The sequence below is a fragment of the Bacteroides sp. An279 genome (assembly GCF_002159615.1).
Lineage (GTDB): Bacteria > Bacteroidota > Bacteroidia > Bacteroidales > Bacteroidaceae > Phocaeicola > Phocaeicola intestinalis.
Window position 1 is genome coordinate 1 of the sequence record NZ_NFJA01000005.1, and the last position, 57,671, is coordinate 57,671.

Sequence of the window (57,671 nt, forward strand, 5' to 3'; positions counted from 1 at the left end):
GACGAAGAACAGGAGCGAAAAGGACCAAAAAATCGCCCAAAGCACACACGAAAACGGATACATCAAGCCAAGAAAAACTTTTTGGAGAAATTCAAAACAGCTTCTTAATGCCTCGCGCCTATACCGGCTTACGAAACGAAGCAACCATCCATACGATATCACCCGACTGAAACACAAATGCTGGAGAAGGATTCTTCACCACTTCCTTGCCCCGTTCTACACCTAAAATGATAGCACGGTCGGATTTCACTTCGCCCATACTCTTGCCCAACAAGGAAGAATGTTCGTCGACACATACGTTAGTAATGCGTGTCCCTTTGCGTGAAGATGTTCCGCCACCGGCACAGGCTTCTTTCTGCTCCAGTGCCCGAGCAAATTGCGAAAGGTCTTCATCGGTACCTACTACAGTAATTTTGTCATACGGATAAAGCATCTCGTCACCTTGCGGAATATCGATGACTGCATCGCCACGACCAATAGTAATGATATTTACCCTATAACGGGTGCGGAAAGCAAGTGTTTTCAACGTCTTACCCACACAAACAGAATTGGGCTGCACGGTGAAATCGACTGCATGGAGGTCGGACAATGAAGTAGTATCTCCCACCCCGTCAAACAAAGAAGAGCTTTTCTTTTCTTCGTCCGGTCCTTGAAAATTGGCTTCGAACTGCTCTTCAATCTCCAACGAACGCTTGCGGATACGTTTCGAAAAATATAGTCCAGCCACCACCAGTAAAGCAATAACCAGTCCCAATCCAGACGCCACATTGAACAAACGGACCACAACACTCATTACAATGGTAATGCAAAGAATAATCTTAATCAACACCAGCGATGACAAAGCACCGCGATTTACCAGATTGTCTGCCCACAGACGGCGGAACTCGGGCGAATGGTTTTTCTTGACCACCATCGCCCACAGAAGCGGTGAAAGCACTGCCAACAAAATCAAAGCACCCAGCAAATCGCCCTGAAGTCCTGGCAGATGACCTTGGATGAAAGGATGTATTTTAGAAAAGAATATGACTATAACGCCTATGCAGAGAACCAGATACACCGACACGCCTACTATCATTCCCCGCAACAGACGGTGCCAGTCGTTCTGGTGCTTCTCGGATATGGAACCGGAAACATAGCGCGACAAAGCCTGCTTGCCCCATACCGGCAAATGACGGTCGACAAACCGGTATGCAGGCTCGGAAAAACGTATCATATAAGGTGTACAGAACGTAGTGATGACAGATACTGCCACAATAATGGGATACAAATGTGTATCTGTCACATTCAGGCTCACACCTAACGAGGCAATAATAAAGGCGAACTCGCCAACCTGTGTTAACGAGAACCCTGATTTCATCGCCAGCTTCAATGGCTGTCCTGAAAGCAAAACTCCGAAAGTACCAAAAAAGCTCTGCCCTGCCAGAACCAAAAGAGTCAGCAACAAGATAGGCACAATATAATCGCGGATAACCATCGGGTCTATCATCATACCTACAGATACAAAGAATACAGCTGCAAACAAATCCTTAACCGGTTGCACCACCCGGCTGATACGTTCGCTTTCAGAGGTTTCGGCCAACAAAGAGCCCATGACGAAAGCTCCCAATGCCGAAGAGAACCCTGCTCTTACTGCAATCATAACCATCAGCAAGCACAGCCCCAAGGAAACCACCAACAGAATCTCATCACTGACAAAACGTTTGATCCTATTTATTAAGGTAGGAAGCAGGTAAATCCCCAATACCGACCAAAACACCAGAAAAGAGACCAGCTTCATCAGGCTACCCAGCAACGCCGTGCCCTCGAACTGACTACTTGCAGCCAACGTAGAAAGTACCACCAGCATGACAACTCCTACAAGGTCTTCTACCACCAAAATGCCCAACACGATTCCTGTAAATTTCTGCTGGAGCAGGTTCATGTCATTGAAAGCCTTAAAAACAATCGCCGTAGACGACATAGAAAGCATTCCGCCCAAAAAAAGACTGGTAATATGAGAAAATCCCATCATATTTCCCGCCACATATCCCAAGAACATCATACCGCACACAATAGTAACGGTAGCCACCATAGCACTCAAGCCTACATTCAAAAGCTTGCGGAAAGAAAACTCCAATCCCATGGCGAACAACAAAAAAATAACACCGATGTCTGCCCAAATCTTGATGTCAGACGTATCAGACACCGTAGGCAAAAAACTCACAGAAGGACCGGTAATAAACCCAGCCACAATATAACCCAAGATAACCGGCTGTTTCAGCCACTTGAACAGAATCATGACGCATCCCGCCACAACCAGAATAATACCTAAATCGGTAATTAATGGAGCTAATTCGGACATATTCGTTAAAATTTTATCGGGGCAAAATTAATCAAAATCAACCGACAAAAGATGTCCGGCATCTCCTCCTTAATGTTTTTTATATCTGTCACCTGTATTTTCTCCCAGCCACAACCCAAAACATTGCCTCACGAAAACAATGATATCCCAACAGACCGAGAAACAGTTTTGAATTTCTCCAAAAAGTTTTTCTTGACCTGGTGTGTCCGTTTCTGAAGACAACACCCCGATTTCACATTTTGCCAAGTGCTGATTACAAAAATGGAGTCATCAACTTAAAAATAGTGAAATATTTCCGTAATTAAGTTGAAAAGATGCAGATTTTTCACACTTTTCTATGCACAAAGATTCTCACAAACAAAAGAACTTTTTATCTTTGCATCGGTCAGAAAAAAGAATTACCGTATAACTTAACTAAAATAATAGAATTATGGAATTTGTAACTAACGAAAAGCTTACCATTGTTGGTGCTGCCGGCATGATCGGTTCTAACATGGCTCAGACTGCCATTATGATGGGTTTGACTCCTAACATCTGCTTGTACGACCCGTATGCTCCGGGATTGGAAGGTGTGGCTGAAGAATTGTACCACTGCGGTTTCGAAGGCGTAAACGTAACCTTCACTTCAGACATCAAAGAAGCGCTGACAGGTGCCAAATATATCGTGAACTCAGGAGGTGCTGCCCGTAAAGCAGGCATGACCCGTGAAGACTTGCTGAAAGGCAACGCCGCTATCGCTGAAGAATTCGGTAAGAACGTAAAAGAATACTGCCCAGATGTAAAACACATCGTGGTTATCTTTAACCCGGCTGACATCACCGGTCTGATTACGTTGTTGTACTCAGGCTTGAAACCTTCACAGGTTACTACCTTGGCTGCCCTCGACTCTACCCGTTTGCGCAGTGAACTGGCTAAATATTTCAACGTACCTATGGACGCTGTTGAAAACTGCCGCACATACGGTGGTCACGGCGAACAGATGGCTGTATTCGCTTCTACTGCTAAAGTTAACGGCAAACCGTTGACCGACATCATCGGCACTGACGCTCTGAGCAAAGAACAATGGGCAGAAATCCAACAGAAAGTAACCAAAGGCGGTGCTAACATCATCGCATTGCGCGGACGTTCTTCATTCCAAAGCCCAGCATACGTTTCTATCGAAATGATTGGTGCTGCTATGGGTGGCAAGGCATTCCGCTGGCCGGCTGGTACATATATCTCAAACGATAAGTACGACCACATCATGATGGCATGGGAAACTTCAATCACTGCTGACGGTTGCCACTGCGCTGCTCTGAACGGAACTGCAGAAGAACAAGCAGCTTTGGACAAGAGCTACGCTCACCTCTGCGAATTGCGTGATGAAGTAATCGCTATGGGCGTTCTTCCTGCTATCTCTGAATGGAACAAGCTGAATCCGAACATCAAATAATAAGTTGCAAGGCAACAAATCGGCTCAGATTTTGAGTTAACAAATAAATACTATCTCCATAAAACTCCTGCAAACAAATGTTTGTGGGAGTTTTTTTATCTCGGCATAAGCTTTTTCAATACAAAAAAGCCAAAAAAGGAAAAAGAAAAGAAAAAGAAGTGACAGATTATTTTGTTATCTTCCCAATAATACCTATCTTTGCAAACAATCATCACTTAAGGGCTTGACTGGATTTGACAGCAAGAGATGTGGTATGTAAGCATGCAGTGCGTCAGTGATTTGCACTATAATCTCAGTTACTGAACAATTATCTGGCAACGAAAACTATGCTCTCGCTGCTTAATCGAAGTACAGTAGATTAACTTTATTTCCGTCACAGTGATGGAAACGAGACATCGCTCAAAAGCTCTTGTTCCGAGGCGTTTGATCAAGCGGTGCAGCAAAATCGGGAATAGTTCTGGTCTAGCCTTGCGACCAGAATGAAATTTTAAAGGCTAAGGCGCAAGTGGGTGGCTCTGGTCTTGCTTACGCACGAAAACCGAAGGCAGAGATAAGCATGTAGAAAGCATATGGCTTCCTTGTTTGGACGAGGGTTCGACTCCCTCCAGGTCCACTATTAAAAATATAATCCGCTTATTTACAGCGGATTATATTTTTTATAAATATTGTACTTTCCTCTTGCCCCTGTTCCTTTATGCTCATTTAACGGATCTATCTTTCCCATCACACAAGCGGAAATACCTCAAAAACCATCCCAAATCAACACACGATAAATTCAAAACAGTTTCTAATTCCGCAAACAAGTTATTTATACAGGATTGGTAAACAAATCAGAATAAGGGGCTGAAACTTTTAATAAAGACATAGGTGTATATCCGCTGAGCTTCTTAAACTCGCGTATGAAGTGCGATTGGTCGGAATAGCCGCTTGCGTATGCTATTTGTGCCTGGCTAATTTCTTTGCCCGTTTGATGCTGCATTTGTGCCAAAGCCTTTTGGAATCGGACGATACGGGCATATTCTTTGGGATTCATGCCCACCAATGAATGGAACAACCGTTCAAACTGTTTTTTGCATAGGCAGGTAATGGAAGACAATTCGGTTACGGTTGTTTGAGGAAAACTGTATATCTGCCGTATAGCAGCATCCATTCTCTTGATGTTATATGAAGTTTCGGACAAGTTGTTGGCAATTTGTGACAATAACCATTTTTCGATATAGTTTATACAGACAGAATTATCTTCACAACCGGATATCCGTATAGCCAGTTCATTCAATTTCTTATTTTCCAGGCTATAGCCGGAAACCTCCTAGTTGTAGAAAAGCGATGTGGGTAAATTCAGAAACATACTCATCGTGTGAGGGTGAAATACCACCACTATCATTTCTACGTTTCCGTTTGCATATAGGTGTGACGGGAAATTAACCTGACCGCTGATAGCCAGTCTGTCTTGGAACGTGTTTAGTTCAGGGATATAGAGCGGCATCTGTTTATGAAAAATGATTTGAGGACAACCAATAGGAAAAGTAAGGGTATTCTGCGGTTGATTGCTTTTGAATACCCAATAATACCTGACGTAAGGTTGCAGTAACTTACATGGTTTGTAAAATTTGAAATCCTCTAGAATCATTTTACAAAGGTAAGGCTTTTTGCCGTTTCTTATTGATTAGGGGCAAAAATATAGCTGCAAGTTATTGCATTTGCAGCTATATTTTTCCATCGGTACATATTAGTCGGTATAAAGTCCTATGCGATTACCCGCAGGGTCGGTGAATACGGCAAAATACCCTTTCCCTTCAGCTTGGATTTTTGTCTTAGGAATAGCAATACTTCCGCCCTGTTTCAATACTTGCTGGATAGCCCAGTCAATGTCTTCACAGTTAAAGTGAATTAAAACGCCATGCTCTGAGGGCTTGAAGTCAGGTGCATAGGATATGGCACCAACCGTTTGTCCGTCCTGTATAAAACAAGCCATTTTCTCATTGCTGTATTCGGCTACCATAAATTCCACCCCGAAGATTGCTTGATAAAAATTTACCGATTGGTAGAAGTCGGTAACGGGGATTTCAAAGAATGCGATTAAATTCTTCATGTTCTTTTTCTTTTAGTTATTACTTTGCTTTGTCCTACGCTAAGACATTGCAAAATTACGATTACCATAAGGACGTGGATAGAAGAATACGGACATTCTACGGGTTAGAAAAATAATCAGATATGGGAGTGTAAACCGATAGATATGCTAAAGGTGTATATCCTGTAAACAGCTTAAATTCTCTTATCATGTGAGATTGGTCGGAGAAACCGCAACTATAAGCTACTTGCGCAAAATTGTATGGAGGATTTTGTTGCAGCAGGAACAAAGTCCGTTGCACTCTTATAATTCTCAGAAATTCTTTAGGCGAAGTCCCAATATATTCCGTAAAAATCCGTGTGAATTGTTTTGTGCTTAGGCAGGCAGTATTAGCCAATTTACAGACATCAAGGTATGGGTTAAGATTAATGTCTTGAATTACAGCAGAAAGTCTATCTATATTATAGTCTGAACATACAACTAAACGATGCAATAGAAATTGTTCTATCAAATTTATACAATGAATGTTGTTTCCAGTATCAGCTACTTTGTGGACAAGTTCGGTAAGTTCTCTATCTTCCACATCTTCTATCGCTATATTTTCTCCTTGAAAAAGGGATAATGGTTGCCGGAAAAACAGCTTTGCCGCATAAGGTTGAAACACAACAACAAGCATCTCTATATCTCCATCTGCGCAAATATCTGTATATCCTTTTTCTTGTCCACAAACGAAATATCGGGGCTGTATTTTATGATGGGTTTGTGAGAATAATCGCTTCTTTTTATGAAAAAATAGCTGTATGCAACCTAATGGGAAAGTGCGTTCGGGTGCAGCATTTGCCATATCACTTTGTAATATCCAATAATGGCGAATGTAGCGATGCAATATTGGTGACGGTTGTATTATTTTGAATGATTGCATTGTAATAGTGTTTTAATGAACGAGCAAAAGTATAAGGAGTGTTTTGCTTCGGATAGAATAAAAGGGACATTTAGTGCAAGGTGCCAGTATATTTATATATAGCTTGTATCTTCCTATCGCTAAGAAAAACTTTTATAAATGTCCTTATGTTGCCAAATTGCTTGTAAGGACGCATCGCGGACATTCATTAAACTTTTTAAGAGAACAGTTCTGAAGCAACAATTTTCCCTTTTCCTACATGAACGATAAAATTAAAAACAACTGAATATCAATAAAATATAAAACTTAAATAATCTGATTTTGTCAAACAAAAGCCTCTGTTATTAAACAATTCAAATTAATAAAAGCTGCCTCCCGTTTGCCTTTCTCGAAATAAAGTTGTTTCTTTGCATATAAAGAAAAAGATGATCCTTATGGAAGAACAAAACAAATATATCCGCTTTGACTGGGCCATGAAACGGTTGCTTCGTGACAAAGCGAATTTTAGCGTGTTAGAAGGCCTGCTGACAACATTGCTTAATGAAAAGATAACTATAAACAAGTTATTGGAAAGCGAAAGCAATCAGGAGGACGAATATGATAAGCAGAACCGCGTGGATTTATTAGCGGAAAACGACAAAGGAGAACTGTTTATTATTGAAGTTCAGAACAATACGGAGTACGCCTATTTCCAACGTATGCTATTTGGAACTTCCAAATTAATCACCGAATATATCAATCGTGGACAGGGCTATGACCATATCCGGAAAATATACAGCGTGAACATTGTTTATTTCAATTTGGGAAATGGTACGGACGTAGTATATCATGGCAAAACTGAATTTAGAGGAATTCACAACGGAGAACTACTCAACCTGACTCCTTTCCAACGTCAGAAATTTAATGTCACTGCTGTAAGCGATCTTTATCCGGAGTATTACATACTGAAAGTAAACGATTTTAATAAATGGTCGAAAGTCCCTTTGGAACAATGGATTTATTTCCTCAACACAGGAGATATCCCTTCCGATGCCACTGCGCCCGGATTGAAAGAAGCCCGTGAGAAACTGCGGCTTGAACGCATGAGCAAGGCAGAACTGAATGCGTATTACCGCCATTTAGACAATGTGGTCATCTTACGTGATAACATTGTAACAGCAAGAGGCGAGGGACGTTTAGAAGGACGTGCTGAGGGGCGTGCCGAAGGAATAAATATTGGCGCGAAAAAAACGAAAGCTGGCATAGCTAAACAAATGAAAATGGATGGTATGCCAATGGAAATCATCATGAAATATACAGGATTTACTCAAGACGAAATCGAAAAACTATAAATCGCATAGCTGCCTTGTTTGTAAGATTATTAATCTTCATGCCGTAAGATTATTAATCTTCACGCTGTAAGATTATTAATCTTACAAACGGTGCAGCTATATGACAGAGAGAATAAAGCTTGCTTGTCATGTCGGCTGTGTAATCCGGCATGACCATTAAAATGCACAATTGCACACCGTTCAAAGTATAAACAGTTTCTACTCTATAGACAATAATTTCACGGCATCTACATATTGTGCAATGCCTGCTGCTACCTGTTTGGCAGCTTTCATGGCAAGTACTACGGTGTGCGGGCGGTGCACTACGTCACCTCCTGCAAATACGCCCCGGCGGGTAGTCATTCCGTATGGGCGCTCTTTCACGATAACATATCCAGTTTCGTCTACCTCTATGCCAGTAGTGGTTGATACGATGCGATTGGCAGGACGTGACCCGATGGCAAGCAGGACACAGTCGAATGGCAGGTCTTGGATACCTTCGGGAGTTTCTGCACGGATACCGGTCACTTTTCCATCTCCGTCCCCCAAAAACTCCTTGGTAGAGGTTTTCCACATGAATTTCACTCCTTCTTTCACAGCTTCCTGGTATTCGCTAGGAATGGCACTCATGTCAGCTTCGGTACGGTGATAGAGAACTGTTACACTTGAAGCTCCCATACGTACGGCGGTACGTGCAGCGTCCATAGCCACATTTCCACATCCAATGACCGCTACCCGATCGCCTTCATGCATCGGTACGGCATCACGACTCACAATGTTCTGGTTAAAAATAGTGACCATGTGCAACAGATAAGATGACTGGACGATGCCACGAAGTGTATTGCCCGGTACATTCAAGTCTTTGGGAAGTGCGGTACCAGTTCCGATGAAGATGGCATCGTATCCTTGTTGGAACAGTTGGTCGATAGTAATGTCTCTTCCTACCAGACAGTTCAGAATAAAATTTACCCCTAATGCTTCTATTTTTTGTATTTCTTTGGTTACTACTGCTTTGGGAAGGCGGTATTCGGGGATTCCATACATCAAGACTCCTCCCGCTTCGCTTTGTCCTTCGAAGATGGTGACGTTGAATCCTTGTCGTGCCAAATCACCCGCTACGGTAAGTCCGGCAGGTCCTGAGCCGATAACAGCAACTTTTCCTCGTGTTTTTTGCGGAAGTTTCTCCCGTATCAGATTCATTTCGGTATCGAAATCAGCAATGAAGCGTTCCAACTTACCGATTTGGATGCCTTTTCCTTTGGCATAGAGCACACAATGTCCCTGGCATTGTTTTTCATGTGGACATACACGTCCGCAGATAGCAGGCAGGTTGCTCTTTTCGTTGATGATGCGCATGGCATCACCCATATTCCCCATAGAGAGCTGATGGATGAAATCGGGGATGTCATTATCAATGGGACATCCTTTTTTGCAGGAAGGATTTTTACAGTTCAGGCATCGTTTTGCTTCGTCGATAGCTTCTTTGGTTGTGAAGCTTTCATTCACTTCACGAAAGGTTTCTTTTGCTTCGTTCATATAAATAAATAATCTAATATTGTAAACTACAGTTTGCAAAATTAGACTATTTATTTCTTATATTGCCATACAGTGTTTACATTTATGTGCTGTTTAACATTTATTATACATGAATAAAATGCATACAAAACACCACAGAATACCCGGATGATAATAAAATCCGTGTAATCTGTGGTGAAAATAAGTGATTTATCAGAATAAGGGTGAAGGATATTCGCCGCTATCGGCAAGTGCCTTGAATTTGTCTACCACTCCCTGACGGTCGGCAGCATACGTTACGCCGAACCAGCGTGAAGTGGTGTCGAGTACTTTCACCTTGGCGGTACCTTCGTTGATGAGCTTGTTCACCATGAGCGGGATGTAGTATTCGGCTTTCGGCTTGTCGATATTTTCCTTCAGGAAATCTACGAAATAATCTTCCGAATACTTGAAATAATCGGGCGTGAATCCCCACATGTTCATCGATACCGGGGTGTTGTCAGCGATGCCCACCCATTTCCCGTCATCGTCCTTATAAGATACGGTGCCGTCGATGCGCATGATTTCGGTACGTTCTACTACGGTGGTCAAGTGTCCTTCCGCATCGGTCGAACAGATACCCCGTGCCACGGTTCCGCTTTCGCTTAATGTGTTTCCTACCCGGAAGCCTACCATACAATATTGGTTTTTCGCGCCTTCAGGAAGTTCGGACAGGTATTTGCCGATTACGGCGAAGCTGTCACGTCCATAGAAGTCATCGGCGTTGATAACGGCAAACGGTTCGCTGATAACGTCTTTACCCATCAGTACGGCGTGGTTGGTCCCCCAAGGCTTGGTACGTTCGGCTGGGCAAGTAAAGCCTTCCGGAAGTTTGTCGGTAGACTGGAATACGACTTCTACCGGGATGTGGTTTTCGTATTTGCTGATGATTTTGTCGCGAAAATCTTTTTCGAAATCTTTACGGATGACAAACACGAGTTTGCCGAATCCTCCACGGATTGCATCGTAAATGGAATAATCCATGATGGTTTCTCCGTTCGGACCCAGGCTGTCCAGTTGTTTAAGACCTCCGTAACGGCTTCCCATTCCGGCGGCAAGAACGAATAAAGTTGGTTTCATAGTGTATTGTTTTAGTTAATGTATGGTGCAAAGTTAAAGATTTTTCAGTCGGTTGATGTTATCAAATCAATCAAAAAACGATGCAATTCGGTTATTTTTGCTTATATTCGCATCTGCAAAAGCAATTGGTTGCATTTTTATGAAGAAAAACATTCGCCGGTTGGGGATTATTATAGCATCTCCGCTGATATTGTTTGTTGTGTTGTGTGTGTTGGTTTATCTGCCTCCCATACAGAATTTTCTGGTGAATACTGCCACCCGGTATGCATCGGAAGCTACGGGTATGCAGATTTCCATCGGAAGAATTTCGCTTTCTTTTCCACTCGATCTGGTGGTGCACCGTACACTTGTCATTAATACCGGCGACACCATACTATATGCCGACCGGCTAACTGCCCAGGTGCAGTTGCTCCCTTTATTTAAGAAAAAGGTGGAGTTGGACGGACTGGAATTACGTAAAGCTTCGGTAAATACGGCAGGCCTGATAGAAGGCATGACATTGAAAGGGGATTTGGGGAATCTGTTTATTGCTTCGCATGGAGTGGAGCTGAGCCCTGAAACTGCCATAATAGATGAGCTTACTCTGAAAGATACTTACTTGTCGATGTGTCTTGCCGATACCTCTGCTGCCGATACCACTGCTTCGGCACCGGTATACTGGAAGTTCCGCTTGCGCAAAATCGACTTTGAAGATGTTTCCTTTGCCATGCAAATGCCGCTTGATACACTTCGGATGGGAATAGCACTTGACCGACTTTCGTTGCGCGAAGGAGATGTTGACCTGCATCAGATGGCGTATGCGGCACGTACACTTTCGTTGGAAGGTGGAAAAGCTACGTTTGAGTCGGGTACACTCGCTCCCATTGAAAAGGGAATAGACCCTTCACACATCGTCCTGACTGAAATAAACCTGCGTATGGATTCGCTACGCTATGCAGGAAACGATATACATGCTATGATCCAGAATCTGAACCTGAAAGAACACTCTGGACTGGAAATCACTTCTGGCGAAGGGAGGCTGGTGTCGGATGCTCATACGCTGAATGTGCCTTCACTCCGCATCAAGACTCCTGATTCGGTTATAGAACTAAACGCTTCGATGGATTGGGATGCGATGGATACGGACAAAGAAGGAACGATACGGGCACGTCTGATGGCAGATATCGGTAAAAATGATTTGTTGAAAGTAGTGACGGACATGCCCGATGAATTTGTACGTCATTATCCATCGGTACCTCTGCAAGTACGTGCCGGAATAGATGGAAGTCTGAACAATTTGCGTCTTACAGCCTTATCGCTTACACTTCCGGGAGCCATACGTGCCGAAGCCAGCGGAGAAATGTTTTTTCCACTTGATAGTGTGCGGCGCGATGGTTTGTTGCATCTGGAGGCACAAACCGGGAACCTTGGTTTTCTGAAAGCTCTTACAGGGGAAAGTGTAGCTGTTCCTACGGGAATGAGTTTGGAAGGGATGGCTTCATTGACGGGAAATCAGCTTGCAGCCCAAATGAAACTGAATGATGGAGGACAGGGTAAAATAGTATTGGATGCAGGATATAACCTGATTTCGGCCAGTTACAAAGCACAGATAGATATCGATAGCCTGAATTTGCACCGTTTCATGCCTCAAGACTCACTTTACGGCCTTTCTGCTACATTGCATGCGGAAGGAGTGGGCTTGGATTTCTTTTCCCCTCATACTCAAGCGAAGGCAGATGCTGAAGTATCTCATCTCCGTTATGGGCATAGGCTGTTTTCGGGATTGAAGCTCGAAGCCGACCTCCGTCAGTCGCAAGGCAATGTGGCACTCTTTGTGTCTGACCATGCCGTGGACGTTTCTGCCAGCCTTAATGCTTCGCTTCGTCCCAATGCCATTCAAGCAGACTTAGACGCACAGGTGAAACGGCTGGACCTGAAAGCTTTGTCGGTAACAGGAACCAAACTGACTCCATCACTTCACATCAAAGCTTATGCCCAGACCGATATGAAGAAAAGCCATCGTGTACGGTTATCGCTGACCAATATTGTTCTTGCTACGGAAGAAAATACATTTCACACAAAAGACCTTCATGCCGGAGTGGAGATGGCTTCCGATTCTATCCGGAGTTATGTAAATGCAGGCGACCTGACTTTTCTTTTCCGTTCGCCTGACGGAGTGGAGCGCTTGGGGACCGGTGCTACAGCACTGATGAAAGAATTCGACCGTCAATGGAAAGCGCGTAAGCTGGACCAACGGGCATTGAAACTTCTCTTGCCCCAGGCAGAACTGAGAGTCTTTTCCGGTTCGGATAATCCGGTTGCAAACTTGCTTTCTGCCAATCATTTGCGGTATGACCGTTTTCGGGCAAAGATGACCGCTTCACCTTCCGACGGACTGAATGCCGAAATGAATCTTTATGGTTTACGTACCGATAGTCTGCGGCTGGACACCATATTTTTCGATGCCCGCCAAGATTCTACCCGCTTCTTGTTTCATAGTGGTGTAAAAGCATTGGCAAGCAAGCGTCAGGAAGCTTTCGATATCGGTATGGGAGGAAGTATTGACTCTGTCCGGGCTGGGCTTCGGATAATGTATTTGAATAATAAGCGTGAGAAAGGAGTCGACCTGGGATTAGAAGCCCGCCTGCATCCCGATGGAGTCAGCTTACATGTTTCTCCCGATACCCCCATATTAGTATACCGTCATTTCCAGGCAAATCCCGACAATTACATTTACCTTGCCGACAAAGGACGTATACATGCCGACTTGCGCTTGACGGACACGCTTCATACCGGCTTGTCGCTGACCTCTACACCCGATACCCTTGCGTTGCAAGACTTGACTTTGGCTCTGAACCGCATAGATATAGCCGAGTTTCGCAGAGTGGTGCCTTATATGCCCGATATTGCCGGACGAGTGAGTGCAGAAGTACATTATGTGCAGACGGAAGCAGATATGCAAGTTGCAGCCGAGATGCAGGTAGAACGCCTGGCATATAACCGGCAATCTTTGGGCGACTGGGGAATGTCGGCGGTTTATTTGCCTCAGGAAAATGGAGCACACGGCATTGACGGTTTTATCACTATTGATGGGAAAGAGGCGGTGAATCTGGACGGTACTTATGCAACCGCTCTTGACAAGCAGACAGAAGACAGAATCGATGCAAAGGTAAGCCTGCACCATTTTCCCTTACACATTGCCAATGCTTTCATCCCGGGGAAAATGGCTACACTTGCAGGTGACGTGGATGGAAGCGTAAATGTGAACGGTTCTACTTTAAAACCGATTCTTGACGGAGAGTTTGCCTTGGATAGTGTACAGGTAGGAATCCCTCAGGCTTCACTGAACCTGCGCTTAGACAATCGTCCCCTTAGAATCAATCAGAACCGTTTGGAATTCAAACGCTTTAATATCTATACCGAGGGGGCTACACCGTTTACCATCGATGGCTATGTGGATGTAAATGATTTTGCTGCAATCGATGTCAATCTTCAGATGAATGCACGCAATTTCGAACTTATCAATGCCAAACGGACAAAAGAATCCTTAGTATATGGGAAGCTTTATGTCGATTTCGCTTCGATGGTAAAAGGGTCTCCCGAAAATCTGACAATGCGGGGAAATATGAACATCTTGGGGAACAGCGATTTTACATATATCCTGAAAGATTCTCCTCTTACCGTAGAAGACCGTTTGAGCGAAACGGTAACCTTCGTTGACTTCCGTGATACAGCACAGGTGGATTTGCGGACATTCAAACCAGTGTCGTTGGGAGGTATTGATGTATTGATGACCCTGCATATCGACGAGGCGGTACAGGCACGTGTAGACCTGAACGAAGACGGAAGCAACTATATGTTGCTGGAGGGGGGAGGTGACCTTTCCTTTCAATACCAGCCAGATGGAAATATGGTACTGAACGGACGTTATTCGTTGATGAGTGGAGAAATGAAGTATGAAATGCCCATTATTCCACTGAAGACATTCCACATACAGAGCGGAAGCTATATTGAGTGGACAGGCGACCTGATGAACCCTAATCTTAACATCAAAGCCTCGGAGCGGGTACGGGCTTCGGTGGCATCGGATGACAACAGTTCGAGAATGGTGAATTTTGATGTTGGGGTGCGCCTAACCAACCGGCTGGAAAACTTGGGATTTGCTTTTACCTTGGAAGCTCCCGAAGACGGGACAATGCAGAACGAACTGGCGGGGAAATCGGAAGAAGAGAAAAACAAGCTTGCTGTAACGATGCTGGTGACCGGTATGTATATGGGAGGCGGAAGCACGGGCAAGGGCTTTGATACGAACAGTATGCTGAATTCTTTCCTACAAAGCGAAATCAATAAAGTGGCAGGTAGTGCGCTGAAAACCATTGACATCAATTTCGGTATGGAAACCACCGAGCAAGGAAGCGGAGCTTCACGAACAGACTATAACTTCCAGTTTGCCAAACGTTTTTGGAACAACCGCTTCCAAGTGGTGATAGGTGGGAAGATTTCGACAGGTAATGATGCCCAGCAACAGGAAGAATCGTTTATCGACAATATCTCGCTGGAATACAGACTGGACAATAGCGGCACGCGCTATATCAAGATTTTCCACGATAAAAACTACGAAAGCATACTTGATGGTGAAGTGATTGAAACGGGAGTAGGTGTTGTATTGAGAAAAAAAGTAAGTAAGCTGGGCGAACTTTTTATCTTCCGTTCGCGTAAAAAAAACAAACCTACCAATGAAGGTATAAGCGAAGGGCAATGAAGGTATATTAATAAGGTATAGAAGCTAATGAAAAGACTGGACGCATATATATTCGTTTTGCTCGGGATGCTGGCAGGGTTGTCATCATGCTCTACCACCAAGCATTTGCCCGAAGGAGAAACCCTCTATCTGGGACTGAAAAATATCACAATCCAGAATGAAGATGAAACCAAAGCCGGACAGACGGCATTAGACGAAGTGATGGGAGCCATCAGCATTGCTCCCAACAATGCTATCGTGACCTATCCGAATGTGCGGTTTCCTATTCCTTTCGGACTATGGATGTATAATCGCTTTGAACGATATGAAAAAGGTTTCGGCAGGTGGATATTCAAGCATCTGGCTGCCGACCCCGTTCTGCTATCGGAAGTGAATCCGGATACCCGTGCCAAAGTGGCGGGCAACTTGCTTCGTGATTATGGCTTCTTCGATGGGCATGTCACATGGAAAATAGACAGCACCAAAAACGAACGTGCCGTAAAATTGAGTTATGATATTGATATGGGGCGTCCGTACCGGATAGATACATTGCTATACGAAGGTTTTGCTCCCCGAACCGACAGTCTGATTCATGCCCGTTCATCGGAGCGACTGGTACATACCGATGATTATTTTAATGTCAATACCCTGAATGCAGAACGTCAACGGGTGGTAGATTTGTTGCGCAACCACGGATATTATTATGCACGTACCGATTTCCTGACATTTCTAGCCGACACCCTGATGCGTCCCGGCTATGTGATGCTGAAGATGGTTCCTGCTGCCAATCTTCCGAAAGAAGCCTTAAAAACCTATCATATCGGGAAGACAGCTGTTTATTTGACAGGATACAACGGAGAACCTCCTGTTGACTCAATGAAATTGCGTGACTTTACAGTGTTTTATGCTGGAGACAAGCCAGGATTGCGCTTCGATGTATTGCGTAAGCGTTTTCTTTATCGGAAAGGAGAACTTTATTCACAGACACGTCAAGATTATACCCAGGAAGCACTTTCACGATTGGGAGTGTTTAAGTTCAACGAGATGCAATACTTGCCTCGTTCCGGTGAAGATACGCTTGATGTACGGGTAAATGCCATGTTCGATTTGCCTTACGATAGTGAATTGGAATTGAATGTCACGACCAAGAGTACAAAGCAGACTGGTCCGGGAGCTATATTCAAACTTACGAAAAAGAACTTCCTGAGGATGGGGGCTTCGCTGAATCTGGAACTGAAAGGTTCGTACGAATGGCAGACCAGTTCGACGGTAGACGGTGACAAGTCGGTTATGAATTCGTATGAACTGGGTGCTGCGCTTTCACTTGATTTTCCGCGCATTGTCATTCCTTGGGTACGCAACCGGATAGATCCGTTCCGTTTCCCTTCCGAAACCCATTTCCGCATCTATGCAGAGCAGGTGAACCGTGCCCGTTATTTCAAAATGCTTTCTTTTGGCGGAAGTATATCTTATAGCTTTCAGAAATCACGAAGCATGAAACATACCGTCACACCGGTTCATCTTGCTTTCAATCACTTGCAACGCCGTACGGCTACATTCGATTCGATTGCTTTGGCAAACCCAATGCTCTTTCATAGTTTGGACGACCAGTTCATCCCTTCCATTTCGTATACTTTTACTTATGATGATTCGTGGCGTCAACGCCGTTGGCGGATATGGTGGGAGAACTCGTTCACTTCGGCAGGAAATATCACGTCGGCTATTTATGCTGCTTTCGGAAGAGGATTCAAAGAAAAAGAAAAGAAATTTTTAGGAACCCCTTTTGCCCAATTCCTGAAATTTACCAGTGAGATACGCCCGTTGTTTTACATCAATGAAAAACAGCAGCTGGCAGGACGGTTGATGGCAGGTGTGATTTGGGCATATGGCAATAAGACTATTGCACCTTACAATGAGCAGTTTTACGTGGGAGGTGCCAATAGCATCCGTGCCTTTACGGTACGTTCGTTGGGTCCGGGACGTTTTCATCCGGCAGATAATGCTGCCTATTCGTATGTAGATGAAACAGGTGACATCAAACTGGAAGCAAACCTGGAGTATCGGTTCAGGCTTTTCTCGAATATGTTTGGTGGAAATCTTAACGGGGCAGTCTTTCTTGATGCAGGCAATGTGTGGCTGATGCGGAAAGATGAGGCTCGTCCCGGTGCGGAATTCACTTTCAAACATTTTTTCGATAATATAGCTGTAGGTACTGGTGTGGGTATCCGTTATGATTTGTCTTTTCTTGTCCTTCGTCTGGATTGGGGAATTGCTCTCCACGTGCCTTATGAAACCGGACGTTCTGGGTATTATAACATTCCCCGGTTCAAGGACGGACAAGGTCTGCATTTTGCTATTGGTTATCCGTTCTGAATTTTCCCCATAGCGAGTACAGACATGTTGGTCTGTTTTTTATGAATTCCACAAAAATGCGGATATTCATTCTATTTACTGAATATCCGCAAACATCCCATGTAGGGGCGTATTGGACAAAATGTGAAATTCATTTTCTATTTTTTCCGCGCTTTCTCCTTGTATTCTGTAGGTGTCATTCCAAAACGTTGTTTAAAGCATTTGCTGAAATAGCGTGGGTCGTTGATACCTACCATATAGGCAATTTGGGTCATATTGAACTCGCCCGATTCTATCAGTTGTGCAGCACGTTTTACGCGCATTTCTTTGATGAATTCGATTGGGGCAAATCCAGTAAGCGATTTCAGTTTCTTAAAGAAAACCGAGCGGCTTACCGCCATTTCTTTCACCAGGTCGTCCACTATCAGATCACCATTATCCAGATTTTTCTCCATAAATTCCGTCAAGTGGTCCATAAAGAGTTTGTCTTGTGGTGAAATAGAATTTTGCACTTCTTTTTCCACTTTTGCTTCCTCTTCTGTAGCCGGAGCATTGGTGTTCATCAGGTGTTCGCTATAGAATTGGCGCAGCCGTTTGCGGCGCATGAGCAGATTGTCTACACGTGCTTTCAGATATACGGCACTAAAGGGTTTGGTGATATAGCTGTCTACGCCCAGTTCCATACTTTGCAATTTGCTGTCCATGTCGGTCTTGGCAGTCAGTAAAACGATAGGTATGTGACTGGTTGACATGTCACTTTTCAATTCTTTCGTCAGTGTTATACCGTCTTTTTCGGGCATCATGATGTCGCTGATGATGATGTCGGGGATATATTTGCGAGCTTTTTCTACACCTTCTGTACCATTTGATGCTTCGATGGTTTGAAATTCTTCATTAAAAATGTTGCGTAAGAAGAAACGTAGTTCCAGGTTATCTTCCACCAGCAACATTGTTTTTCGGTCGGTAATTGTTCCGGATAAAGTATTTTCAACTTGAGGTTCTTGTTTTATTTCCGGCAAATTGCTTTCGGATGATAGCTCGACATTGTCCGAAACAATAAATTCCACTTGTTCACCGAAATGCTCTTTGCCTTTCTGGAATTCTATAGTAAAGCAGCTCCCTTCTCCTTCCTTACTGTCTACGTGGATGTCGGCATGATGTAGGTCTGCCAGTTCTTTGGCAAGCGACAGGCCTATTCCCGTACTGTTTCCCATCAGATGTTTATCCAGTAAAGCCTCGAAACGTACGAATAAAGATTTCTTCATGCTTTCAGGAATACCGATTCCTTGGTCTTGCACGCCTATTGCTATGCTCTTTTCATTTTCATGTATAAAGACTTTAATACTTTTGCCTTGTGGAGTATATTTAAATGCATTTGAGAGTAGGTTGAAGATAATTTTTTCTACTTTGTCTACATCTACCCATAGCTTCAACGAAGGTTGTTCGCTTTCGAAGATGAAATCTATTTTGTTTGATTCGGCCAGCGATTCGAAGTTTTCCATGATTTTACGGACAAAAGGAACGATATCCACCTGCTCTACACAGAGCTTCATCTTGTTGTTCTGTATTTTGCGGAAATCCAGAATCTGGTTCACCAGGCGTAGCATACGGTGGGTATTCCGCTCTACAACTTGTAGCTGCTCCCTCACTTCATGTGTCAGGTCGTTGCGTTTTAAAATATAGCTTAGCGGACCTTCTATCAAAGTGAGTGGGGTACGTAATTCGTGTGAAATGTTGGTGAAGAAGCGCAGTTTGATATCTGTAACCTGTTGTTCTACAGAAACTTCATGTTTCAGGCGGTAGATAATGAATAAAATATAAGCTCCACCAAGCAATATGCCGAGAAAAACGATGACATAAAGTCCGTAAGCGATAGGGGTTTCCCAGAAAGCAGGCTGGACAGTTATAGGCAAATGCCGTTCGTTGTTTACCCATATACCTGCTCCGTTGGTAGAACGGATGCGGAAAGTATATTCCCCCTGAGGTAAGTTTGTATAGGTAGCCGTACGCTGTTTGCCTACATAGTTCCATTCTTCATCGAATCCCTCCAGCATATAAGCATATTTGATATTTTCCGGGAAGTTCATGTCAAGTGCTGCAAATGAGAGAGCTATGGTGTTTTTGGTGTGGGGAAGTACAAGACTGCCCAGACTGTTCAGAGACTCTGGCAGTACCGTCCCGGCTTTAGGCATGATGTTTTCATTGGCTATTTTCAGGCCGGCAAAGATAATTTCGGGCACATAATTGTTGGTCTTTACTTCTTCCGGGCGATATACAAGCACTCCACGGTTCGACCCAAAGAGTAGTCTTCCATCGGTGAGTACCATGGCCGTATTTTCCTCAAAGGCCAATTCTTCTCCCAGTTCGCGTCGCAGAAAATTGTCGAAACGATGTTTATGAGTATCCATGCGGCTCAGTCCGCTTTCTGTACCTATCCATATATTTCCTTTTTCGTCTTCGGCAAGTGATACCAGTACATCGGTGGGTAGGCCGCTGGTAGTATTGTAAGATGAGAAACGTGCTTTGCCTTTATGGTCTATGTCTTTCAATTTATTCAAGCCACCGCCGAATGTAGCAAAGAACAAATGTTTTTTTCCAGTAAGCAGAATATCATATATATCGTTGTTGCTTAAACTCTCAGGGTCGCCCGGAGTACGTGCATGCAGATGAAAGCTGATGGCTTCTGGGCGGGTGAAGTCTTCATCGAAAGAAAGAAGTCCATTCGATGTAGCAATCCACATTGTACCGTTGGCATCGCGTTGCAAGGCACGTGCTTTGTAACAACGTTCCATTGGATATGATTTCAGGTTGTTACGAAAGTTAATGAAACGATAGCTTCCGTCTGCCTGAGGTTCCATGCAGTTGATACCTCCCCCAAATGTAGCTATCCACAGACGTCCTTTTCCGTCTTCGCAGATATCATAAGCACTATTGTGGCTCAAGCTATAAATGTCGTTGGCATCATACGTATAATGAGTCGGACGATAAGATTTATTTCCTTCCTGTGGTTCGAGACGGATAATGCCACCACCTTTTGAGGCTATCCAGACGGTGCCATGCGAGTCTTCCATGATGCGGTAGGCTGGGGTGATAAACGGAGTGCCCGATGAAGAGATACGTCCATCAGCGGTAAGGTAGCCTAAAGGAGCCATATCGGTGTTGAAGATGGTAATTTTCCCGTCCCGTGTACCTATCCAGATACGTTTTTGTGAATCTTCGCACAAGGCACGCACTTGATTGGCGTGAGTGTCGTAATGACATGCCAAGGGTTTGTATAGGCGGAATTCATTATCGAAGAACGAAACTTTTTCCAGTCCTTTCGAATGGGTACCTAGCCACAGATTCCCCTGGCGGTCGGTCATCATGGCATGCAATTTATTTGAGAAGCGCCATTCACTGCTTCCGGCTTCATCGTAAAAAGGCAATAGCCTGCCTGAGTCACGATCGAACCAGGACAATCCTCCGCCTACAGGATGTACCCATAAGTTTCCGTCCCGGTTTTCGCAGATAGAGAATACAGGTATCGAGCGGTCGGCCGGGTCTTTTTCTACTTTTATCTGTTCTACTTTCAGTTGTTTTTCGTCTGGGTTCAAGTGGCATACACACCCCGAACGGTCTACACCTGCCCATATTTCGTCATGACTGTCTACGTAGATCGAGATGATGGGTGAACTGGCAAAGTCGAATCCTCGCTCTGCTCCATAAAAATGTATGGATTCTGTCTGTGTATCAGTTATCAGGATGCCTTGCTTGGGGACTGCGAATACCATACGTCCGTCTTTTAGCTGGCGGATGGCGATAATGTTGTCTTGTATGGGAAGTTCTTTCAATGTGAATATGTCATTGTTTGTATTGTATATCCATACACGTCCTTGCCGTGAGGTGAACCACAACATTCCTTCTACTTCCAGTACATCGAAAAACGGTTGTTCCTGCTGTCTTTTCCGGGGATGGGTATCGGCAAAATAACTTGTTTCTTTCCCATCAGGGTCTATACGGAGCAAACCGTTTTCGCTAAGCAGCCATTCTCTTCCTTTGCTATCCAAATGTATGTTGTAGATGCGTGTGCCCTTTTCCCCACATGCGCTCGAAAGGTAAGTTTTTTGTCCTTCCTTCTGCTGTGAGGTTGCAGGTGTAATACGTATGCCTCCATCGTTTCCGGCAAGCAACCATACTGTTCCGTTTTTCAAGGTTACAATGTTGGTTATTACAAGATTGCTTTCCGGTTCCTGAGATAAAATTTCGTCAAAGGTTTCCCGACGTTTGTCAAAGCGAAATACATGTCCGTCGTAGGCGATGCACCATATATTACCTTTGGCGTCTACATATAGGTAATCGATGCGATTGGATGCCCATTCCACTTCATTGCTTTTGCGTGCTTTGTAAACTTGGAAGTCATACCCGTCGAAGCGGTTGATTCCATCCCATGTCGCAAACCATAGCATGCCGTCATGGTCTTGTACCATAGCCATTACGGTGTTTTCCGAAAGTCCGTTCTCTTGCGAATAATGTGTGAATGTGCAGTTCAGTTGCGCCCGGACAGGAAGGAATGTCAGCAGAGATAAAAATATGTAGCAGAAGATTGTTTTCATGGTTCTTGGTTGATAAAGTAAGCAAATGTAAGCAATATTTTGATACGAGCCAAACAGATACCGGAATAATCCGTTCGATGTCCGGTAAGACTTGTATAGTTAGGTTAAGAAAATGATTTTATGTCAGCATGTCTTGGCTCTATGCAAAAAGAAGGCTCACAGGTGTTCTGTCGGCGACGCTGTGAGCCTTTTCTTGGATGTGAATGATAGCGGTGAGTATAATAAAGTATAAGTGCCCGTTTGTTGATCGTTTTTTAGAACCGGCGAGGTCCGTGCGGACCATGTCCTCCACGGAAACCGGGACCACCCATTTGTCCTTGTTTGCCTCCAAAGAGGTTCAGTCGGTAGATGAAGTGTACCATACAGTAGCTGTAGATAGCGTTGTATTCGGTATCTTGTCGCATGGCTGCACTGATGGTACGGCTGATGTTGCTTTGATTTTTCAGAATGTCATAGAACTGAATGCTTACTGTAGCTGCATTGCCTTTTAGGAAATCTTGAGCTATCTGTGCATTCCATATCAGTTCGTCTCGGTTCATGCTGGCATCGGTGTATCCACGACGTGAATTTTGAGAAATATCAGTCGATATAGTCATGTTCCAAGGCAGGCGCACGTTGGTACTGGCTCCGTACGAAAATTGGTAAGTATCCATATTGTTCGATGTTTGGTAACTGTTGCGCGAATGGGTATAATCCAGTGAACCGTTGAGTGATAACTCCCACCAGTCATTTCGGAACGTTCCGCGTAAACGTTCGCCTAATGACAGTCGTTTGGTAGTGTTCTTATCGGCATCAGTTGTGGTCTGGTTATCACTGATATAGCTCACCATATTTTGGTAATTGGCACGTGTAAAGGTGTTGATGGTAAAACGTTTGTCACGTAAGGCAATGTTACTTCCCACAATGCCGAATAAGTTCCAGTTTCCGTTGATATTTTCAGGCATGGTGGTGTATCCTCCGGTTTCAGAGTTATAAATACGTCGGTTGCTGATGTCGTTTAGTACGTTTTGGAAACTGAAGAACGAGAACATACCACGCTGGGTTTCGGTTTTGAATATGTTGTATTCCACGCGCAAATGGTTGGTGAAAGTTGGCTTCAGTCCCGGATTTCCTACCGTTACATTCAGAGGGTCGGTATTATCCGAAATCGGAAGCAGATCTATCATATCAGGTTGTGAACTTCTTCCACGGTAGCGGATACGCAACTGGCTGGTTTTGGAGAAGCGGTAGCGGAAGTCTAGGGTCGGTGTGAAGTTGAACACGTTCCGTACAGTATCTACTTGATAGTCGCCTTGCGAATAACTAAGTGTAGAGCGTTGGGGTTGGAAGGACATACCGATATTGAAACGCATCTTTTCGCGTATCCAACGGAATGAAACATCTACCTGGTGATTGTAATAATTATAGGTGGCATTCTTACTTAAGTCGGTATTGAGTGTTCCTCCGGAAGTGTTGCCGTCAAGGGTCCACTCTTCGGGCATGTCGTAAGTAGAACGGTCGGTGGTAGAGTGGCTATACTGGAAGTTGTATCCGAATTGTAAAAACCCACCTTTGAATATAGGTTCGCTATAGGTCAGCCGCGCATTGTATTCACTGTTTTTGGTGGGAGTATTGATATACCGGTTTAAACGTTCGAATCGTTCTTCATCCGTTTGTTGGAAATATTCGGTTTCTGAAAGTGAAAATTGTTCGCTGCTGCTATTCGTATAGTTGTATCTGCCGCGGAAGGTGATGTTGCGTCCTTCGCTGTTCAGTCTGCGGTTGATAATCACCGAACCTCCGGCAGTAATATCATCACTCTTGCTCAACGAGTTTTTCAACACGCTATTGACAATGTTGGCTTCGGGAACCAGTGAGGTAATATCATCGGTGTTGAACAGTTCATCTGTAGAATATACAGGGTCTTGGTCGAAAGTGTATGAATTCTGTCCGTTGCTGTTGTCAGTTTTTCCATAACGGATACGTGGCCGGAATATCAGCGTGGTCATTGTGTCCGGACGCCATTCCATGAAAGCATCTGCTGTCAGATTGGTCGTTTTATTGCGTGTATGGTCCATAGCATTCTTGAACGAACTGCTTTCGGTGGAAACGAATGTCTCAGACGACTGTTTGCTGATTTGGTCAGCATCTTTGTAATTGAAGTTTATACTTCCTTCCGATTTGAACTTGTCGTTTTCGGTAGCAAAGTTCGCTCCCAGCATTTTCACAGCTGTCAGGCCGTTTTCCTGACGGCGGAAACCGCCACCTCCACCGGGAAAACTATTATCATTGACGTTGTTTGCCGAACCTATAACGGTGAATTGTTTTTTGTCTTTGAAGTAGTTGGCAAGCAGTTTGGCACTATATCGGTCTTCTGTACCGTACGCTCCGTCTACGTTCCCGAAAAATCCGTGGTTCATACCCGGCTTTACGCTTAGGTCAAGCACGGTTTCCTCTTCACCATCCTCAATACCTGTCACACGTGCCATATCTGATTGTTTGTCGTATGCCCGTACTTTGTCGATGATGTTGACTGGAAGGTTTTTCATGGCGATATTAGGGTCATCTGCAAAAAACTCTTTTCCGTCAATCATGATTTTCGTAATTTCTTTGCCATTGATGGTGATTTTTCCATTTTCGTCCACTTCTGCCCCGGGAAGTTTTTTTACCAGTTCTTCCAGGGCAGAGCCTTCAGGTACGCGGTATGCCGAACTATTGTACACCAGTGTATCTGCTACTGCGGTTACTTCGGGAGCCTGGGCTACTACGGTTGCCGCTTCCAACATTACGGCATCCATGTGCATTTTTACCGTTCCGATATTCAGATTTGGTTTGGATTTTGTAATAGACACCCTTCTTACATCAGATGTATAGCCTATAAATGATATTTTCAATGCATAATTTCCCGGACGTACATTGATCGAGAACCGTCCGTTCAAATCGGTTGATTGACCAGTCACCATTGTGCTGTCTGGTAATGATAACACTTGTACTGTAGCTTCCATTACCGGTGATTGGTCATCTGCATCAATTACACGTCCTGAAATCTTTCCTAATCTACTGTTGCCTTGTGCAAAGGTTGCTGTTCCTGCGAACATCAGTAGTAACCCCATAACCCACGTTTTCATTGTCTTCTTTTAATTAATGTCTAAATGTTTGTCGCCTGTTTGACAGAAAAAGCAAGATAAGGTTTAATCTTTCATCCTGAATATTTGTTAATGCTTTCGTCTTGCTGCTAACTTTTTTCTATTTTTGCCCCCAAATAAACAAATAATTATGAGTATGCAGGAAGTAGTAATTTGCAATCAGTTGGAAAATGATTTAAAGAAAGCGGTAACGAAAAGTGAACACGACAAAGTGTTTGTCTTGACAGATGAACACACACATGTCCTTTGTTTTCCGATTATCTGTAGGTTTCCTTTCTTGAAAAATGCCGTTGAAATTTGTATAGGGGTAGAGGATGTGCACAAAAACCTGGAAACATTGGCGTATGTGTGGACGCAATTGAGTTTGAAAGGGGCTACACGTCGTTCGCTGATGATAAATTTAGGCGGAGGTATGGTAACCGATTTAGGAGGTTTTGCAGCTGCTACTTTTAAGCGGGGTATTTCGATGATTAATATTCCGACCACATTGTTGGGGATGGTAGATGCATCTGTGGGAGGAAAGACTGGCATAAATTTCAATGGGCTGAAGAATGAAATCGGCGCATTTGCCCCAGCCGAATCTGTATTGATAGACTGCGGATTTCTGAAATCGCTTGACCGGGAAAATCTGCTTTCTGGTTATGCGGAGATGTTGAAACATGGGCTAATCAGTAACGCCTGCCACTGGAGCGAACTGGTTGGTTTTGATTTGAACCGGATTGATTACGGGTGCCTACAAAGATTGGTAGGTAAGTCCATTGAGGTGAAAGAGCAGATTGTAAGACAAGACCCATTTGAAAAAGGTATCCGTAAAGCGTTAAATTTCGGGCATACGGTAGGACATGCTTTCGAAAGTCTTGCTTTGGAAAATGGTCGTCCTATTTTGCACGGTTATGCTGTAGCGGCTGGGATGGTATGCGAACTGTATTATTCTCACTTACGTATGGGATTCCCCAAGGAAAAACTTCGTCAGACTTTGCAATTTATTAAAGAAAATTATGGCCGTGTGGCTTTCACCTGCGAGGATTATGAGCGTTTGTATGCTTTTATGTGTCATGATAAGAAAAACAGTGCTGAAGGAAAGGTTAACTTTACACTAATCAGCGAAGTAGGTGATATTCATATCAACCAGACTGCCACCCAAGATGATATTTATGATATGCTTGATTTTTATTCAGAAACGATGGGATAACAGAATTGTAGTAGAGAAACAATGAAAAACACGCTCATAGTTTAGCTATTATCTTGGTTCATAACCCCCATCCGCAGACGGTTTGGTTTTATGCCCTCCATACCGGGGATATACATCCCCTCATTGGAGGACATAGAATGAAGTAGCCCTAATAGAATTATATACAACATTAATTCCGCTAACGGGTATTACCTGATATTCATATAAATTTAAATAGCCTCTTGAGGACAAAGCAAAAAAAATCTTTTTTTGTTTGCAGATTCAAAATAAAGTGTTACCTTTGCACTCGCAAAACAAAAGTGACGGGGTGTAGCTCAGCCCGGTTAGAGTACGCGTCTGGGGGGCGTGTGGTCGCTGGTTCGAATCCAGTCACCCCGACTGGTGAAAAAGCATTGATAATCTGATGATTGTCGATGCTTTTTGCTTTTTAAACGGTTCTTGTAACTGTGGCGGTGACGTAACGTGACCCCGTAACGGTTGATGCAAAAAAGCAGACACAAGGCAACAAAAAAAGTTCCACAAAATTAATTTTGTGAAACTTTTCTACTCTTTTCCATATATCCAGCGGAGAGACAGGGATTCGAACCCCGGGTACCTCGCGGTACAACGGTTTTCAAGACCGCCGCAATCGACCACTCTGCCACCTCTCCAAAACGCTTTTCGCGCTGTGCTTCCTTTCAAAAGCGCTGCAAAGGTACGGATTATTTTCAATTTGGCAAATATTTCATCACTTTTTTTGATTGTTTTTTCGCATTGTCGTAACTTTGCCGACGATAACCAAATTGTTAGAACAGACATTAACAAGGCATGATATATCCACAAAACTTTGAACAGAAAATAGGGTTCGACCAAATCAGGAACCTCATAAAAGCCAAGTGCCTGAGCACATTGGGCGAAGAAAAAACAGACGGAATGGCTTTCTCCAGCGACTACGAAGAAATCAACTGCCGGCTGGAGGAAGTAGTGGAATTCGTCCGCATCCTGGAAGAGGAAGACGAATTTCCCAGCCAATACTTTTTCGATGTGCGCCCTTCGTTGAAACGCATCCGGGTGGAAGGACTGTATCTGGACGAACAGGAACTGTTCGACCTGCGTCGCTCGCTGGAAACGATACGCGACATCGTGGGTTTTCTGCAAAAAGAGGACGAGGAAGACGAAGATTCGCACTCACCCTACCCTGCCCTACACGCCCTGGCTGCCGATATTCTGGTATTTCCACAGCTCATAGCACGCATCAACAACATTCTTGACAAGTTCGGCAAGATAAAAGACAATGCCTCTGCCGAGCTCTTGCGTATCCGGCGCGAACTTGCAGACACGACAGGCAGCATCTCGCGCAGCCTGAACAGCATCTTGCGCAGTGCACAGGCAGAAGGTTTCGTGGAAAAAGACGTGACGCCGACTATGCGCGACGGACGGTTGGTCATTCCTGTGGCTCCGGGCATGAAGCGCAAGATACGAGGCATCGTACACGATGAATCGGCTACAGGCAAGACCGTTTTCATTGAACCGGCAGAAGTGGTAGAAGCCAATAACCGCATCCGGGAACTGGAAGGTGAAGAGCGACGGGAAATTATCCGCATACTGACCGAATTTTCGGCAACCATCCGCCCGCAAGTACCCGCCATCCTGCAATCATACGAATTCCTGGCACTTATCGACTTTATCCGTGCCAAAGCCCTTTTCTGTATGGATATCAAAGCAGTAAAGCCCGCCTTCGAAGAACAACAAATCATCGACTGGATAGAAGCCGTACACCCATTGCTTCAGAAATCGCTGGCGAAACACAATAAGAAGGTAGTGCCGCTGGACATCGAACTGACCAGCCGCCAACGCATCCTGCTGATATCGGGTCCCAATGCCGGAGGCAAATCGGTATGTCTGAAAACCGTAGGACTGCTGCAATACATGCTCCAATGTGGCTTGTTGATACCGCTGAACGAACGGAGCCATGCGGGCATCTTCGAAAACATCTTTATCGACATCGGCGACGAACAAAGCATCGAAGACGACCTGAGCACCTATTCTTCACACCTTACCAATATGAAGAATATGATGAAATATTGCAACGGCAAGAGCCTTATCCTGATAGACGAGTTCGGCGGAGGTACGGAGCCGCAAATCGGAGGCGCCATTGCCGAAGCGGTACTGAAACGGTTTAACCAGAAACAGACATTCGGGGTCATCACCACCCATTACCAGAACCTGAAGCACTTTGCCGAAGACCACGAAGGCGTAATCAATGGAGCCATGCTCTACGACCGCCACGAGATGCGCGCACTCTTCCAGTTGCAGATAGGAAATCCCGGAAGCTCGTTCGCCGTAGAGATAGCCCGTAAAATCGGATTGCCCGAAGAGGTGATAGCCGATGCCTCGGAAATTGTGGGCAGCGAATACATCCAAAGCGACAAATACCTGCAAGACATCGTGCGCGACAAACGCTACTGGGAAACCAAGCGGCAAAACATCCGCAAGAAAGAAAAGCAGATGGAAGACACCATTGCCCGCTACCAGCAAGAGATAGAAGAACTGGAGCGCAAGCGGAAGGAAATCCTGCAAAAAGCCAAGGAGGATGCCGAACACCTGCTCCAGGAATCGAACGCCAAGATAGAGAACACTATCCGCACCATCAAGGAAGCACAGGCGGAAAAAGAACGCACACGCACGGCACGCCAGGAACTTGCCGATTTCAAGCAAGAAGTGGAGACCATTGACACCGCAGCCCTCGAAGAACAAATAGCCCGCAAAATGGAACGCCTGCGCGAAAAGCAGAAACGCAAAGAAGAACGGAAGAACAAAAAAGCCGAAACTGCCCCCATGCAGCCGAAAGCAAAGCCCATCTGCACGGGAGACTATGTGCGCATCAAAGGTCAGACAAGTGTAGGACAGGTGTTGGAACTGAACGGACAGAACGCCGTGGTGATGTTCGGACTGATGAAGACCAATGTCAAGACCGAACGGCTGGAACACGCCGACCCACCCAAGACTTCGAACGTGATGGCAAAAGCCACCTTCGTAAGCAGCGAGACGCAAGAACAGATGTACCAGAAGAAACTGAACTTCAAGCAAGACATCGACGTACGGGGCATGCGCGGCGATGAAGCCATACAGGCGGTCACCTATTTCATCGATGATGCCATTCAAGTAGGCGTAAGCCGTGTCCGCATCCTGCATGGAACAGGCTCGGGCATCCTGCGCACACTGATACGCCAATACCTTGCCACCGTACCCGGCGTAGCGCATTTCCAAGACGAGCACGTACAGTTCGGCGGGGCGGGAATCACGGTGGTAGATTTGAAATGACTTACATTATATATAATGAACCAATCACCACAGAGAACACAGAGGGACACAGCGTTTTTTATTTTTATCTCCTCTGTGATACTCTGTGTCATCTGTGGTAAAAGATTAACCATTTCACATACATACTTAAAAAGATGAAATCAATCAGAGAATTATACCGGATAGGCACAGGACCCTCTAGCAGCCACACCATGGGACCGCGGAAGGCAGCCGAACAATTCCTTGCCCGCCATCCCGAAGCAAAATCCTTCGAAGTGACGCTTTACGGAAGCCTTGCCGCTACAGGCAAGGGACACATGACCGATGTGGCCATCTTAGACGTACTCCAACCACACGCACCGGTCGAAATCGTATGGAAACCGCATGTGTTCTTTCCCTTCCACCCCAATGGAATGACTTTCAAGGCTTTCGATGGAAACGGAAAGAAAACCGATGAGTGGACCGTGTTCAGCATCGGGGGAGGGGCACTTGCTGAAGAAGGGCATCCGCAAGGTAGCACTCCTGACATCTATGAAATGAACACGATGAGCCGGATACTCTACTGGTGCGAACACACCGGACGCAGCTACTGGGAATATGTAGAACAATGCGAAGGTAAAGAGATATGGGACTACCTCGCCGAAGTATGGGAAACAATGAAGGCAGCCATCCTGCGTGGATTGGATGCTGAAGGCGTATTGCCGGGACCGCTCAACCTGCGCCGGAAAGCATCGGCATACTACATCAAGGCAAAGGGATTCAAAGACTCGCTCCGCTCACGCGGACTGGTGTTTGCGTACGCCCTTGCCGTAAGCGAGGAAAACGCTTCGGGCGGAAAAATCGTAACTGCCCCCACGTGTGGAGCCTGTGGCGTGGTGCCTGCCGTGCTCTATCATTTACAGAAAACCCGGGAGTTCAGCGATGCTCGCATCCTGCGTGCCCTTGCCACCGCAGGACTGGTAGGAAATATCGTCAAACATAACGCCTCGATATCGGGAGCCGAAGCTGGATGCCAGGCAGAAGTAGGCGTGGCATGCTCGATGGCGGCTGCAGCGGCAAGCCAACTCTTCGGTGGAAGTCCCGCACAGATAGAATATGCTGCCGAAATGGGACTGGAACACCACTTGGGCATGACGTGCGACCCTGTGTGCGGACTGGTGCAAATTCCCTGCATCGAACGAAACGCCTACGCCGCTGCCCGTGCCCTTGACGCCAATACCTACTCTGCGTTCACCGACGGACACCACCGCGTATCGTTCGACCGTGTGGTAGAAGTAATGAAAGAAACCGGACACGACCTCCCCTCACTCTACAAAGAGACCAGCGAGGGTGGGCTTGCCAAAGACTATCACCCGATGGCAATTGACAATTGACAATTACCAAAGGCTCATCATCTTGTTCTAACAAAAAGTTACTACCCCAAACGTCGGAAACACGGAGTTTCCGACGTTTCTTTTTTATATAGATACCTAAAAATACTGATTTTCTCACTTCCTTTCAGACTCAAGGCCACCGTCTTTTTTCATAAATTTTAGGTATTGACCACCCTCTGAAACCACTCTACCTTTGCATCGTAAAACCAAAACCTAATCAAAATAGCAACATGAAACTAAAGAATCTATTAGCATGTGCGGCCCTTGCATTATTTGCGGCTGCATGCAGCGACGATGAAAACAACAGTATCAACGAGAATCCGGCAGCAGACATCGCCGGCACATATGCAGGCTATTCCGAAGCCTCATTCCAATATACCGATACGCCGCTGGTATCGGCAGGTGAATCGCTGACAATAACCAACGACGGGGAAAACGGCACAGCCACCCTTACTTATACTTCTGCCAGCTTTGGTGAGTTCACCGTAAGTGGAGCCGAAGTGACGCATTCGGGTAGCACGTACAGCGTAAGCGGAAGCGGGTCGACCTTAATGGGAATGGGAGACACGAAAAACGAATACGAATGCACCCTACAAGGCACACTGGACGAAGGACGGACCAAAGGCACGTTCACTTTCACCGTACCGTCGGTAATGGGTGGGATGACTATCACCTTCACCTTGGGCGACATTCCGGCAGAGAAACTTCTTGCCGGCTCCTACGAAGGATGGACCAATGCCAGCTGCGCTTATTTTGAAAGCATGACGGCCGAAAACCAAACCATCACGCTCTCTGCCAATAACGACGGTACCTTCACCTTGGCATACACATCGGATACGTGGGGCGAGTTTTCATTCACAAGTGTAAGCGCAACCGAAGCCAACGGAACCTATACGTTGAGCGGCGAAGGTACCACCCAAATGGGAATGAACGGCAACGTGAGCGAATATCCCTGCACGCTGAGCGGAAGCATCGATGAAAGCAAGGAAAACGTTAGTTTCACCTTCACCGTACCCGGCGTGATGGGCGGGCTTACCATCACCTTCACCCTGGGCGATATGCCTGCCGCCAACTGATGTATGTACGATTTTCCGATTTACGAGGTACGATTTAAGGCAAATCGTAAATAATCAAATAGTAAATAGTACATGAAATTGTTTCGTCTTTATCAATTGTTCGCGCTGGGGGCAACAATGCTGTTGTTCCCGGCGTGCGACGGCATACTGGACGGCATCTACAACCAGCCCCGCACCACTACCGGCTACGGATTCAACCCGAACGGCGACGGAACGGGAACACTCTTCATTGATGCTACCGATTATGCCCAGTGGACTTACATCAACCTGCATACCGAAGAAATAGACTCCACCCGCATCACCGGAACGGACGGCACGGAGGTACCAATGGGGGAAAACGCCTCACTGCCTGCTGAGTGGGACTTCGCTATCCACCGCTACGATGTAAAGACCAACGGCGGTGCTGTATTGGAGACCGAGGCGACCAGCCTGGATGCCGTACTACTGATGAGCAGCATCCCCACGGGAAACTACGTGAGCGACACCGAGACCCAAATCACCATCGATATGTCGGGTATGATGGAGGGCAACATCCTGTATGCCACCTCCAGCTACAACGCCGAGCTTGCCAAATGGCTGGACGTGGACACCAGCACGATGCCACCTATTTATACCTTATCTAATAAGGTGTACATCCTGCGCATGGCCGACGGCACTTATGCCGCCCTGCGCCTCACGGCATTCCGCAACGAGCAGAATACTTCGGGACACCTCACTATCGAATATGCTTATCCGCTGTAGCCCCCAGCCCATTTAATAAAAAACAAAAGAATATGCAACAACCTATACTGAAAAATCTTATCGTGCTGGCGGGCTGCCTCCTCATCGCGGCAAGTGCCGCCGCACAACGCTACGTTTCGGGGAAAGTGCTCGATGCGGACAACGGGCCGCTTGCCGGAGCAACGGTGTTCGTGAAAGAGAACAGAGCCATCGGAATGACCACCGATGCCGAAGGGAACTACCGCCTGCGCCTCCCCGACGGGAAAGCATACACCCTGCAGGCATCGTTCATCGGATACGTGACGCAAAGCCATGCACTCCAACCGGGACAAGACCGGCTGGACTTCGCTTTGGAAGAAGATGCCATAGGTATGGAAACTGTAGTGGTAACGGGTACACGCACGCCCAAGCTGCTGAAAGACGTGCCTATCGTGACACGCGTCATCACCGCCGACGACATCCGCAAGGTAGACGCCACACACATCGGCGACCTGCTGCAGGCAGAGTTGCCGGGCATCGAGTTCTCCTACTCCATGGACCAGCAGACCTCGCTCAACATGCAGGGTTTCGGAGGAAACGCCGTCCTCTTCCTTGTCGACGGCGAAAGGCTGGCGGGCGAAACGCTGGACAACATCGACTACAGCCGCCTGAACCTGGACAACGTGGAACGCATCGAAATCGTAAAAGGGGCGGCATCGTCGCTCTATGGCTCGAACGCCGTGGGCGGAGTGGTCAACCTCATCACCAAGGAAGCTACCGAGCCGTGGACACTGAACCTGAACGGAAGGTACGGCGCGCACAACGACCAGCGTTACGGAGGCACCTTCACCTTCCGCGCAGGCGACTTCCAGAACAGCCTCAACGTGCAGCACACCTCCACCGACCCCATCGAAGTAGGCACCGTGGGCGAGGACGGCGAGGAGAACGACTTCAGCCGCGTGTACGGCAACCGCACGTGGAACTTCAAGGAACGCCTCGTCTATACCCCTACCGACCGGCTGAAGCTGACCGGACGGCTGGGATACTTCTTCCGCGAACGTGACAAGAGCACATCGAGCAAGGACCGCTACCGCGACTTTTCGGGAGGGCTCCGGGGCAACTATACCTTCAACAAGCGGAGCGACCTGGAACTGTCGTACAGCTTCGACCAGTACGACAAGAGCGACTACGACCCTGCGCAAGACTATGACCTGCGCGACTATACCAACGTGCAGCACACCGTACGCGCCCTCTACAACTATGCGATGAACGACAAGAACACCCTTACCGTGGGAGGCGACTTCATGCGCGACTACCTGATGAGCTACCAGTTCACCGACAACGGCGACCACGAACAATACACCGCCGACGCCTTCGCCCAGTTCGACCTGAACCCCATCCGCAACCTCAACGTGATGTCGTCTATCCGCTTCGACTATTATTCCGAAGCCGACGTGAAGAACACCTCGTCGAAACTCGGCATCATGTACAAATGGCGCAACTGCTCGCTCCGCGCCTCCTACGCCGGCGGATTCCGCGCCCCCACGCTGAAGGAAATGTACATGGACTTCAACATGGCGAACGTCTTCATGATATACGGCAACGAGAACCTGAAACCCGAAAGCAGCCAGAACTTCTCGCTCTCCGCCGAATACCTGAAGAGCCGCTACAATGTCACCCTGACCGGATATTTCAACCTGGTGGACAACCGCATCACCACCGTGTGGGACCAGAGCCGCAACGGAATGGTCTACTCCAACATCGCCCAGATGAACATCGCCGGGCTAAACGCCGACGTAGCCGCCAAGTATCCCTGCGGCTTGGGCGTGCGCCTCTCGTATGCCTACACCCACGTACACATCCCCGATGGCGAGCCTTACTTCTCGTCCACCCGTCCCCATTCCGCCACCGCCAAGCTGGACTACGGCAAGCAGTGGAAAAACTACGGTTTCGACGTGACGTTGACCGGCCGCGTCCTCTCGCGCGTCACCACGGACGAATACGTGAGCTATACCGACCCCGACGCAGGCACCACCTCGACCACCTATCCGGCATACACCCTGTGGAAGCTGAACCTTGCGCAGCGCGTGTACCGGGGCATCCGCGTGAACGTAGTGGTGGACAACCTGTTCAATTACCGCCCAGACCACTATTACAACAGCACGCCCACCACCACCGGCACCACCGTTTCCGTGGGGCTTTCGCTCGACGTGGACCAGCTGTTCTGACGGAAAAGGCATCGGAACACGTGCAAAATGCGATTTAGAGGTCTGAAATCGACCTTGCAACACTTGCAAAATCCATTTTAGAGGTCTAAAATCCATTTTGCAGGCGTGCAAAGTCCGAAACCGAGGTCTAAAATACACTTTGCAACACTTGCAAAATCAGTTTTAGAGGTCTAAAATCCATTTTGCAGACGTGCAAAGTCCGAAACTGAGGTCTAAAACACATTTTGCAAGTGTCCGAAGGCCTGCGGCGACCCCTCGCCGCACATTTTCCACCTCTCCGAAGGGCGGAGACAGACAGGATAAAACCTCTCGCCACAGAGTAAAAACACAGATTTTTGCGGATTAACGCAGATTAAAACAGATAATCAAAATGAGAATCTGCGAAAATCTGTGTCAATCTGCGTTTCTGAACAGACAAATTATAGTTTCAACATCTACTTAAAAACAAATGAGCAATGAAAAAGAAAAGAATGATTGTGTTGGGTAGCCTCCTCGTAGCCGCCCTCCTGCTGTTCGCCGTATGGAACAGCTGGTTCAGCGCCACGAAGATAGGCTTCATCAACTACCAGGCCATTACCTTGGGCGAAATTTCGAAAGCCAATGACAACCCGTTCATCCGCCTCGCCGAAATCGGCACCGACGAACTGGACAAGCTGGACGGTTGCGACATGGTTTTCATCAACGCGATGGGCATCCGCATCACCGAAGAGCAGCGCGCCCTTATCCAAAAAGCCGCCGACAGAGGGCTTCCCGTCCTCTCGACAGCGGTCACCAACCCTGCTAACGACATCTGCTCGCTCGACTCCGCCACCGCCGCTCCCCTACGTGCCTATCTGGCTGGCGGCGGAAGGCGCAACTACCGCAGCATGCTGGAATATGTGCGCGGCACGGTGGACGGCAAGCTGATTTCCACCCGTGAGCCGGAACCTGTGCAGGAAGCGGCAAACGAAATGCTGTACCACATCGACCCCTCCCACCCCGATGGCGAGGCAAAAGGCTTCAACACCGTAGCCGGATACAACCAATTTCTGAAAGAGCACGACCTGTGGAAAGACGGTGCGCCACGCATCATCATCACCGGACAGATGGGCGAACCCACCGACCTCATCCGCCGGCTGGAAGAGACGGGCAACGTGGTCTATCCCGTGCGCCGCATGAAGAGCTTCATCACCCGCCACCAGATAGACTCGGTGCGTCCCTCTGCCGTCATCAACATGGCACACGGGCGCATGGGCGACTACATCACCGACTACCTGACCCGGCAGAACATCCCCCTCTTCGCCCCGCTGAACGTGAACACGCTGGTGGAAGACTGGGAAAACGACCCGATGGGGATGAACGGCGGATTCCTCTCGCAAAGCGTGGTGACACCCGAGATTGACGGAGCCATCCGCCCTTTCGCGCTCTTCGGCCACTATACCGACAAGGATGGGCTGCAACATGCGTCCGCCATCCCCGAACGGCTGGAGACCTTTGTGCAGACCGTGAACAATTACATCGCCCTGCAACGCAAGCCCAACGCCGAAAAGCGTATTGCCATCGTCTATTATAAAGGACCGGGACAGAACGCCCTGACCGCTTCGGGCATGGAGGTAGTGCCCTCGCTCTACAACCTGCTGGTGCGCCTGCGCCAGGAAGGATACCGGGTAGACGGGATGCCGGAGAGCAGCGAAGCCCTCGGACGGCTCATCCAAGAGCGCGGCACCGTGTTCAGCACCTACGCCGAAGGAGCTTCCGACCGGTTTATGCGCGAAGGACATCCGCAACTGATTACGAAAGACGAATACGAAAACTGGGTGAAGCAAAGCATCCGCCCCGAACAGTATGCCCAAGTGACAGAGGCGAACGGAGAGTTTCCGGGCGAATACATGGCAACGGCGGACGGCAAGCTGGGCATCGCCCGCCTGCAGTTCGGCAATGTCGTTCTGCTTCCCCAACCGGCGGCAGGAGCGGGCAGCAACTCGTTCCAGATAGTGCACGGCACCGATGCCGCACCTCCTCATAGCTACATCGCCCCCTACTTATGGGTGCAATACGGATTCAAGGCAGATGCGCTGATTCACTTCGGCACCCACGGAAGCCTGGAATTCACTCCGCGCAAGCAGGTGGCGCTGAGCAGCAAAGACTGGCCCGACCGCCTCGTAGGCGCCCTGCCCCATTTCTACATCTATACCATCGGCAATGTGGGCGAAGGGGTCATCGCCAAACGCCGCTCGTATGCCGGGCTGCAATCGTACCTCACGCCTCCGTTTATGGAAAGCAACGTGCGCGGCACCTACCGCGAACTGAGTGAAGCCGTAAAGAACTACAACAACCTGCTGGAAGAAAACGTTCCCGACCGTTCCGCCCTCGACCGGGCATCGCTGAAGGTGAAAGCCCTGACCGTCAAGCTGGGCATCCACCGCGACCTGGGGCTGGACAGCCTGCTGACCCGTCCTTACACCGAAGACGAAGTGGCACGTGTCGAAAATTTCGCCGAAGAGCTTGCCAACGAAAAGATAACAGGGCAGCTATACACGATGGGCGTGCCCTACGAACAGGCACGTATCGAATCGAGCGTATACGCCATGGCTACCGAACCCATAGCCTATAGCCTGCTGGCACTGGACAAGCTGAACGGGAAAACCGGTCCGCAGACCGAGAAGCACCGCAGCCGGTTCACTCGCCTGTACCTCACTCCGGCACGCACGCTGGTTGCCCGCCTGCTTGCCAATCCCTCGCTTGCCACCGATGAACTGGTATGCCGCACCACCGGCATCACGCAAGCCCAGCTGGACGAAGCACGCGAGATAGAAGCCTCGCGCCAGCGTCCCGAAGGCATGCTGTCGATGATGATGCAGGCAGCCGAAGAGATGCAGGAAAAACCCGCCTCAATGCCTGTCCGACATCCGTCGGGCATCAGCGCAAAGATGCACGAGCAAATGAAAAAAGCCGGACAAGGCATGGATCCCGACAAGGCACTGGCAATGGCAAAGAAAATGGGTGCCGACTCCGCCTCGCTCCACAAAATGGAAGAAGCGATGAAGCGTCACGTCACTTCCTCCCAACCTGCCGGAGGAGGCATGGCGGCAATGATGAAGCAGATGATGCAGCGCAAAGAATACACCAAGGAACAAATCGCCCGCGCCACGGCAATCATGGAAGTGGAACGTGCCGTCAAGAACGTGAACCGCTATCGCACCGCCCTGCTGGAAAGCCCCGCCAAGGAACTGGAAAGCATGATGAACGCCCTTGCCGGAGGCTATACGCAGCCTTCGCCCGGAGGCGACCCGATAGCCAATCCCAACACCTTGCCCACCGGACGCAACCTCTATGCCATCAATGCCGAAGCCACTCCGTCTGAAGCAGCATGGGAAAAAGGCATCCGCCTGGCGAACAACACCATCGAGATGTACAAGAGCCGCCACCACGACTCCATCCCGCGCAAGGTGAGCTATACGTTATGGAGCAGCGAATTCATCGAGACCGAAGGAGCTACCGTGGCACAAATCCTGTACATGCTGGGCGTAGAACCCATCCGCGATGCTTTCGGGCGTGTAAACGACATCCGGCTGATTCCGTCAAAAGAATTGGGCCGTCCGCGCATCGATGTGGTAGTGCAGACCAGCGGACAATTGCGCGACTTAGCGGCATCCCGCCTCTTCTTGATTAACCGTGCCGTAGAAATGGCTGCGGCAGCCAAAGACGATATGTACGAAAACCAGGTAGCTGCAGGAATCGTCGAAACCGAACGTGCCCTGATAGAGAAAGGGCTTACACCGAAAGATGCCCGCGAAATGTCGGCATACCGTGTATTCGGAGGCGTAAACGGCGGATACGGCACCGGCATCCAAGGAATGGTAGAAGCCGGAGACCGGTGGGAAAATGAAAAAGAGATAGCCGGCACCTACCTGCACAATATGGGAGCTTATTACGGAAGCGAAAAGAACTGGGAAGCCTTCCGCCAATATGCGTTCGAAGCCGCCTTGACCCGTACCGATGCCGTCGTACAGCCCCGCCAAAGCAACACATGGGGTGCGCTGAGCCTCGACCACGTGTACGAGTTCATGGGAGGCATGAACCTGGCGGTGCGCAACGTCACCGGAAAAGACCCCGATGCCTATCTGAGCGATTACCGCAACCGCAACAACGTACGGATGCAGGAAGTGAAAGAAGCTATCGGAGTAGAGAGCCGCATCACCATCCTCAATCCCGCCTACATCCGCGAAAAGATGAAAGGCGATGCCGGAGCGGCAAGCTCTATCGCCGAAATCGTGCAGAACACCTACGGCTGGAACGTAATGAAGCCCCAGGCCATCGACCAGCAGTTATGGAACGACATCTACGACGTGTATGTCAAGGATAAATACCATCTCGGCACACAGGACTATTTTGAAGGCAAAAATCCTGCCGCCCTGCAGAACATGACCGCCGTGATGCTGGAAACCGCCCGCAAAGGATACTGGAAAGCATCGCCCCAGCAGTTGAAAGCCGTGGCAGAACTGCACACCGGACTGGTTGCCAAATACGGCACTTCGGGAGGAGGATTCGCCGACAACAACGCCAAACTGCAAGACTACATCGCCGCAAACGTCAGTGCCCCGCAAGCAGCAGGTTACAAACAACGCATAGACGGGATGAAAGAAGCTGCCCTTGCCGACGGAACCGTACAGAAAGGCATGACTCTCAAGAAGAGCACCGTAAACGCTTCCAGTCAGCCCGAAGAGGAAACCAACAAGCTGAGCAGCACCGTAGTAATCAGTGTTGTACTTGCCGCCTTCATCATCCTGCTGATGATACTGAAAAGAAAACGTTCACAAAACCATAAATAAAATGGAACAAATCATTCTCATCCTGATGCTGTTCATCGCCATAAACTGCGCTTTCAAGCTCAGTCTGTGGCGGTGGTGGCAGGCAGGCATCTATAGCCTGATTGTGGCGGCATTCACCGTGCTGGCATATCCGTATGCCATCCTGCAATCGAAAACACAGATAGCCGACTACCTGCAGAACACCGAAGCCCTGCAGAACATGGCGGTCATCATCACCCTTGAGTCCGCCCTCTGCTTCGGGTTCTGCGTCACCTACCTGCGCGGGCTTTACGGAAAGAAGAATCCCTGGTGGGCAAAGCTGCTGTGGTGGTACCCCAGCCTGCTCTTGTTCCCCGTGGTGTTCTATTGCCTCACCGAAGCCATTTTTACCTTTGTAGGAACCGCATTCAGCACAACCGCTTACATCGTGGCGGCTTTGATGCTAATGGGCATTCCGGCATTGGCAAAGGCAGTAACATACTTCGTTCCGGAAAAAGACCTGCGGCTGGAAATCCATTTCCTCATCAGCCTCTTCGTCTGCATCCTCGGACTGCTCACCACCGTAAACGGCAAGACGGTCTATGCCGCCGCAGACGAACCGGTCAACTGGAACGCGGTTATTCTCGCCCTTTCGCTCTTCGTTATCCTATTCATCGTAGGTTATGTATGGAGCCAAATCAAGTATCCACTTATCCAGCGATGGAAAGAACGGAAAATGAAAAAACGTTATTAACTATTCACTATTAATTATTAATTCAAGAATAATGGAATTTATCTCTAAAATGCTTTTCTGGGTAGCCAACAGCCTGTTGATACCCGATGTAATTATCCTGCTTTTCCTCTTCGTGCGTGCACTTATCCTTATCGGAGGCACCTACAACATGTACATCACCAAACGTAAAAACGACCAAGCATTCGATCATCTTATCAAAGAAGGCAACATAGAAGCCCTGAAGCAGGCATTGCCCGACAAAGACAATTCGCTCTACGTCTGCTACCTGCGCGACATACTCAGCCGTCCCGTCAACGAAGACTATGCCGACTTTACCCTCTCCAAGTTCGAGGTGGAAGCCGAGAAAGACGTTGCACTCTCCAAGATGCTCTCCAAGTTAGGACCCGTATTGGGACTGATTGGCACCCTGATTGCCATGAGCCCTGCATTGGTCGGACTCTCAACAGGCGACATTGCCGGCATGGCATACAACATGCAAGTGGTATTTGCCACCACCGTAGTGGGTTTGGTAGTCAGTGCCGTAGGGCTGGTTTCGATGCAATTCAAGCAACGCTGGTATGCCAAGTGCGTCAACAACCTCGACTATGTGTCGCGCCTGTTGATTGAGAAAGGAGGGCAAGTATGAGCAGACGTAACCGCCGTGTCAGCTTCTTCAAGAAAGAAGAAGACACCGACCCGTTGAGTGTAGTGGTCAACCTCTTCGACGTAGCAATGGTATTCGCAGTCTCCCTGATGGTAGCGATGGTGATGCACATGAACATGACCGAAGTGTTCACCGACAAAGACTTCACCATCGTAAAGAATCCCGGCAAAGACAACATGGAAATCATCACCAAGGAAGGCAAGCAAATCAACCGTTACACGCCCAGTCAGGACCAGTCGTCCAGCGGCAAGCGAGGCAAGAAAGTGGGCATCGCCTACGAACTGGAAAACGGTGAAATCATCTACGTGCCCGAAGGGGAATGACAAATGTCCGCCATTAGCCTATTCGGTTGAATTGAAAACGCAGTAGTACTGCATCTGCCTACGGATATATACTTCATCGGCAGATGCAGTATATATTCAACCGTGGATGCAGTATATATTCAACAGCAGATGCAGTATATATTCATTTTTAGGAATATGTCCTTGATTACACCAGACAAGGCAGCACTGTTAAGAAACTGTTTTTGAATTTATCGTGCGATGATTTGGGATGAGTTTTTGAGGCATTTCCGCTTGTGTGATGAGGAAGATAGCGGGCTATCTGACGAAGAACAGAAGCGGAAAGGACCAAAAAATCGCCCAAAGCACACACGAAAACGAATACATCAAAACGAGAAAAACTTTTTGGAGAAATTCAAAACAGTTTCTAAATTTTACCGGTGCAAATCTGTGCTCCATCAGTGTGCTGTATGCTATTCGTTATCCGTCTGTGTGCCGTATTTTAGGAAAATCGGGCAATTTCACGTATCTTTGCGGCACAATTCACCAAACATATATCCAGACAAATGAAAACATACCAGACTTATCTTTTCGATTTCGACTATACATTGGCAGATTCGTCGAAAGGCATCGTGATGTGTTACCGCAACGTGCTCGAACGCCATCATCATACCGGCATCAGTGATGAAGCCATCAAGCGGACCATTGGCAAAACGCTGGTGGAATCGTTCTCCCTCCTCAGCGGAATCACCGATGCCGATACCCTGGAAGCCTACCGGAAGGAATACGTAAAGGAAGCGGACAAGTATATGACGGCAAACACCCGCCTCTTCCCCGAAACCTCACACGTGCTGGCAACGCTGAAAGCACGCGGAGCGAAACTGGGCATCATCTCCACCAAATACCGTTACCGCATCATGGAACTGTTGGGACATGCGCTTCCCGAAAGCACGGTCGACCTCATCGTAGGTGGAGAAGACGTGCAGACTCCTAAGCCTTCGCCCGAAGGCGTATTCATCGCCCTCGAAAAGCTACAAACAGAAAAAACGGATGTCCTGTACGTAGGCGACAGCACTGTAGATGCGGAAACTGCCCGGGCGGCAGGAATAGACTTTGCAGGCGTGCTTCACGGAACAACCACCCGGGAAGAGCTTGCCGCCTATCCGCATACCGGCATTATGAACGACCTTACAGCATTGCTGAAAAACGAATAACACGTTCTACGTCCATCTGGCATAAAAAAGAGGCTTTCAATGAAAGCCTCTTTTTCTACCTAAATACGTTTTCGGATTTGATTATGCTTCAGCCGCAGCAGGAACTACCGATACATAACTCTTGTCTTTACGACCTCTCTTGAAGCATACGGTTCCATCTACCAATGCGTAAAGTGTATGGTCGCTTCCCATACCTACATTTTCGCCGGGGTTATGAACTGTACCTCTCTGACGAACAATGATGTTACCAGCTTTACAAGCTGAACCGCCGAATATCTTTACGCCTAATCTCTTACTTGCCGATTCACGACCGTTCTTAGAACTACCTACACCTTTTTTATGTGCCATTTTCTTCTACGTTTTTAATGATTAAGCAATAACTTGTTTAATGGTCAATTCAGTAAACTGTTGACGATGACCGTTCAGTTTTCTGTAGCCTTTTCTTCTCTTCTTGTGGAATACCAGCACTTTATCGCCTTTTACCAGCGGAGAAACTACTTCGCAAACCACTTTGGCTCCTTCTACGGTAGGAGCACCCACTTTTACTTCACCGTTGTTGTCTACCAACAAAACTTTGTCAAATTCAACAGTTGCACCGCTTTCTGCGTTTTGAATGTGCTGAACAAAGAGTTTCTTTCCTTCTTCTACTTTGAACTGCTGACCGTTAATTTCTACAATTACGTACATTTTTTTATTACTGTTAAACGGGTTTTCTCCGCAAGGTGAACCGCTCTCTCCGGTTGCTTCTTTACCTCCACGGACTAAATCGGCTGCAAAGATATAGCTTTAAATCCATATAACCAACTTTTTATGCAGCATTTTCACGCAGAGTTTGTTTAAATTTTCCAATTTTCCGATAAGCAGTATGATATCAGGTCTATATTAAGCAAAATTTAAACGACAGGCTTTCAGAAGCTGTTTTGAATTTATCGTGCGATGATTTGGGATGAGTTTTTGAGGCATTTTCGCTTCTGTGATGAGGAAGATAGCGGGCTATCTGACGAAGAACAGGAGCGAAAAGGACCAAAAAATCGCCCAAAGCACACACGAAAACAGATACATCAAGCCAAGAAAAACTTTTTGGAGAAATTCAAAACAGCTTCTAAGCCTCCTGCGCCAGCAAGACTTCCATCAAGGCAATATCCATATTCACCTCCCCTTGCATGAGGTATTTCTCACGAAGGTTCACGACGCTGCGGTATATAGTTTCGGCCTTTTCCCTGTCGTGTTCCTGATACAAAGCCAGTGCGAAAAGTTGACGCTGTTTCGAAGAACTGACACGACTATATAGGTGAATATAACGCAGCAATTTATCAGTCGCAAGTTCACCGGCACGTTCCATCCTCCCAGTTACCAAAGCTGTAAAAAGCAGCTCAGCATCCGTTTCTTGTTGCAAAATACCTATCAGTTCGGAGCTATGGCTCTTGACATCTTCCAAAAGACGATAAGCGTCCTCCCACTCTTCCCGATCTAGCAGGCGGGACACGTTCATCAGTCCGATTGTCGCTTGCAGAATGTCTTTGTAATCTATCGTTGCCGCATCTTGCTTGAACCATTCTTCGGGCATATCTTTCGGACGCATCCCTTCTTGTATCAGCGCATTTATACGAAGTTGCAATATCAGAGCATGCTTCGTTGCCGGATTATGTCTCAGCAAACGCAATGTATAAGCATCGTTCCCTATTCCACCCAGCTTCATCGGAACACCATTTGTCACTCCCAAAAACAATCCGATTATTACCCAAAACACCAGAAAAACCGATAACATGAAAGGCAAATCCTCCATCCACAATAAAAATCCCAAAGCCACAAGGGCAGTCAAAATGTTCATCATTACACCACCCATGTTATATCCGCATACCGGAATCTCTTCCTCAGGCCTATCAGGCGGAGCCAACAAGCATTGCCCTCCGGTACCTGCCACACTGAAACGTTTCAAGACCCATTTACCATCCTTGCGTATCCACGTGAAATTAAAGATACGGAACGACACGAAACGATACCCCGAAGCCAATCCGCATATCAGGTGTCCTGCCTCGTGCAAAGTAACCTGCAAGAATAGGGTTATCAGAAAAAAGCATATAAACAAGAGTGGGAAACCAATAACTTCTGCTATATGCAGTCTGAAGAGTTTCCCGAAAAATGCAGCCAAGGTCATATCGGTAAACAGGGCTATACCTGCTCCACTTACCATCACCCCCAATAAAATTCCTATAAGGAACATGCCTACCAGTTTCAATGCCTGTTTCATAGATATAAAGATTATTTTTCTGGAGCAAAAATAACACATTTTCCAAGAACTTCAGCCAATAAAAAAGGGACATACCCAAAAGCATATCCCTTTTTCTGATATAAAGAAGAAATTATTTATTGTTCTTTCCTTCCAACTGTTCCTTCAATGCTGCCAAAGCATCGATATCACCCAAAGTAGTAGAAGCAGCCTGGTTCTGAATCATCGGAGTTTCTTCCTTCTTAGCTACACGCTTAGCTTTCTTTTCTGCCTTTTCTTCTGCTTTCTGAGCATCTTCGAAGATACGGCTGTGAGACAAGATAATGCGTTTAGCGTCCTTATTGAATTCGATGACCTTGAACGGAAGCTTTTCATCGAGCTGAGCTTGAGATCCGTCTTCTTTTACCAGGTGTTTCGGAGTTGCGAAACCTTCTACACCGTAAGGCAATGCGATAACGGCACCCTTATCCAGCATTTCGATGATGCGTCCTTCGTGTACCGAACCTACTGTAAATACGGTTTCGAATACATCCCACGGATTTTCTTCCAATTGCTTGTGACCCAAGCTCAGGCGACGGTTTTCCTTGTCGATTTCCAGAACTACTACATCGATGTCTGCACCGATCTGAGTGAATTCTGACGGATGTTTGATTTTCTTCGTCCAAGACAGGTCAGAGATGTGAATCAGTCCGTCTACACCTTCTTCGATTTCTACGAATACGCCGAAGTTGGTGAAGTTGCGTACCTTAGCCGTGTGCTTAGAGCCTACGGGGTATTTCTCTTCAATCGTTTCCCATGGATCCGGTTTCAGCTGCTTGATACCCAAAGACATCTTGCGTTCGTCGCGGTCGAGTGTCAGGATAACGGCTTCGATTTCATCGCCTACCTTCATGAAGTCCTGAGCCGAACGCAAGTGTTGCGACCAAGACATTTCTGATACGTGAATCAGTCCTTCTACGCCCGGAGCGATTTCAACGAATGCTCCGTAATCAGCCATAACGACAACTTTGCCTTTCACATGGTCGCCTACCTTCAAGTTCGGATCGAGGCTGTCCCATGGATGCGGAGTCAGTTGCTTCAAGCCCAAAGCGATGCGTTTCTTTTCGTCATCGAAGTCGAGGATAACTACATTCAGTTTCTGATCCAACTGAACGACTTCATGCGGATCGCTTACACGGCCCCACGACAAGTCGGTGATGTGGATCAAACCGTCTACGCCGCCCAAGTCGATGAATACGCCGTAAGAAGTGATATTCTTGACAGTACCTTCCAGTACCTGGCCTTTTTCGAGCTTGCTGATGATTTCTTTCTTCTGTTGTTCCAGTTCGGCTTCGATAAGCGCCTTGTGCGAAACAACCACATTCTTGAATTCCTGATTGATTTTTACAACCTTGAATTCCATCGTCTTGCCTACGAACACATCGTAGTCGCGGATAGGTTTCACATCGATTTGCGAACCCGGCAAGAATGCTTCGATGCCGAATACGTCTACAATCATACCGCCTTTCGTACGGCACTTGATGTAACCCTTGATAATTTCTTCGTTTTCGAGTGCTGCATTGACACGGTCCCAAGAGCGTGTAGCACGCGCTTTCTTGTGCGACAAGATCAGCTGGCCTTTCTTGTCTTCCTGGTTTTCGATGTACACTTCTACAGTGTCGCCCACCTTCAGGTCGGGATTGTAGCGGAATTCGCTCAGCGGGATGATACCGTCTGACTTGTAGCCGATGTTCACTACAACCTCACGTTTGTTCATTGCGATTACGGTACCGTCAACCACCTCATGGTCGCCTACCTTGTTCAAGGTGTTGTCATAAGCCTTTTCTTGTTCTTCTTTGCTTATGCTTGATGCTGACTCACCGCTCTCATAAGCATCCCAATTGAAATCTTCAATGGGCTTTACGTCTTTTAAGTTTTCCATTAAGTTTAAATAATTGTTTTGTAAATAACTAATTGTGTTAGACTTTATATTGATCTAAATCGGGTGCAAAGGTATAACAAATTCCTGAAAGTGAAAACTTTTAACCGTTTTTTTAATCCTCCAGCGAATATTCTATTGTCGTAACCACCCGCACTTTCTTTATATAAGGAGTATTGGCATCGCGGTCGCTGATGCTGAACTGCCCCTGACTGGCATGTCTGATCTTGCCCAGTTCGCTTTCTGAATCTTTGGCAAACTTTTCGGCTGCCTCACGGGCATTCTTGGTAGCTTCTTCTATCATGCCCGGCTTGATTTTGTTCAGACTGGTATATTCGTATGACACATTATACCGATAGTCGCCTCCCGTGATGGCAATCCCACGTTTCAGTAATTCTCCCTGTTCACTGATAAGCTTACGCACCAGGTCCACCTTCATCGAAGTAACGGTGATAACCGAAGTCACATTATAACGGTACGGTGTATCATTATTATTACTATACCGTTCCGCCTTCAGGTCGATGATTTCAGGAGCATTGACACTGATTTCCGTTTCGGCAAGTCCTTTTTCCTTCAGAAATTCCAAAATCGTCTGGTTCGAGCGTTTGATGTCATCATACAATGCTCCCAAGTCATTCCCCAAGCTCTTGTATACCAGAGGCCACGTCACCTTGTCGGCTGGAACCTCCATTTCGGCTAGTCCTTTCACGTTTACACTGCGGTCTTTTTGAGCAAATTCGCTAAATCCGTTTTTAATAAACACTCCCAACAAAAGCATACCTACAGCCAGTATAATGGCTTCCATTCTCCAGTTTTTCATACTCTTTCCTTTTAATTAAACGTTTGGTCTCTATACTGATTAAGAACAAGCAAGATACTAATAAATATGCAATATTCAAGTATCTTGCCTGTTAAATAAAACAATCAGAAGAAGAGAAATGTTCGCCCTACACCTTTACTCCGTACACATTCCGATAAATTTCGTCACGTATCTGCGGATAATATGAGTCTATCTCGTCGGCACCTGCATACATCAAGTAAAGCGGCAACCCTTTTCCTCCTGCCCGATAAGGGGGCTGATAATAATCCTGCATACATAAGCTAAAGCCGCAACGTTGGTAGAAACCGATACGACGCCGACTCATCTCGTCATCAGGTCTTTCCACTTCCAAGACAATGACACTCCCTGCAAACTGCATCTTCAGTGCCTCCATAACCTGACGCCCATAACCACGGTTACGAATCTGGGGCGAAGTGGCAAGATGCTCGGCGTAATAAAAACCGTCCAGTTTCCATACGGTAATCACACCGATAAGTTCTTCTTTTCCGTTCTCATCCTTATCAGTCAGCAGATAACAATGAAACCGTTCGTTATAGTCCGTGTTCCAGCGTTGCCCCTCATCGTCACGGCGTTCTTCTTCGGGAAAAGACAGATGCAGCAATTTTTCTACAAAAGGGTAATGAGGATGCTGGGTGTTAATACGTGTAAAAACAAGCATAAGATTTTAAGTTTGTGAGTTTATAAGTTTGTGAGTTTATAAGTTTGTGAGTTTTTAAGTTTGTGAGTTTATAAGTTTGTGAGTTTTTTACATCATGCGCGGTATATCTCTACTATGATGACATCCACAAATACACAATGCCACGAAACGTGTGATTGTCCTCTTTATTCAGTATAAAAACGGATCAGACGTTCGAGTGCCCGTTCGCATACCGGACAGAAACAGGGAGCTTCGTTGATTTTCATCCGGCACTCAGTGGTAGGACGGTAAATGCCTTTTTTCGTATATCCGGCACCTTCGTAAACACCTACCTTGGTATAAATCTTTGCCGGATCGGTTTCCACCGGTGTAGGCACCGGAATACCTTCAGGCACCAGGTCTTTCCATTTGCTTCCGAAATCGACCAAGGTCGTGATATTAGGCTCCCACGGTTCTACCTCATAGGGATAAAGCGGACTGGGAGCCTCATCGTAGGCATACTCATCGGCAAGCCCTCCAAAACTATGCCCGAACTCATGCACCACCACGGGCTTGAACATAGCGTGATGAGCCGTCGTAAGCAAATAGGCGTTATAGATACCTCCGCCTCCATAGGTATCGGTATTGGCTAATATAATAATGTGTTCGTAAGGGATGCCGGCAAGCCAGTTATGCATTGCCTTCACCGAACGGGTCGTCAAGTAGCGGTCGGAATAAAAAGTATCGAAGTGCGAACTGACTGCCGTATTCTTCCACTCGTTCTTCCGAGGAATGCTGACCCCACTATCTTGTGAAACCGATTCTACCGCGACAACATTGAATTTATGTTTCAGCCGCTTGAATGGCTCGTGAGAAAAAATAGCCTCGCAAGCGTCTTGCGCATCCTTATAAAAAAGCTCCATCTCATCCGATGTATAGCCTTCGGCAAGGATAGCGATATCGATACACGCATCCGAAGCTCCATTCTGAAGCAAATAACGGTGTGGCGTGATTTGAGAAGTACCTCTCTGGTGGATAAGAATGTCTTCCGGATTGACTTCATGCTTCAGCACGGCACAAGGCTGATGCCGGACATCCTTCAGACGGACGGTCACAATAGCCGGATATTTAGGATATGGCAACAAGAAGGTATTCTCAAAACCACGTGTAAGCAGCTGTGCCTCTTTCTCACCCAGCCATTCCTGAAACAAACTGGAAAAGGAAGTACGGTAAATCACTTTGCCACTCGCCTTGTCAACCATCGTGATATCTCCATTCCCTTCCAAGGGAAGACGATCGAGCGCATGTCTCCTTCCCGCCCATCCGGGAAGCGAAACCAATTCATCAAGGCTGATGACCTGCTTGCTGGCATCTCCATTGAACAAATAATCAACACGAAGTGTTTTGTCGATGAAATAGTCATCGAAACTTTGGGCCTCTGCTCCATTCCACCAAAAGAGCAAAGCCAAGAGTGTAAACATAATTCTTTTTCTCATGACGCATCTGTTTTTAGTACGCAAAGATAAGACTATCTGGCAAATTCATGCTAAAAACTTGAGAAAAGTTAGTCACATATAGGCATTTGAAAGAAAAATCATTATATTTGTATCAAACTAAAATAAAATAAATGGGACATCATCAATTAGACAAATTAGACGAACAGATTCTGCGATTAATAGCAGATAATGCACGTATTCCGTTCTTAGAGGTCGCCCGAGCTTGCAATGTATCGGGTGCAGCCATTCATCAGCGCATTCAAAAGCTGACCAATCTAGGTATCCTGAAAGGTTCCGAGTTTATTATAGATCCAGAAAAAATAGGTTACGAAACATGTGCCTATATCGGTCTGTATCTGAAAGACCCTGAACAATTCGATTCAGTAACGGAAGCGTTGAAACTCATTCCCGAAGTTGTGGAATGCCACTTTACAACCGGACAATATGATTTGTTTATTAAGATTTATGCAAAAAACAACCACCATCTCCTTAACATCATCCATGACAAGCTACAGCCTTTAGGGCTTTCGCGCTCGGAAACCATCATCTCGTTCCGCGAAGCCATCAAACGGCAAATGCCTATTCAGGATCTGGTAGAAGAAGAATAAAATGAAAAATGAAGAATGAAGAATTCTCCTCCGCAGGTATTCTTCATTCTTCATTTATCTTTGATTTCCTCAAAATCAATGTATTCCCCCTCATCGCTATCAAAAACCTTCTTACGGCGCCGGGAATCCTTATCCGAATATTGCGATTCGTCATCACGACGTGTATCTTCTGCATAGGTCGTACGTTGCCGATAAGTGTCTTCGGCAGTACCGCTCCGTGTCATCTTACGTCCAAATCCGAATATCGTGCGGACAATTTTAGACAATAATACCAGCCCGATAATCAAGATTACCAGAACGAAGAAAAACAAAAATCCTAAAATATGAAACATAAGCTATTGGCTTTTGGTTTGTTTTTATCGTACAACAACCGTGCCACCGATTGTCTCTTTATGATTTTTTACGGAAAAGCAAAGACAAGATAACATACCAGATGATAACAGCTGCAAAACCACTCCACTGGAAAATCAAGAATAAAGGTATGCAGCCAATCAAAAAGATATAACTCACCTTATTATGCTGCCATGACAAATCTTTAAACTTAAGTGAAAACATCGGCAATTCAGCTACCAGCAGAAGTGACATTACCACAACCAGTACAAACAAATACACGGCATTAAAATGAGGCGAAGTAAGAAAGGCATGCTCGCCTGTCACCAGCGAACCCCAGAACAAAGCATTGGCAGGAGTAGGCATACCGATAAACGAACTGGCCTGCCGTGTATCAATATTGAATTTAGCCAAACGTAGCCCCGAGAATACAGCAACCAGAAATGCCGTATAAGGCAATACCGGACGCAGGCTCTGGATAAAATCGGGATAATGCACCTCCTGAAACAAGGCAAAAGCAATAGCTGCAGGCGCCAGACCGAAAGTAATATCATCGGCCAGCGAATCCAATTCTTTACCGATAGGAGACGAGACATGCAGTAAACGTGCCACCATACCATCGAAAAAGTCAAAAGCCGCACCGATGATAATGAAAACAAACGCCCATACATAATTGCCCTGAAAAGCCATGCATGAGGCAATGCAACCCGAAAACAAGTTGCAACAAGTCAGTGTATTCGGAATGTTCCGAATCATTGCATTGGCCATTTCTGTTCCTCCTTCCTTTAATTCTTTATTTCAGTTTGGCGATAACCGTCTGATTACCGACCGTTTTCTGCCCCATCCGCACACAAATTTCTGTACCTAAAGGCAGATAGACATCCACCCGGGAACCAAACTTGATGAATCCCATATGCTCGTCTATATAACATTCTTCTCCCACTTCAGCATACGTAACGATACGTCGCGCCACAGCTCCTGCTATCTGGCGTGCCATGACCGTATGTCCTTCAGGTGTTTCAATCACAATGGTCGAGCGTTCGTTTTCGGTACTTGCCTTCGGAAGCCATGCTTTCATAAACCGTCCTTTCTGATGGGAAACATGCTTCACGGTTCCATCTACAGGATACCAGTTGGCATGTACATTAGTGATACTCATAAAAATAGAAACCATCAGCCGGCGGTCGTGAAAATATTCATGCTCGTCCACCTCTTCTACCACCACCACCTTTCCATCGGCAGGTGCAACGACAATTTTCTCCGTATCCTTATTGAAAAGACGTATCGGACAACGGAAAAAGTTGACCATCATCGAATACAAAAAAAGACTGGCTAAAGCCACGATATAAAAAGGCCATTTACACTCCAGCCCCCAATAAAGAGCTATATTTATAATAAGGAGTATGATGGCAGCGCTCACCAAGATATGGGTTCCTTCCTGATGCAGCCTAATCTTCTTTATCTTTTTTCTTATCTTATTCATACTTGAAACAATAGGTCACACTTTTATTTATCGTGCAAAAATAAAGTTAATTTATCTACCCTGCAAATAAACAACGTTCAGAATTGTGACTTTCTTTCTTTTTTTCATAAAATTCTGCCTTCTTTACAACTTTGTCTTTTGATTCTTCGCATAAACTCGGTATCTTTGGGCTGATTTTACCATATAAACTGAATTATGCAGGATTTTGTTCATTTACATGTTCACACTCAATATTCTATTCTGGACGGGCAAGCATCCATTACCCGCCTGGTAGACAAAGCCATCGGAAATGGTATGAAAGGTATTGCCATTACTGACCATGGTGATATGTTCGGTATCAAAGAGTTTTTCAATTATGTAAATAAGAAAAACGGAGCCACAAACGGAGAAATAAAAGACTTGAAGAAGAAAATAGCCGGACTGGAAAGCGGAAAGACAGAATCGGAAAACGTAGAAGCCGATTTGGCAACCTGCCGCGAACAACTGGAAGCTGCCCAAAAAAGATTGTTCAAACCAATTATCGGATGCGAAATGTATGTCGCACGCAACCGGCTGAGCGATAAAAACGGTAAACCCGACCAAAGTGGTTATCACCTGATTGTACTTGCCAAAAACCTGCAAGGTTATCACAACCTTATCAAACTGGTATCGAAAGCCTGGACAGAAGGATTCTATATGCGCCCCCGCACCGACCGGGCAGAACTTGAAAAATATCATGAAGGACTGATTGTTTGTTCTGCCTGTCTGGGAGGAGAAGTACCACGACGCATCACTGCAGGACAGTTTGCCGAAGCAGAAGAAGCTATACAATGGTACAAGAATCTGTTTGGCGATGATTATTATCTGGAGTTGCAACGCCATAAAGCTACTGTGCCACGCGCCAATCACGAAGTCTATAAATTGCAGGAAACGGTCAACAAGAAACTTATCGAGTATGCAAAAAAATACGATATCAAGCTGGTCTGCACCAACGACGTACATTTTGTTGACGAAGAAAATGCTGAAGCACACGACCGGTTGATATGCCTGAGCACAGGCAAAGACCTGGACGACCCTAAACGCATGCTTTACACCAAACAAGAGTGGATGAAGACGCGCGAAGAGATGAACGCCATCTTCAGCGATGTGCCCGAAGCACTGGCCAACACCTGTGAAGTATGCGATAAGGTTGAATTTTATTCAATAGACCATGCTCCGATTATGCCGACTTTTGCCATTCCGGAAGATTTCGGCACAGAAGAAGAGTATCGTAAAAAATATACTGAAAAAGACCTGTTCGACGAATTCACGCAAGACGAAAACGGGAACATTGTCATGAGTGAAGCCGATGCCAAAGCAAAAATAGACCGACTGGGAGGTTACGAAAAATTATACCGTATCAAACTGGAAGCAGACTATCTGGCAAAACTTGCTTACGAAGGTGCCCGCCGACGCTACGGTGATGAGCTGAGCGAAGAAGTAAAGGAACGTATCAAATTCGAACTGCACATCATGAAAACCATGGGTTTCCCCGGATACTTTCTGATTGTGCAAGACTTCATTTCGGCCGCACGTAATCTGCTGGATGTTTCCGTAGGACCCGGACGTGGTTCAGCGGCAGGTTCGGCTGTAGCATACTGTCTGGGCATTACACAGATTGACCCTATTAAATATGACTTGCTGTTTGAACGTTTCTTAAATCCTGACCGAATCTCATTGCCTGATATTGACGTCGATTTTGACGATGATGGTCGAGGACGCGTTTTAAACTGGGTAACAGAAAAATACGGACAAGAGAAAGTAGCACATATCATCACTTATGGAACCATGGCTACCAAACTTGCCATCAAAGATGTTGCACGAGTGCAAAAGCTTCCTCTTTCCGAGTCTGACAGGCTATGTAAACTGATACCCGACAAGATTCCAGACAAAAAACTGAATCTCCCGAATGCCATTGCTTATGTCCCCGAACTGCAGGAGGCAGAGGTTTCTCCGAACCCAATCCTGCGTGACACAATCAAATATGCAAAGATGCTGGAAGGCAATGTACGCAATACAGGGGTACATGCATGTGGTACAATCATCTGCCGCGATGACATCACCGACTGGGTGCCAGTAAGTACAGCTGATGATAAAGAAACCGGCGAGAAGATGCTGGTGACTCAATACGAAGGGTCTGTTATCGAAGAAACAGGACTAATCAAGATGGACTTCTTAGGTCTGAAAACCCTGTCTATCATCAAAGAAGCCCTTGAAAACATCCGTCACAGCAAGGGAATACAACTGAATATAGACGAAATTCCGATTGACGACCCTGCTACCTATAAATTATATAGCGACGGACGGACCATCGGTACATTCCAGTTCGAGTCCGCCGGTATGCAGAAATATCTCCGTGAACTTCAGCCTTCCACTTTTGAAGACTTGATTGCCATGAATGCCCTGTATCGTCCGGGACCGATGGACTATATTCCAGACTTCATCGACCGGAAACACGGACGGAAGCCAATAGAATATGACATTCCTATCATGGAAAAGTACCTGAAAGATACTTATGGCATTACAGTATACCAGGAGCAGGTGATGCTGCTCTCACGCCTGCTTGCTGATTTTACACGAGGCGAATCGGATGCCCTGCGTAAAGCGATGGGAAAGAAATTGCGTGACAAGCTGGATCACATGAAACCCAAATTTATCGAAGGGGGAAAGAAAAACGGACACGACCCGAAAACCCTTGAAAAGATTTGGGCTGACTGGGAGAAATTCGCTTCGTATGCATTCAACAAATCGCACGCTACATGCTACTCGTGGGTAGCCTACCAGACAGCTTATCTGAAAGCCAATTATCCGTCTGAATACATGGCAGCAACCATGAGCCGGAACATTTCAAATATCACCGAAATTACCAAACTGATGGATGAATGTAAGGCTACAGGCATCAATGTACTGGGACCGGATGTAAATGAAAGTAACCTGAAATTCTCGGTAAACTACCACGGAGACATCCGGTTCGGACTAGGTGCCATCAAAGGAGTAGGCGAATCAGCTGTACAAAGCATTTTGTCAGAACGGGAAAAAAACGGACCGTTCAAAAACATCTTCGATTTCGTGCAACGTGTCAACCTGTCGGCTTGCAACCGCAAAAACATTGAAAACCTGGCATTGGCAGGCGGATTTGATAGCTTTACAGGTATCAAACGTGAAGATTTCTTTATGAAAAACGCCAAAGAAGAAACGTTCACCGAAGTACTGGTACGTTATGGTAACCGGTACCAGCTGGACAAAGCAGCTACGGCCAATTCTCTGTTTGGTGGTACCGAAGAAATAGAAATAGCAACTCCGGAAATCATTTCCGCACCGACATGGAGCGATTTGGAACGCTTGAATAAAGAACGTGAACTGGTAGGTATCTACCTTTCCGCCCATCCGCTTGACGAATATGCTGTCATACTGGAAGATGTATGCAATACGCACATGATACAACTGGCAGACCTGACACCACTGCAAAATCATGACCTGACCATGGGAGGTATCGTTACTGGTGTACGCGAAGGATATACCCGTACAGGAAAACCCTATGGCATAGCCAAAATAGAAGACTACTCAGGAACAGGTGAATTTGCATTTTTCGGCAACGAATGGGTAGATAAAAAGAACTTTTTTGTAGAAGGTATGTTCCTTTATCTAAAAGGTAAATGCCAGCCCAAGCAATGGAAACCTGACGAATGGGAAATAAAAGTCAACACCATTGAACTGCTACCAGACGTAAAAGACCGGCTGATAGAAAAACTGACCGTAACAGCTCCACTGTCTGCTATCAATGACGAAATGATTATGGAATTGGGGTCTATGGTAAAAGACAGTCCGGGAAATACCGAATTATACTTCTTCATCCGCGATGAAGACGGACAAATGTTTGTCAACTTGCTTTCACGCACATTGAAGATTGAAGTACATAAAAACCTAGTAAATTATTTAAAAACCCAACCTTTGTTGGACTATAAAATAAATTAGTATATATTTGCGTAGATATTTTGATAACAATAAACATTTGAATTATGGCACTGACAATTAAAGATGACAATTTTGATGCAATCGTAGCAGAAGGAAAACCGGTAGTATTGGACTTTTGGGCAACATGGTGTGGACCTTGCCGCCAGATTGCCCCGTATATTGAAGAACTGGCCGAAGAATACAAAGACAGTGTAAACATCGGTAAATGTGATGTGGACGAAAATTCAGACCTGCCCGGACAGTTTGGAGTTCGTAATATTCCAACCGTACTTTTCATCAAAGATGGTAAAGTCGTTGACAAACAAGTAGGAGCTACTACAAAAGCCGCTCTGAAAGAAAAAGTAGAAGCTTTGTTGAAGTAATTTCTTCAAAAGTAAATATCATTAATCTTAAATATGAGTATCCGCAATCTGCCCCATTCTGAAACAAAGGCTAAAGTTGTATTTATCCTACAAAAGATACAAGGCTAATACCAAATAGCACCTGACAGATTGACAAAATGCGGATATTCATTCTAAAAAAAGAACTGAACTATGGGAATGGATGACAATTTCTTGTTGGAAGATGAAGACGATGAAAAGACCATCGCATTCATCAAGAATTATTTGCCGCAAGATTTAAAAGGCAAATTCTCGGATGACGAACTGTATTATATGCTCGACTTGATAGTAGATTACTATACAACCAGCGGCTGTTTGGATGCTCAACCCGATGAAGAAGGATACATCAACATCGACCAGGATGAAATTGTAAACTACATAGTCGGTGAAGCCAAGAAAGACGGAATGGGTCCTTTCGACCCAGATGATGTATTTTTCGTGGTGCAAGGCGAAATGGAATACGGCAACTCATTGGGAGAAGTAGAATAAACACTTATCCCTTACCTCTTATAAATCCACAAAGACATACACCAATGTCTTTGTGGATTTTTTATTCACCATTCACTTTATTTCCTACAAAATGTTGCTCGTTCTGCTTTTTTTGTTACTTTTGCACAATTAGTTCAATATTAGGACAACATTAAACACACAAAAGACTGTATGAAAAAAGCACTTTTAAAAATCCTTTTTCTGCTGGCAGGGAGCTGTATATGGACAGCCTGCTCTGATGATACGCCCGACCAGACACCAGAAACGACAACAATAAGCAATGAAATCTATTATGCCA

At 46.3% G+C, this 57,671-nt stretch carries 41 protein-coding genes, 2 tRNA genes and 1 other RNA gene (1 of these 44 running past the window's edge); 24 read left to right on the top strand and 20 right to left on the bottom strand.

What is annotated here, in order from left to right; translation table 11 throughout:
- Positions 1-118: 118 nt before the first annotated feature.
- The gene (locus B5F78_RS01620; RefSeq protein ID WP_087405787.1) at positions 119-2,341 is read right to left on the bottom strand and encodes a cation:proton antiporter; all 2,223 of its coding nucleotides are present in this window, start codon (positions 2,339-2,341) and stop codon (positions 119-121) included.
- Between the two features lie 430 nt (positions 2,342-2,771).
- Here B5F78_RS01620 and B5F78_RS01625 point away from each other — a divergent pair, with 430 nt between their 5' ends.
- A complete protein-coding gene (locus B5F78_RS01625) occupies positions 2,772-3,773 on the top strand; it encodes a malate dehydrogenase (protein WP_022039409.1) in 1,002 nt (333 codons plus the stop codon).
- A gap of 219 nt (positions 3,774-3,992) precedes the next feature.
- Positions 3,993-4,389, top strand: a transfer-messenger RNA (tmRNA) gene (gene ssrA / locus B5F78_RS01630).
- A gap of 192 nt (positions 4,390-4,581) precedes the next feature.
- Here ssrA and B5F78_RS17730 read toward each other — a convergent pair.
- From B5F78_RS17730 to B5F78_RS01645, 4 genes are all read right to left on the bottom strand, one after another.
- A complete protein-coding gene (locus tag B5F78_RS17730) occupies positions 4,582-4,923 on the bottom strand; it encodes a helix-turn-helix domain-containing protein (RefSeq protein ID WP_239473397.1) in 342 nt (113 codons plus the stop codon).
- Positions 4,924-5,082: 159 nt separating this feature from the next.
- On the bottom strand, positions 5,083-5,403 hold the full coding sequence (locus B5F78_RS18010) for a DUF6597 domain-containing transcriptional factor (RefSeq protein WP_337959684.1): 321 nt from the start codon (positions 5,401-5,403) through the stop codon (positions 5,083-5,085).
- A 99-nt stretch (positions 5,404-5,502) separates the two neighbouring features.
- Entirely contained in the window at positions 5,503-5,865 is a 363-nt protein-coding gene (locus B5F78_RS01640; protein WP_087405788.1) for a VOC family protein, read from the bottom strand.
- A gap of 97 nt (positions 5,866-5,962) precedes the next feature.
- Positions 5,963-6,766 (bottom strand): AraC family transcriptional regulator, encoded by an 804-nt coding sequence (locus B5F78_RS01645; protein ID WP_087250660.1) that lies wholly within the window; start codon positions 6,764-6,766, stop codon positions 5,963-5,965.
- A 413-nt stretch (positions 6,767-7,179) separates the two neighbouring features.
- On the opposite strand from B5F78_RS01645, the gene B5F78_RS01650 reads away from it, so the two are divergent.
- Positions 7,180-8,076, top strand: a complete 897-nt coding sequence (locus tag B5F78_RS01650) for an Rpn family recombination-promoting nuclease/putative transposase (RefSeq protein WP_204247006.1) — start codon at positions 7,180-7,182, stop codon at positions 8,074-8,076.
- Between the two features lie 198 nt (positions 8,077-8,274).
- On the opposite strand, the gene B5F78_RS01655 is transcribed toward B5F78_RS01650, so the two are convergent.
- Both B5F78_RS01655 and B5F78_RS01660 read right to left on the bottom strand, forming a co-directional pair.
- A complete protein-coding gene (locus tag B5F78_RS01655; protein WP_022040335.1) occupies positions 8,275-9,591 on the bottom strand; it encodes an NAD(P)-dependent oxidoreductase in 1,317 nt (438 codons plus the stop codon).
- 192 nt (positions 9,592-9,783) lie between these two features.
- Positions 9,784-10,689 carry a nucleotidyltransferase gene (locus tag B5F78_RS01660; protein ID WP_013617806.1) on the bottom strand — a complete coding sequence of 302 codons (906 nt, stop codon included), beginning with the start codon at positions 10,687-10,689 and terminating at the stop codon, positions 9,784-9,786.
- A 139-nt stretch (positions 10,690-10,828) separates the two neighbouring features.
- Here B5F78_RS01660 and B5F78_RS01665 point away from each other — a divergent pair, with 139 nt between their 5' ends.
- Positions 10,829-15,430: a translocation/assembly module TamB domain-containing protein gene (locus B5F78_RS01665; RefSeq protein ID WP_087405789.1), complete on the top strand. Its 4,602-nt coding sequence runs from the start codon at positions 10,829-10,831 to the stop codon at positions 15,428-15,430.
- Positions 15,431-15,457: 27 nt separating this feature from the next.
- Complete coding sequence (gene tamL / locus B5F78_RS01670; protein WP_087210923.1) at positions 15,458-17,782, top strand: translocation and assembly module lipoprotein TamL; 2,325 nt, start codon at positions 15,458-15,460, stop codon at positions 17,780-17,782.
- A 137-nt stretch (positions 17,783-17,919) separates the two neighbouring features.
- Here tamL and B5F78_RS01675 read toward each other — a convergent pair whose 3' ends face one another.
- Positions 17,920-22,353, bottom strand: a complete 4,434-nt coding sequence (locus tag B5F78_RS01675) for a hybrid sensor histidine kinase/response regulator transcription factor (RefSeq protein ID WP_087405790.1) — start codon at positions 22,351-22,353, stop codon at positions 17,920-17,922.
- 254 nt (positions 22,354-22,607) lie between these two features.
- Positions 22,608-25,460 (bottom strand): TonB-dependent receptor, encoded by a 2,853-nt coding sequence (locus B5F78_RS01680; protein ID WP_087210930.1) that lies wholly within the window; start codon positions 25,458-25,460, stop codon positions 22,608-22,610.
- Between the two features lie 148 nt (positions 25,461-25,608).
- Between B5F78_RS01680 and aroB the strand changes: the two genes are divergently transcribed.
- Both aroB and B5F78_RS01690 read left to right on the top strand, forming a co-directional pair.
- Positions 25,609-26,670, top strand: a complete 1,062-nt coding sequence (gene aroB, locus B5F78_RS01685) for a 3-dehydroquinate synthase (protein WP_087405791.1) — start codon at positions 25,609-25,611, stop codon at positions 26,668-26,670.
- A gap of 303 nt (positions 26,671-26,973) precedes the next feature.
- Positions 26,974-27,048: transfer RNA gene (locus B5F78_RS01690), tRNA-Pro, on the top strand.
- Positions 27,049-27,235: 187 nt separating this feature from the next.
- Here the strand turns inward: B5F78_RS01690 and B5F78_RS01695 are convergent.
- A tRNA-Ser gene (locus B5F78_RS01695) sits at positions 27,236-27,320 on the bottom strand.
- A 157-nt stretch (positions 27,321-27,477) separates the two neighbouring features.
- Here B5F78_RS01695 and B5F78_RS01700 point away from each other — a divergent pair.
- From B5F78_RS01700 to B5F78_RS01745, 11 genes are all read left to right on the top strand, one after another.
- Positions 27,478-29,973 (top strand): endonuclease MutS2, encoded by a 2,496-nt coding sequence (locus B5F78_RS01700; protein WP_013617248.1) that lies wholly within the window; start codon positions 27,478-27,480, stop codon positions 29,971-29,973.
- A 134-nt stretch (positions 29,974-30,107) separates the two neighbouring features.
- Entirely contained in the window at positions 30,108-31,325 is a 1,218-nt protein-coding gene (locus B5F78_RS01705; protein ID WP_013617249.1) for an L-serine ammonia-lyase, read from the top strand.
- 230 nt (positions 31,326-31,555) lie between these two features.
- Entirely contained in the window at positions 31,556-32,401 is an 846-nt protein-coding gene (locus B5F78_RS01710) for a calycin-like domain-containing protein (RefSeq protein ID WP_087405792.1), read from the top strand.
- 72 nt (positions 32,402-32,473) lie between these two features.
- On the top strand, positions 32,474-33,142 hold the full coding sequence (locus B5F78_RS01715; protein ID WP_087405793.1) for an HmuY family protein: 669 nt from the start codon (positions 32,474-32,476) through the stop codon (positions 33,140-33,142).
- Positions 33,143-33,174: 32 nt separating this feature from the next.
- Positions 33,175-35,328, top strand: a complete 2,154-nt coding sequence (locus B5F78_RS01720; protein ID WP_087405794.1) for a TonB-dependent receptor — start codon at positions 33,175-33,177, stop codon at positions 35,326-35,328.
- 455 nt (positions 35,329-35,783) lie between these two features.
- Positions 35,784-40,139, top strand: a complete 4,356-nt coding sequence (locus tag B5F78_RS01725; RefSeq protein WP_087405795.1) for a cobaltochelatase subunit CobN — start codon at positions 35,784-35,786, stop codon at positions 40,137-40,139.
- 1 nt (position 40,140) lies between these two features.
- A complete protein-coding gene (locus tag B5F78_RS01730; protein ID WP_087247513.1) occupies positions 40,141-40,851 on the top strand; it encodes a hypothetical protein in 711 nt (236 codons plus the stop codon).
- A 31-nt stretch (positions 40,852-40,882) separates the two neighbouring features.
- A complete protein-coding gene (locus B5F78_RS01735) occupies positions 40,883-41,476 on the top strand; it encodes a MotA/TolQ/ExbB proton channel family protein (RefSeq protein ID WP_087405796.1) in 594 nt (197 codons plus the stop codon).
- Positions 41,473-41,817 (top strand): DUF2149 domain-containing protein, encoded by a 345-nt coding sequence (locus B5F78_RS01740; RefSeq protein WP_022039822.1) that lies wholly within the window; start codon positions 41,473-41,475, stop codon positions 41,815-41,817. Before B5F78_RS01735 ends, B5F78_RS01740 begins: the two co-directional genes overlap by 4 nt.
- 219 nt (positions 41,818-42,036) lie before the next feature.
- Positions 42,037-42,345, top strand: a complete 309-nt coding sequence (locus B5F78_RS16720) for a hypothetical protein (protein WP_162608465.1) — start codon at positions 42,037-42,039, stop codon at positions 42,343-42,345.
- Entirely contained in the window at positions 42,342-42,989 is a 648-nt protein-coding gene (locus B5F78_RS01745) for an HAD family hydrolase (RefSeq protein WP_087247512.1), read from the top strand. The genes B5F78_RS16720 and B5F78_RS01745 overlap by 4 nt, the downstream gene beginning before the upstream one ends.
- Before the next feature lie 81 nt (positions 42,990-43,070).
- On the opposite strand, the gene rpmA is transcribed toward B5F78_RS01745, so the two are convergent.
- Together rpmA and rplU are read right to left on the bottom strand one after the other, a co-directional pair.
- Positions 43,071-43,337 (bottom strand): 50S ribosomal protein L27, encoded by a 267-nt coding sequence (gene rpmA / locus B5F78_RS01750; protein WP_022038691.1) that lies wholly within the window; start codon positions 43,335-43,337, stop codon positions 43,071-43,073.
- Between the two features lie 21 nt (positions 43,338-43,358).
- Positions 43,359-43,676, bottom strand: coding sequence for a 50S ribosomal protein L21 (rplU, locus tag B5F78_RS01755; protein WP_087247510.1), 318 nt, complete (start codon positions 43,674-43,676; stop codon positions 43,359-43,361).
- Positions 43,677-43,925: 249 nt separating this feature from the next.
- Here rplU and B5F78_RS17025 point away from each other — a divergent pair, with 249 nt between their 5' ends.
- Positions 43,926-44,156 carry a hypothetical protein gene (locus B5F78_RS17025; RefSeq protein ID WP_140406846.1) on the top strand — a complete coding sequence of 77 codons (231 nt, stop codon included), beginning with the start codon at positions 43,926-43,928 and terminating at the stop codon, positions 44,154-44,156.
- On the opposite strand, the gene B5F78_RS01760 is transcribed toward B5F78_RS17025, so the two are convergent.
- The 5 genes from B5F78_RS01760 to B5F78_RS01780 form a co-directional block, all read right to left on the bottom strand.
- A complete protein-coding gene (locus B5F78_RS01760) occupies positions 44,092-45,240 on the bottom strand; it encodes a M50 family metallopeptidase (protein ID WP_087396828.1) in 1,149 nt (382 codons plus the stop codon). The genes B5F78_RS17025 and B5F78_RS01760 overlap by 65 nt on opposite strands.
- A gap of 112 nt (positions 45,241-45,352) precedes the next feature.
- Entirely contained in the window at positions 45,353-47,140 is a 1,788-nt protein-coding gene (gene rpsA / locus B5F78_RS01765) for a 30S ribosomal protein S1 (protein WP_087405797.1), read from the bottom strand.
- A gap of 112 nt (positions 47,141-47,252) precedes the next feature.
- A complete protein-coding gene (locus B5F78_RS01770; protein WP_022041339.1) occupies positions 47,253-47,957 on the bottom strand; it encodes an SIMPL domain-containing protein in 705 nt (234 codons plus the stop codon).
- Positions 47,958-48,084: 127 nt separating this feature from the next.
- Entirely contained in the window at positions 48,085-48,636 is a 552-nt protein-coding gene (locus B5F78_RS01775) for a GNAT family N-acetyltransferase (protein ID WP_022041338.1), read from the bottom strand.
- A gap of 164 nt (positions 48,637-48,800) precedes the next feature.
- Positions 48,801-50,090, bottom strand: coding sequence for a M64 family metallopeptidase (locus B5F78_RS01780; protein WP_087405798.1), 1,290 nt, complete (start codon positions 50,088-50,090; stop codon positions 48,801-48,803).
- Between the two features lie 131 nt (positions 50,091-50,221).
- On the opposite strand from B5F78_RS01780, the gene B5F78_RS01785 reads away from it, so the two are divergent.
- Positions 50,222-50,698: an Lrp/AsnC family transcriptional regulator gene (locus B5F78_RS01785; RefSeq protein ID WP_022041336.1), complete on the top strand. Its 477-nt coding sequence runs from the start codon at positions 50,222-50,224 to the stop codon at positions 50,696-50,698.
- A gap of 50 nt (positions 50,699-50,748) precedes the next feature.
- Here the strand turns inward: B5F78_RS01785 and B5F78_RS01790 are convergent, their stop codons facing one another.
- From B5F78_RS01790 to B5F78_RS01800, 3 genes are read right to left on the bottom strand one after another with little or no spacing between them, the layout of a single operon-like run.
- Positions 50,749-51,030, bottom strand: coding sequence for a DUF4834 family protein (locus B5F78_RS01790; RefSeq protein ID WP_087405799.1), 282 nt, complete (start codon positions 51,028-51,030; stop codon positions 50,749-50,751).
- Positions 51,031-51,088: 58 nt separating this feature from the next.
- On the bottom strand, positions 51,089-51,796 hold the full coding sequence (gene pssA / locus B5F78_RS01795; protein WP_087247504.1) for a CDP-diacylglycerol--serine O-phosphatidyltransferase: 708 nt from the start codon (positions 51,794-51,796) through the stop codon (positions 51,089-51,091).
- Positions 51,797-51,821: 25 nt separating this feature from the next.
- The gene (locus B5F78_RS01800; RefSeq protein ID WP_022041333.1) at positions 51,822-52,511 is read right to left on the bottom strand and encodes a phosphatidylserine decarboxylase family protein; all 690 of its coding nucleotides are present in this window, start codon (positions 52,509-52,511) and stop codon (positions 51,822-51,824) included.
- Between the two features lie 195 nt (positions 52,512-52,706).
- Between B5F78_RS01800 and dnaE the strand changes: the two genes are divergently transcribed.
- The 4 genes from dnaE to B5F78_RS01820 form a co-directional block, all read left to right on the top strand.
- Positions 52,707-56,504 (top strand): DNA polymerase III subunit alpha, encoded by a 3,798-nt coding sequence (dnaE, locus tag B5F78_RS01805; protein WP_087247502.1) that lies wholly within the window; start codon positions 52,707-52,709, stop codon positions 56,502-56,504.
- Between the two features lie 44 nt (positions 56,505-56,548).
- On the top strand, positions 56,549-56,866 hold the full coding sequence (gene trxA / locus B5F78_RS01810; RefSeq protein ID WP_022041331.1) for a thioredoxin: 318 nt from the start codon (positions 56,549-56,551) through the stop codon (positions 56,864-56,866).
- A gap of 171 nt (positions 56,867-57,037) precedes the next feature.
- Entirely contained in the window at positions 57,038-57,373 is a 336-nt protein-coding gene (locus B5F78_RS01815) for a hypothetical protein (RefSeq protein ID WP_022041330.1), read from the top strand.
- 171 nt (positions 57,374-57,544) lie between these two features.
- Positions 57,545-57,671, top strand: the 5' end (the start) of a protein-coding gene (locus B5F78_RS01820; RefSeq protein ID WP_087405800.1) for a S41 family peptidase. The gene runs 1,373 nt beyond the window's last position; only the first 127 of its 1,500 coding nucleotides appear in the window; the start codon lies at positions 57,545-57,547; its stop codon lies beyond the right edge, outside the window.

Bases quoted from the DNA above. Each gene is read 5' to 3' on its own strand.
- B5F78_RS01620 (WP_087405787.1), bottom strand. From the start codon at position 2,341: ATGTCCGAATTAGCTCCATTAATTACCGATTTAGGTATTATTCTGGTT.
- B5F78_RS01625 (WP_022039409.1), top strand. From the start codon at position 2,772: ATGGAATTTGTAACTAACGAAAAGCTTACCATTGTTGGTGCTGCCGGC.
- B5F78_RS17730 (WP_239473397.1), bottom strand. From the start codon at position 4,923: ATGGATGCTGCTATACGGCAGATATACAGTTTTCCTCAAACAACCGTA.
- B5F78_RS18010 (WP_337959684.1), bottom strand. From the start codon at position 5,403: ATGATTCTAGAGGATTTCAAATTTTACAAACCATGTAAGTTACTGCAA.
- B5F78_RS01640 (WP_087405788.1), bottom strand. From the start codon at position 5,865: ATGAAGAATTTAATCGCATTCTTTGAAATCCCCGTTACCGACTTCTAC.
- B5F78_RS01645 (WP_087250660.1), bottom strand. From the start codon at position 6,766: ATGCAATCATTCAAAATAATACAACCGTCACCAATATTGCATCGCTAC.
- B5F78_RS01650 (WP_204247006.1), top strand. From the start codon at position 7,180: ATGGAAGAACAAAACAAATATATCCGCTTTGACTGGGCCATGAAACGG.
- B5F78_RS01655 (WP_022040335.1), bottom strand. From the start codon at position 9,591: ATGAACGAAGCAAAAGAAACCTTTCGTGAAGTGAATGAAAGCTTCACA.
- B5F78_RS01660 (WP_013617806.1), bottom strand. From the start codon at position 10,689: ATGAAACCAACTTTATTCGTTCTTGCCGCCGGAATGGGAAGCCGTTAC.
- B5F78_RS01665 (WP_087405789.1), top strand. From the start codon at position 10,829: ATGAAGAAAAACATTCGCCGGTTGGGGATTATTATAGCATCTCCGCTG.
- tamL (WP_087210923.1), top strand. From the start codon at position 15,458: ATGAAAAGACTGGACGCATATATATTCGTTTTGCTCGGGATGCTGGCA.
- B5F78_RS01675 (WP_087405790.1), bottom strand. From the start codon at position 22,353: ATGAAAACAATCTTCTGCTACATATTTTTATCTCTGCTGACATTCCTT.
- B5F78_RS01680 (WP_087210930.1), bottom strand. From the start codon at position 25,460: ATGAAAACGTGGGTTATGGGGTTACTACTGATGTTCGCAGGAACAGCA.
- aroB (WP_087405791.1), top strand. From the start codon at position 25,609: ATGAGTATGCAGGAAGTAGTAATTTGCAATCAGTTGGAAAATGATTTA.
- B5F78_RS01700 (WP_013617248.1), top strand. From the start codon at position 27,478: ATGATATATCCACAAAACTTTGAACAGAAAATAGGGTTCGACCAAATC.
- B5F78_RS01705 (WP_013617249.1), top strand. From the start codon at position 30,108: ATGAAATCAATCAGAGAATTATACCGGATAGGCACAGGACCCTCTAGC.
- B5F78_RS01710 (WP_087405792.1), top strand. From the start codon at position 31,556: ATGAAACTAAAGAATCTATTAGCATGTGCGGCCCTTGCATTATTTGCG.
- B5F78_RS01715 (WP_087405793.1), top strand. From the start codon at position 32,474: ATGAAATTGTTTCGTCTTTATCAATTGTTCGCGCTGGGGGCAACAATG.
- B5F78_RS01720 (WP_087405794.1), top strand. From the start codon at position 33,175: ATGCAACAACCTATACTGAAAAATCTTATCGTGCTGGCGGGCTGCCTC.
- B5F78_RS01725 (WP_087405795.1), top strand. From the start codon at position 35,784: ATGAAAAAGAAAAGAATGATTGTGTTGGGTAGCCTCCTCGTAGCCGCC.
- B5F78_RS01730 (WP_087247513.1), top strand. From the start codon at position 40,141: ATGGAACAAATCATTCTCATCCTGATGCTGTTCATCGCCATAAACTGC.
- B5F78_RS01735 (WP_087405796.1), top strand. From the start codon at position 40,883: ATGGAATTTATCTCTAAAATGCTTTTCTGGGTAGCCAACAGCCTGTTG.
- B5F78_RS01740 (WP_022039822.1), top strand. From the start codon at position 41,473: ATGAGCAGACGTAACCGCCGTGTCAGCTTCTTCAAGAAAGAAGAAGAC.
- B5F78_RS16720 (WP_162608465.1), top strand. From the start codon at position 42,037: ATGATTTGGGATGAGTTTTTGAGGCATTTCCGCTTGTGTGATGAGGAA.
- B5F78_RS01745 (WP_087247512.1), top strand. From the start codon at position 42,342: ATGAAAACATACCAGACTTATCTTTTCGATTTCGACTATACATTGGCA.
- rpmA (WP_022038691.1), bottom strand. From the start codon at position 43,337: ATGGCACATAAAAAAGGTGTAGGTAGTTCTAAGAACGGTCGTGAATCG.
- rplU (WP_087247510.1), bottom strand. From the start codon at position 43,676: ATGTACGTAATTGTAGAAATTAACGGTCAGCAGTTCAAAGTAGAAGAA.
- B5F78_RS17025 (WP_140406846.1), top strand. From the start codon at position 43,926: ATGATTTGGGATGAGTTTTTGAGGCATTTTCGCTTCTGTGATGAGGAA.
- B5F78_RS01760 (WP_087396828.1), bottom strand. From the start codon at position 45,240: ATGAAACAGGCATTGAAACTGGTAGGCATGTTCCTTATAGGAATTTTA.
- rpsA (WP_087405797.1), bottom strand. From the start codon at position 47,140: ATGGAAAACTTAAAAGACGTAAAGCCCATTGAAGATTTCAATTGGGAT.
- B5F78_RS01770 (WP_022041339.1), bottom strand. From the start codon at position 47,957: ATGAAAAACTGGAGAATGGAAGCCATTATACTGGCTGTAGGTATGCTT.
- B5F78_RS01775 (WP_022041338.1), bottom strand. From the start codon at position 48,636: ATGCTTGTTTTTACACGTATTAACACCCAGCATCCTCATTACCCTTTT.
- B5F78_RS01780 (WP_087405798.1), bottom strand. From the start codon at position 50,090: ATGAGAAAAAGAATTATGTTTACACTCTTGGCTTTGCTCTTTTGGTGG.
- B5F78_RS01785 (WP_022041336.1), top strand. From the start codon at position 50,222: ATGGGACATCATCAATTAGACAAATTAGACGAACAGATTCTGCGATTA.
- B5F78_RS01790 (WP_087405799.1), bottom strand. From the start codon at position 51,030: ATGTTTCATATTTTAGGATTTTTGTTTTTCTTCGTTCTGGTAATCTTG.
- pssA (WP_087247504.1), bottom strand. From the start codon at position 51,796: ATGGCCAATGCAATGATTCGGAACATTCCGAATACACTGACTTGTTGC.
- B5F78_RS01800 (WP_022041333.1), bottom strand. From the start codon at position 52,511: ATGAATAAGATAAGAAAAAAGATAAAGAAGATTAGGCTGCATCAGGAA.
- dnaE (WP_087247502.1), top strand. From the start codon at position 52,707: ATGCAGGATTTTGTTCATTTACATGTTCACACTCAATATTCTATTCTG.
- trxA (WP_022041331.1), top strand. From the start codon at position 56,549: ATGGCACTGACAATTAAAGATGACAATTTTGATGCAATCGTAGCAGAA.
- B5F78_RS01815 (WP_022041330.1), top strand. From the start codon at position 57,038: ATGGGAATGGATGACAATTTCTTGTTGGAAGATGAAGACGATGAAAAG.